The organism is Methanobacterium sp. (assembly GCF_016217785.1).
Lineage (GTDB): Archaea > Methanobacteriota > Methanobacteria > Methanobacteriales > Methanobacteriaceae > Methanobacterium.
The window spans coordinates 1-57,671 of the sequence record NZ_JACRGA010000012.1 but is presented as its reverse complement, the minus strand read 5'-3'; the positions used below and the strand labels follow the sequence as shown (position 1 = coordinate 57,671).

The window sequence follows — 57,671 nt, the reverse complement described above, 5'->3', positions numbered from 1 at the left end:
TGCATTTTTAGGTGCTATTCCAATGGTTAAAAGAAGATCCAAACAGGATATTTTAATATTAACCAGTTTAATTTCAATTTTAGTTGTCAGTAACCTGAATTATCTGGGTGTATCTATTTTAAGCAACCGGTTCCTGACATTTGCCCTTTTCCCCCTGGTAGTCATGGCTGGATTGGGAGTTAAGCACTTAAAAATCATAATTGCACAAAAAAACATCTCCCGGAAGTTCTACTGTATTTTCATCGCTTGTGTTTACATATCATCGGTTATGATTGGATATTCCATGCTGGCTGATGTTGACAGTGGATTCATCTGGTTAAGGGCCTCTGACAGTGAACTGGACATTGCAGAATGGTTCCAGGAGAATGGGGATAAAAAAAGTGTGGTGGTAGCGTATAACTTCAGAGATCCATTTATAGTGGCTATCAGCAGACAACCCGTGGCGGTGGGTGGTTATGGTCAGGGTATATTACAGTCCCTGGATATCCAGAAATATGCAGATGGAAGGGTGAATCAATCAGATTACATAAAGGATAATGTGGGATACGTGGTTCTGTTTTCAGGTATGAAAGCCCCTCCCTACACCACACTGGTATATAAAAATAGTAATTACGAAATTTATACTTTCAACCGAGATGCTTCCTTAACTTCCATTTAAATTAAGATAATCGGATATCTCAGGGTGGATAACGCACTGGTTATATTAAGATTCAATCAGATTTATTCCAGAATCAATTTCAAGTTCTCTCCAGGCTGATAAGTCCATCAGTTGCCCCTCTTTATCACTAACATCGGTGTTCATCATCAGGAATGATGAATTCTTAAAAACATTCAGAGGGAGCTTCAACACTAACATGTCCCCCTGAACTTCAACTGTGGCATTCATTTCAACTTCAATGCTGTTAACAGATTTTTTCTCATATTCTGCAGTGCCATTTTGAACCTCAACCTCCAAACGTTTAAATTGTCCATTCTCCAGAAATCGGAAATGGTACCTGTAAACCAGTTCACGGTTAATATCATGGGCAGCGGATATGATGATATAAAAATTATTATCATCACGTGCCACGCCCACGGAACTCATTTCATCCGATGTTTTAAGAGTTTTAGTGTTATAATCATATCTCACATCTTCAAATGAGGATTGTGGCATTCCTGTTTTAGAAAAATTGTTATCATTAATAAATTGCACGTTAACTGGTTGCGGTGTGGCGAAAAGTTCGTTAATTCGGATGAAAGATTTAAGATACCCTTTGGTGAGAGAAAGGGGGAGTCCATAGGAATTAATAGCTTCTTCTTTTGTCTTCTCTTCATCTGCAGTTAAAGGATTTTCTATACAGTTAACATCAAAGTTCTGCAGTTCTGGGGGAGGTGTTAAATTTAGAGATGGCTGGTAGTTAGGGGGTGATGGCCATTTAGTCCCACCCTTATGAACCAGATAAGTGTATATCTTCCCTTTAAAGTTCGTTGCAGCGGTAGAATACATTACAAATGCATTGGTAGCCCAGTGATCGCGATGTTCATCTAGTCCATCCGGAGTGATGATGATGGTGGGCTTGAAATCAGTTATTATTTGTTTTAAGTTTTCTGCTACATTCCCGCCGGTGTAAGTAGCATTCTGCTGGTAAGTGAAATTATAGTGGGAATGATCAAACTTGTTGAAGGGGGTGTTGCTGGTGTAGAGTTTATCCGGGTCCCAGTAATCCTCAAACAGGGCTTTGAGGCCGGTATCAGGATAACCCAAAAATATAATGTTACTTTCATTCACACCCAATTTGGAGAGTGCATTCAAAGCTTCTTCATGTCTCAGTTCTGAAATTTCAGTGGAACTGTTCTTATTATTTTTTTCAAGGTACTGGGAAAGTTCTTCTGGTGTGGCGGCACTGCTACCATCCGTCATAACCACCACGGTTACAGTGGCATTCATATCCCTGGCCTTTTTTATCAACCCACCGGCAGCCAGTGATTCATCATCAGGATGGGGAGCAATAACCAGAATTCTATCACTACTCTGGATTTCAGGCATCTGAGAGTATTCTGGAGTATCCAAATAGCTTAAAAATAAATATGATAGGGTGATAATTGTAATTAAGCCTAAAACGATTAAAAGGAGTTTGTTACGGTTTGACTGTGGGGATGGAGGGGAAGTGGTAGTCATATCAGTACCTTTAATGTATTTTTATTCTATTTTTAATCATTTTATTCTTTTTCCCTCACTTTATAGGATGAGGATTACTAAAATTGTTTTAAAATTAATCAATGACTTAATTAAAATTAATCAATGACCTAAATGTTATTTATGTTTAAATCGATAACTTCAAATTAAAATACCATGAGTTTAGTTTACTAATATTTATTTATCATCACAGACACCGGTGTGCCCTATGGAATATGAAAAAATAACTAAAAATAAGTCTGTTCTATTACTTTTGATTCCTGCCATCCTTGCGTTCTTCGTGGCCATTATTCCCACTTTAAAGTACCAATGGCCATTAAGCTGGGATATATATTACCATGTGCACCTGGCCAAACTCTACCTGGAGCAAGGACTCACCTTATGGGATCCGTTAACCTACGCACCCTTCGGAAGACCTATTTTTTACCCACCCTTATTCCATTATATTTTGGCGGCATTTACCGCCCTTTTTAAAGTTGATCCCTTCCAGATTGCCCGATATCTGCAACCAATTTTTGCATTTTTCCTGGTTTTATCATTCACCTACGTTGCCTGGAAATTTTACAACTTAAGGGTGGCTCTCTTAGCTGGATTCTTTTTGTTTTTCACCTCAGTATTCCACCGGGCCATGCTACCCTTACCAGAAACCCTGGCCTTAATTTTATTCCCCATCGCAGTATACTTTTATTACCGTGCACTGGAAGGAGATGGATATAAATTAGCTGTTTTGGGAGGTATTATCAGTGGGTTGATGATGCTAACCCATAATCTAACTGGATTAATAATGTTAGGAGTGGTCCTACTTTTCACATTAGCCCTTAAACTGCGAAAGGATAAAGTCGAGTACAGGTCTTTAGGGATATTCCTGGGATTCACCCTTATAGTAGCCGCTCTTTGGTGGTTTCCCCTGCTAATCCAGTATGGTTTCGTTTTCCACAACCCCCGGGCTGTTATTCAAGGACCTGTTCAGTACCTTATCATCCTGGTTAAGACCATGGGAGCACCTGCCCTGATATTCACCCTTTTATGGGTAATTTTCATGATTATGGGATTAAAAAAGGATGATCTGGAAAGGTGGTATAAAAAATTATCCCGTAAGGAGATTTTAATTATTTCCTGGACATTATTTCTGTTAATATTAAGTAATGCCTATTTATTGGGATTTTCCATACTCATAGATCGTATATTGAACTTCGCAGTCTTTCCAGTGGTGCTTATGGCTGCACTGGGACTGGATTACATACACTCCTTTAAGGGTAAAAAATCGGTTTATGACCGAATATACAAAGTTATAGTTATTATTTTAATCATATCTGCAGTCTGTTCAGGAGTATTCTATGCTTTATCTGTAAAACCACTGGTTAATGACTCTCAAAGAGACTTAGCCCAGTGTTTTGCTCATAATGGGGGTGGTAGTGGAGTGGTAATGTCACTCACTGAAGGCCTTGATCCGGTGATTGTCTCGGTGTCCAGGCAACCAGTTTCCACTGGAGGTTACCAGCCAGGTATGGTTAAAGTCCTTGATCGAAACCTTTACTACAGTGGAAATTTCACTAAAGAAGATGTTGAGAGGGATAAAATTAGATACTTTGTGGAACAGTCCCCAATAGTTCATCCCAGTTATTTCACCCTGGTTTACCAGAACAAAGATTATAAAGTCTGGCGGGTAGATATCTAGATCGAGTACGCAGTGATAACATTATCGGATTGGAATAATAGATACCCAAGATAACCGAAACTATCAGGGATAGTATATAGCCATTATCATGGATATCAGATACCAGCATTATCAGATTGGATATAGTATTTAGATCACAGCATTTCAGAACGTATTAACCATAAATATAATTGTAAATTCTTGATTAGTTAATCTAATCAAGTTTAAATTAAATCAAGCGTTTAATGATAATTTTAAGGAAGTGCTTTTAATGAAAAAGTTATTCGGAACATTTGGGGTTAGAAGAATTGCCAATGAAGTATTAACACCAGAATTCGCATCCAAACTGGCTGCAGCATATGGAACACTGGTCAAGGGATGGGTAGCTGTTGGGGGAGACCCTAGAACATCCACTCCCTTAATAAAACACGCAGTGATATCCGGACTCCTCTCATCAGGATGTCAAGTGGTTGATCTGGGAATACTGCCCACACCAGCAGTACAGTATGCAGTTCGGAACTACTACGATGGAGGGGTGATCATCACTGCCTCTCACAACCCTCCACAGTACAATGGGATCAAATTCGTGGATGAAGATGGAATTGGTATAGCTGAAGATATGGAACTTGAGATCGAGGCCATGTACTTTAACGAAAACCCAGACAGGGTGGCCTGGGATGAAATTGGGGATATAACCACCAATCCTGGCCTGGTTGATGAGTACATTGATGAAGTGATACAGCGGGTGGATCACGATGCCATTAAAAAAGCCAATCTCAAGGTAATAGCAGATTGTGGTAGTGGAGCTGCCTGTTCCACCACACCTTACATTCTCCGCAAACTGGGATGCGAAGTCACCACCCTTAACTGCCAACCTGATGGTCACTTCCCTGGGAGAAACCCGGAGCCAACTGAGGACAATCTCCAGGAACTCATTAAAACAGTGAAAGCCACTGGAGCTGATCTGGGAATCGCCCATGATGGGGATGCTGATCGTACCATCTGCATAGATGAAGAAGGAAGCTTTGTAATGGGGGATAAAACTTTCGCTCTGGTTGAAAAACAGTTACTGCAGGAAAACCAGGGAGGACTCATAGTTACCACTGTGGCCACATCCACTGCCATCTACGATATAGCAGAAGAATACGGTGGAACAGTAAAGGCAACTCGGGTGGGTGACCTTTTGGTAGCCCGGGAACTCAAAGAGAGCGATGGATTATTTGGTGGAGAAGAAAACGGAGGTCTTATTTTCCCTGACTTTGTTTTGGGTAGGGATGCTGCACTGTCCACTGCCAAAATCGTGGAAACAATGGCCCTCACAAAAAAACCGTTATCCAAGCTGGTGGCGGAACTACCGGCCTACCAGTCAGTGAAGATGAAAGTGGAATGTCCTGATGAACGTAAACAGGAGATAATGGATAAAATCGCTGTTGACACCCAGGAATATGAGATTGACACCACTGATGGGGTGAAAATCTTCCGTGAAGAAGGATGGCTCATCATCCGACCTTCAGGAACAGAACCAATCTTCAGATGCTTTGCAGAAGCTAAAAACATTAATGATGCTACTAAAATGGCAGAATGGGGCATATCCCTTGTTAATAAGCATTTAGGAAACTAATAGTAGCATTTAAAAACTAAGTTAGCTTTTAGAAACTAATAATATTATATAATTATTTTTTCTAAAACTTTCTCTTATTCTCCTTTTTATTTTTCCCTTCTTTTTTGTCCAGGATCATCAAAATAAAAACCGTAAAATTCCGCACAATAAGCGCATAATGGGAATTTCCCATAACGGTAGCGGCTCCCGTCCTCTTTATTCATATCAAATTTTTTACCGCAAGTGTAGCAAGTTTTAATTTTTTCATCTTCTTGATTTTCACGGTGTATTTCGCTTTCTTCACTATTTGGATCAGAATTTTTAAGTGGTTTACCTTTTATTACTTCATTATTCTGGATGTTAAACACCACCATGGATTATGAGTCTATTAAATTCGTATTTAATCATTTAAATGGATATGATTAGGTATTGTTCTATGGTTAAAGTATTGTACTATGGTTAATTGAATGGTAGATTCATTTATTGGTTTTAGATTTATTCCTTGATTAATCTAATATTTATATGGTTGACTTACAATGTATGCTGGTTTGACTTTCAATATCAGGTAAGTATCATACCAAAAATATCATACGAAAATCGAAAAATAAATTATGAATTGGTGCACAGATAATAAGATCATGAATAAAAAAAGAAAAATTGCCTGGGGGATTACGGGAAGCGGTGAAAAACTGGTGGAAACCGTGGAAATCATGCAACAGATGAGGGATGAATACCATAAACAATTCGACATAAGGGTGTTCATTTCCAAGGCAGGAGATCAGGTTTTAAAATATTATAATCTCTCCAATACTCTGGAAACGAAGTTTGACAAGACCTGGACTGAGATCAACTCCAATGCCCCCTTCCTGGCTGGACAGATTCAGCTGGGAAGGTATGCGTTCCTTTTGGTGGCTCCGGCAACATCTAACACAGTGGCTAAGATATCACTGCGCATAGCAGACACCCTGCTCACCAACGCTGCCATAATGGGTCAAAAAACTAACACACCACTTTACATCATGCCCACAGACTTTAGGGAGGGTATTGTAACCACTAAACTCCCTAATGGTAAAGATCTGGAGTTGACCATAACTCGTGAGGATGCAGAGCATGTGGAAAAACTGTCAAAAATGGACAGTACCAATGTATTTGAACATCCTGAGGATATACCAGCCATATTCCGTGAGCACGCTGAAATGCTTAAGTGATCTCTAGTATTAGGCAGTTTTTGAAGATTCACATGTATTTTAATGTCTAAATAAGCTCTTAAGTAGACTATTAACTGGGTTTTAAGGTCCTAAATGAGTTTTTTGAAACCTTAAAGTAGTTCTCTTCGCAGTTGTAAGGTGACGCTGAACTTTTTAATGGAAAGGCCCTCATCCACGTCATCACTAAAGGGCGAGATCCCTCTGAAATAGTATTCCACCGGTCCGGTATTATCAATATCCACAGGCACAGTTTCCATATCATCCAGTGTATCAAAAAAATCATGTATTTCCATTAATTTATCTTCCGGACCACTGAATTTAACAACCAGGGCCCCCTCTCTTCTGTTTTGGAGTGATATGTATTTATCATCCACATCTATAGTTTTATCTTTCTTTTTACTCCCACTAACCCTATGAAATACGATATTTGCCATAATTTAACCCCCTAATCTGTTTTATACACTATAATAATTGGTTTTTCTGGGATATAAATTTTGAGATATCACATGGATTTTATAATCATTTTTTGGAAGAGAGATAGAGAGATACTTCCTCATGATTAGGCTATTTAGGATGAAAATCTAGATAAGAACTATTTTTAAAGAAATTAGTTTTTTAGAAAAATGAAAAAAATAAATAAAATAAAATTAAGGCATTAAATAATGAAAATAGTTAATTATGGGTTTTATGTTATAATTTATATCCTATATCCCTGAGGAATTTATGCCTATCATCCACATCCTCCTCTGTCTCAATAGATTGCGGTTTGAAACCATCAACAACTCCAATTATTCCCCTCCCCTGTTTGGTTTCAACAATCAGGGCCTGAACTGGATTGGCAGTGGCGCAGAAAAGATTAACCACCTCAGGCACATCTTTGATTCGTTGGGTGAGATTTAGGGGGAATGCATTACCCAGGAAGATCAGGAAACTGTGACCACAACCCATCTCCAGCATTTTCTCCCCGGCAAGTTTCTCTAGATCTGCATTGTTACCAGCAGTTCTCACCAGACAATCTCCTGAAGCCTCTCCAAATGCAAGACCAAACTCTGCCTGGGGCACGGTATTCACTATGGCCTCGTAAAGGTCCTCCACAGTCTTGATGAAATGACTCTGTCCTAAAATAAGATTACAGTCATCTGGTGCTTCCAGTTTAACAATTTTAATGTTAAGTTCCATTACACATCCCCCATTTATCATTTTTACCATCAATATTATCGTCCATTAACTCAATATTCATCTGAAATTATATCTGCATCTGAAATTATATCTGTCTATTTAATAATTGGAATTCATGGCATGTTAATTTAACTTTTCAAGGGATTATTTTCCCTTTTTTGAAGTTTTTTCAACTGGTTATCTTGGTCATTGGTAATTTATTTATAGTAGCAAAATTAAATTGTCATTAACAATCATTATAAAATTGGTGTAAAATTATAGATATAAGGTGGAGCATAGGATCAAAAGAGATAGAAATCCAACTATCTTAGACACATTAAAATAAAATCCTGTTAGTTTTTATAAACCATTGGCAAACTAGCCAAGGGCTTGATTAAAAAGGCTTAATCACATCTAATGTGAGGTTTTAGTTATGAAAGAGAAGATGAAGGAAATTGGGCTGAGAATAACAGAACTTCGAGAGCTCTCAGATATCAGTATTCAGGACATGGCGGATTACCTGCAAATTCCCCTGGAAACCTACCAGGAATATGAAGAAGGGAAAAAAGACATCCCTGCCAGCATTCTCTTTGAAATTGCCCATAAAATGGAAGTGGACATGGGTTTACTATTAACTGGAGAAGAAACCAGGATGCACATTTTCAGCGTAACCAGAAATGGAAAAGGAGTGGAAGTAGGTCGTAGAAAACAGTACCAGTATGAGAACCTGGCGGAAAAATTCATACACAAAAAGGCAGAACCATTCATCGTCACTGTTGAGCCTAAAGATGAGGAATACAAGCCATCAACCAATACTCATCCAGGACAGGAGTTCAATTACATTCTGGATGGAACCCTGAAAATTTACATACACGATAATGAGATCATACTCCATGAAGGAGATTCCATATTCTTTGATTCATCATATGAACATGCAATGGAAGCCCTGGAAAATAAACCAGCCAAATTCCTGGCAATTGTAATGTAAAAAGGGATATTGGAATTTTAAAAACCATTATGATACTGAAAATGGATAATAATCAACATATATTCAGAGAATCTAAAAAATTGATAAATAAATGTTTTATTAAATAACTGGTGATAAAAAATGTCATCTTTACTTGAAAAATTCGTTTCACAGGTGGATTTTGAGTCTTATCAAGATTTTAAGGATAATTTCCGTATAAACATACCTGAAAACTTCAACTTTGCCTATGATGTGGTGGATGAATATGCTCGTTTGTATCCTGAAAAAATTGCCCTGGTGTGGTGCAATGATGATACTCACCGGATATTCACCTTTAAAGATATGAAAGAATACTCAGACCGGGCAGCTAACTTCTTCACGCAGCAGGGTATAAAAAAAGGAGACAGGGTAATGCTCACCCTGAAAAGCCGTTTTGAGTTCTGGTTCTGTATCCTGGCCCTGCACAAATTAGGGGCTATAACCATCCCTGCCACCCACATGCTCAAAACCAAGGATATTGTGTACCGTATAGAAAACGCCGGTATCAAAATGGTGGTGTGTATAGCTGAAGATAGAGTGCCGGAGTACTTTGATGAGGCCCACGCGGAAATGGGAGACACCGGCCTGGTGAAGGCACTGGTGGGGGATGAAGATAGGGAGGGATGGTTTAACTTCCGGAAAGAGATCGAAAAGGCATCCCCTGAATTCAAGCACCCTACCGGTGATGAATGGGCTGAAAATGAGAATATAGCCCTGATTTACTTCTCATCAGGAACCACGGGTATGCCCAAGATGATCATGCACGATCACACCTACCCCCTGGGCCATATAATAACCGCCAAATACTGGCAAAACGTGATGGATGATGGATTGCATTACACTGTGGCGGACACAGGATGGGCCAAGGCCATGTGGGGTCAAATATATGGCCAGTGGATTGCAGGTACGGCAGTGTTTGTATATGATTATGAAAGATTCGACGCAGGAAAAATGCTGGATAAGGCATCCCATCATGGAGTAACCACCTTCTGCGCACCGCCCACCATTTACAGATTCTTAATAAAGGAAGACCTCTCCCAGTATGACTTTTCAACTCTGCAATACGCTGTAACTGCTGGAGAGCCCCTGAACCCTGAAGTTTACAATAAATTCCATGAATTCACTGGCCTGCGGTTAAGGGAAGGATTTGGCCAGACAGAATGTGTGGTCTGCATAGCCAACTTCCCCTGGATAAAACCCCGCCCAGGGTCCATGGGGAAACCTGCCCCTGAATACGACATCCAAATCATGAATAACGAGGGTAATCAGTGTGATGTGGGTGAAGAAGGAGAAATAGTAATAAAAACCGCTGATGGAAAACCCCCGGGCTTATTCCGCGGATACTACAAGGAAGAGAATAAAACAGAAGCTGCCTGGTACGATGGATTTTACCACACCGGTGATACCGCCTGGAAGGATGAAGATGGCTACCTCTGGTTCGTGGGACGTAACGACGACATGATAAAAAGTTCAGGATACCGTATAGGACCTTTCGAAGTGGAAAGCGCAGTGATATCCCACCCTTCAGTCCTGGAATGCGCCATAACAGGAGTTCCTCATCCCGTAAGGGGACAGGTTATAAAAGCCACCATAGTACTGACTGGTGATTATGAACCATCTCCTGAACTGGCCAAGGAAATACAAAACCATGTTAAACAGGTCACTGCACCCTACAAATATCCCCGAGTTGTGGAATTTGTGGATGAACTACCCAAGACCATCAGTGGAAAAATCCGCAGGGTAGAAATCAGGGAAAAAGATGAAAAACAGTAGTATTGATGTTAATATGGATAATGGAGTATTTTGATTAATAATAATCATTTCAGATTCTTCATTAATCCTTTTATTTCAAATACATGATTTTTGAGTTATTTATTCATTAAAATGACGTTTCAAATATATTAACAGGATGATATGAATCATGACAAATCGCAAGAAAGAACCCTATCCAGTTTTCAATGAACTGGAATGTAAGGCATGTGAACGATGCATACGCGCCTGCCGTCCTGGTGTCCTTAAAATGAGTGAAGCCATCAATGAACGCGGTTACCATTACGCAGTTTATCAGGGAGAAGGATGCACCGGTTGCGGGGACTGCTACTACACCTGCCCCGAACCATTGGCTGTGGAAGTTCACATACCCCGAAAATCCCGTAAAAAAGACCAGCATAAACCCAAAAATGATAAAGAGGGTAAGGAGGAAGACAAATGACTATCCAGCTAATCAAAGGCAACACCGCCGTTATCATCGGTGCAATGTATGCTGGCTGTGATTGTTTCTTCGGATACCCCATCACACCCGCATCCGAGATTTTACACGAAGCCTCACTGTACTTCCCCAGAGTAGGCCGCAAATTTGTGCAGGCAGAATCAGAGGAAGCAGCCATAAACATGGTTTACGGTGCAGCTGCCGCAGGACACAGGGTGATAACTGCCTCATCAGGCCCAGGTATCAGCCTCAAACAGGAGGGAATATCCTTCCTGGCAGGAGCAGAGCTCCCCTGTGTAATCGTGGATATCATGCGCGCCGGACCCGGTCTGGGAAACATTGGACCAGAACAGGCAGACTACAACCAGCTTGTCAAAGGAGGAGGCCATGGAAACTACAGGAACATCGTACTGGCCCCTAATTCGGTGCAGGAAATGTGTGACTTCACCATGAAGGCCTTCCAACTGGCAGAAAAATACCGTAACCCAGCAGTGGTACTGGCAGACGGAGTACTGGGACAGATGGTGGAAAGACTCCACTTCCCCTCAGAAGCCATAACACCAACCTACGATGAATCATGGGCTGTAAGGGGCAACCACCAGACAAGGGGAAACCTGGTAACCAGCATCTTCCTGGACTTCGACCAGCTGGAAGACTTCAACTACCGTTTACAGGAAAAGTACCAGACCATCCGTGAAAACGAGGTGGACTACGAGGAATACCTGGTGGATGATGCCGAGATCATCCTGGTGGCCTATGGTATAAGCAGCCGTGTGGCACGCTCAGCAGTGGACCTGGTCCGAATGGAAGGTATAAAAGCAGGACTATTCCGCCCTAAAACATTATTCCCCTTCCCAGAGGAACGATTAAGGGAAATAGTCACCAGCAGGGATTGCCAGTTTTTATCAGTGGAAATGAGTAACGGCCAGATGCAGGAAGACATAACACTGGCAATTGGCTGCCAGCGTCCGGTGGAACTGGTGAACCGTATGGGTGGAAACCTCATTGACCAGAAAAGCATAGTAGACAAAATCCATGAAATAGCAGGTGGTAACTAATGATGGACAAAACCATGGATGAAGTGGAAAGAAAAGAGATGGTAAATGAAAAAATCATCAAAAAACCAGACTCCATGCTGGATGCATATCCCCGTAAAGGAGGAAGCGCACCCACCGCCACTCACTACTGCCCTGGGTGTGGTCATGGAATACTGCACAAACTCATAGGAGAAGCCATTGATGAACTGGGAATACAGGACCGCACCGTTATGACTAGTCCAGTGGGATGCGCAGTTTTCGCCTATTACTACTTTGACTGCGGACATGTACAGGTAGCACACGGCCGTGCACCCGCAGTGGGAACCGGACTATCCCGTGCAGAAGAAGACGCAGTGGTAATATTATACCAGGGAGATGGAGACCTGGCATCTATAGGATTAAATGAAACCATTCAGGCCGCTAACCGGGGAGAAAAACTGGCAGTATTCTTTGTGAACAACACAGTCTACGGGATGACTGGGGGGCAGATGGCACCCACCACCCTGGTGGGGGAAGTCACTGTCACCTGCCCAACGGGCCGTGACCCCCGTTACATGGGTTACCCCATGCACATGTCAGAATTACTGGATAACCTGGATGCACCGGTATTCATTGAGCGTGTCTCTGTTTCAAACCCTAAAAATATTCGTAGAGCTAAAATAGCAGTGAAAAAAGCCCTTGAGGTTCAAAGGGATGGTAAAGGGTATGCATTTGTGGAAGTGCTCTCACCATGTCCCACCAACCTCAGAATGGATGCCCAGGCAACAGAAGATTTCGTTAACAATGAGATGGCTAAAGAATTCCCACTTAAAAACTTCCGTGACCGTCGAAGCGAAGCAGAACCCCTGTGCAGAGCACGGAGTGATTTTTCACTAGATTCACTGGAAGAAATCTTCGAAGTTAAGGATGACACTTCATGGGCGGCCAGGGATGATCCATCCTTCCCGAGAAAGGTGGTTCGAATTGCAGGTTTCGGAGGCCAGGGAGTTCTGAGTATGGGACTCACACTAGCCCAGGCTGCCTGTAATGACCAGCGCCATGTATCCTGGTATCCTTCCTACGGACCAGAACAGCGAGGCGGAACATCAGACTGTACCGTGGTTATATCTGGTGAAACTATAGGATCTCCGGTATTACAAACTTCTGATGGGTTGGTGGCTATGAACCGACCTTCACTGGAAAAATTCGCATCTAAAGTGAGGGAAGGTGGACTTATCATCTATGAAAGCAGTATTGGTGATTTTGAATCCCCTGAAGGACTTAGAACCCTGCCCATACCTGCCCGTAAGATAGCTAAGGAACATGGTGTGAAAAGAGCAGCTAACACAGCCATGCTGGGAGTTATAATGGAATTGGGATTAACCGATCTTCCAAAACATGTTTTTACCGAAGCAGTAGAGCACACCTTCCGCCGAAAACCCAAACTGGTACCAGCCAACCTGGAAATACTGGAAGCCGGTGCCAAATGGGCCCGGGAAAACATTAAATAATGAGGATATCATGGAGAACAAATAGGGGATAGATGATCTAGTTAAAATCAGACTATTCCTATTTTACTTCCATCCTAATTCTTTCTGTTAACTTCCGTTCTCTTTTACTTCCGTACGCTTTTTGTTAATAGATTCTATTATTTACATTTATTTTTTATTTTACCTTCAATAATCGTTTTTTAAAGAATTTTACAGTTTATTTTTTACATTTATTTAGTGGGGGAATGATTTTTATTCCGATGGTTTTTACCTATTCAGGTCCGAGGGTGTGTCAAATTTTAAGTAAATTGTGGATCATATTGTTAACTGTATCATAATCATAATACAAATTTGAATTGAGATTGTAAAGTCGGGGATAAATTTTAGGGGTGAAATAAATGCCTGTTTTTCTAAAAGAAGAAGATATTTCCTTGGTTCTCTGTGGTGAAGCAGGGCAGGGAATCCAGACAGTAGAGGCAATACTGGCCCAGGCTGTAAAACAAAGCGGATACAACATTTTCTCAACCAAAGAATACATGTCAAGGGTTAGAGGAGGTCAAAACTCCACTGAAATAAGAGTATCATCCCACAGGGTGGCCTCATATGTGGATAGAATTGACATACTACTTGCTCTGAGTTCAGGGGCAATAGATCACCTCCGGGACAGAATATCCAGGGATACTCTGATCATCGGAGATCCAGAACACATCAAATCTGCAAAAGAGGAAAAAACTGCTGGTTTTAGTTTAGATTCTAATTTTATAGAGGTTCCCCTCATGGAAACTGCCCAGGAAATGGGCGGACCAATATTTGCCAATGTTATCGCAGCCGGGGCTCTGTCCTGCCTCTTGAACATTCCCAAAGAAATATTCGATGGTCTGATCAGTGACATGTTCACCCGGAAAGGTCAAGAAATACTTCAAAAGGACTTAAAAGCAGGTGAAGCTGGTTACAATATGGGTAAAGGGTTAATGGAATCTGAAAAAGCCCCGATCCATCTTTCGTTACATGGCAAATCATCAGTGCGTGACGAGCTCCTGATAAATGGTACCGATGCCATGGGATTTGGCTGCCTTGCAGGGGGGTGCAGATTCATGTCATCGTATCCAATGACTCCGTCCACTCCACTCCAAACCTTCCTGGCCAGCAATGCACACGACTTTGAACTGGTATACGAACAGGCAGAGGATGAAATAGCAGCCATCAACATGGCACTAGGGGCATCCTACGCCGGTGCCAGGAGCATTGTAGCCACATCAGGGAGTGGATTCGCACTGATGGAAGAAGGAGTGGGCTTGTCAGGGATGATAGAAACACCAGTAGTCATATGTATTGGCCAGAGACCAGGGCCGGCGGTTGGACTACCCACCCGCACCAGCCAGGAAGACCTGAACCTGGCACTTTACTCAGGACCTGGAGAATTTTCACGTGTCATATTTGCCCCAGGAAAACTGGAAGACGCATTCACCCTAACTCAACGAGCTTTCAACATAGCTGAAAAATACCAGATACCTGTTTTCATTCTCTTTGATCAGTATTTCGCAGATTGCTACTATAACATACCCTTCCTCCCCCTGGAAGAGGTGGAAAATGAGAATTATCTGGTTAAAACCACTCCTGAATATAAACGGTACCTGATCACCCATGACGGGGTCACCCCCCGGGGAATACCCGGATATGGGGATGGGCTGGTTGTTGTGGATTCCGATGAACATGATGAAGAGGGCCATATCACCGAAGACCTTAAAATAAGGACACGGATGGTGGATAAAAGATTGCAGAAGATGGAACAGATCAGGGAAGATGCAGTGGCCCCGGAACTGGTTGGAGAGGATGATTATCATAGTCTGATCATTGGATGGGGCTCCACTTACTGGCCCATTAGGGAAGCTCTGGAAAATATCAGCAGGAAGCATCCTGAAGAAAAATTGGGTTTCCTCCATTTCAAACAGGTGTATCCATTCCATAAATCAGTTGCAGAGTACCTGGAAAAAGCCGAAGATGTTATCATTCTGGAGAATAATGCCCAGGGGCAGATGGCCAATCTCATAAAACTGGAAACAGGATTTGAAATACAGGAAAAGTTTCTAAAATACGATGGAATGCCATTTTCAGTAGAAGAAGTCCAAGAAAGAGTTATGAAATTTATGGGAATGGGAGATGATGGTATTATGGAAGATGATAGCGCTCAGGATGAGGGGGAGGTGTTAAAATGAAACCCAGAGACTTTGACATGCCTGGTGCTGATGTGGCCTGGTGTGCAGGATGTGGGAATCTATCCATACTGCGAAGCCTCAAAACCGCACTGGCTGAACTGGAAATACAACCAGAAAATCTGGTTTTTGTATCTGGCATTGGCCAGGCCGGTAAGCTCCCTCACTACATCAAAGGCAATGTATTCAATGGATTACATGGAAGGTCATTATCTCCAGCAACGGGTATAAAAGCAGCTAATCCCGAGTTAACAGTCATTGATGTCAGTGGTGATGGTTGTATGTATGGGGAGGGGGGAAACCACTTCATGCACACCATAAGACGTAACCCTGACATCACCAACCTGGTGCATAACAACATGGTCTACGGCCTCACCAAGGGACAAGCATCACCCACCAGCCAGAGGGACTTCAACACACCACTACAAGTGGATGGGGTTTTCCTGGAACCCTTCAACCCACTGGCCGTAGCCATAGCACTGAACGCATCATTCGTAGCCCGAGTATTCAGCGGGGACAGGAAACAAACCATTGAAATCTTCAAATCAGCAATAGAACACAAAGGATATGCCCTGGTGGACATATTCCAGCCCTGTGTGACATTCAACAAGGTGAACACCCGGAACTGGTTCCGGGAACACACCTATTACTTGGAGGATGATCATGATCCACTGGACCGGAATGAAGCCTTCCGCAGGGCCACCGAAACCGGAGAGTATCCCCTGGGCATATTCTACAAAAACTCAAAGAAAAGTACCTTCGAAGAAAACCTAAGCATTTACCAGGAGGAAAAAACACCCCTTTTCCAGAGGAAATTCCATAGGGGGAAACTCCAGGCGCTGATGGAAAGTAAAAGATGATTAAACTCATAATTCATCAAAATAACTAATGTTTAGCACTTAAAAATTGAGGTGGAAAATTGAGGAAAATCAGAATACTATCATGGAACGTTAATGGAATCCGTGCTGTGCACAAAAAAGGATTTAAAGAATGGCTCACGAAAGACAAACCAGATATATTATGCATCCAGGAAACTAAGGCTGTTCGCAAACAGTTCCCTGCAGATATCCGGAATATTGATGATTATCAGCTGTATCTTTCCGAGGCAGAACGCAAAGGATACAGTGGTGTGGCTACCTACACCAGTATAAAACCTGAAAATGTGGAAAACGGCTTTGGAATTCCCAAATTCGACAGTGAAGGCCGCACCCTCATAACGGACTATGGAGATTTTGTCCTGTTTAACATCTACTTCCCCAACGGTAAAATGTCCCCAGAACGGCTCCAGTACAAACTGGATTTCTATGACTCATTCCTGGACTATGCCGATGCCCTTAAAGAAGAAGGACGCAACATCGTGGTCTGTGGTGATGTGAACACAGCACACAAAGAAATCGACATAGCACGCCCCAAGGAAAACGAGAAGATATCTGGTTTCCTCCCCATTGAACGGGAATGGATGGACCGGTTCCTCAGTCATGGTTATGTGGACACATTTCGGGAGTTCAACCAGGAACCCGAAAACTACACATGGTGGAGTTACCGAACCCGTGCCAGGGAACGGAACGTTGGCTGGAGACTGGACTACTTCTTCGTGAATCAGGAATTCATGGATAACATCGAATCTGCCTTCATACTTCCGGAGGTAATGGGCTCTGATCACTGCCCGGTGGGAATCGACATAAAACTGGAGGATTAATAAGCCCGAGGATTTATTTATTCGCAATTTTAGCTTTGCAATGATTTTAGTTTCACATTAATAAAGAGCAGTTTTTTAAAGAAAAGAGAGTGTTATGAGTTAATTGTTTTATTATGGTTTAAAGCCTGATTGAAATTGTGAATTTTGATTGAATTATTAAAAAAATATCTGGAAGGATAAAAAATGGACAAATTCGATGAAAAAATGGACAAATTATCTTCAGAAGGTCTGTCTGATTCGGAAATTGGTGAAAAACTTTTAGATGAAATGGGAGATCTCTGCATCTGTCCAGACTGCCCAATGTACAACCAATGTGCTCAGGAAAAATACGAAGGATTGTACTGTGTACTGGGCAAATCCGCATGTAACCTGGAAGAAGATGACTGCATATGCCCGGAATGTGAAGTAGCAGAAGATATGGAACTTAAAAACGATCTATTTTGCATCAAAGGATCAGAAAAAGAATTACGGGGACTTTAAACAGTTATATCTTCCTTATCTTTGCTATTTTCAGTCACACCATTTTTTTAAATTTTTTTATTGCAAATTCCTTTTTTTTAGTATAAATTTATAGTTTATAGATTTTTATCTTAGAATCACCAACCAATATAACAAGGATTATATAAATTTGAGGGATAATGTCTTGAAAATGAAATTTGTCTGAAAAATGAAATAGAAACAGGGTTGGAATAAATAAAAAAAATTATATGGGTAAGGCTTAATTTGTTAAATTTCTCAAATTTCACTTTATCTAAGAAAATTAGAGGGATGTTATGAGTTATCGTGGAAGAGCTAAACAATTTTTAGAATCACAGAATATTTCCATTGGAGACATGATCTCCATAAAAAAAAATGGCACTGAATACCGGGGTATGCTCTTAGACCGGGCTGAAGATGCTGACCAGCTGCACATCGTTCTGAAGATGGACAGTGGATATAATGTTGGCCTAGCCCTGGCCGAGGCTGAAGTTAAACTCCTTGAAAAGGGAGATAAGCCTGAAATCAATCTTCCGCCCCTGGATATTCACCGAGATCCTGGAAAAATGGATGTATCCATAATATCCACAGGAGGAACAGTGGCATCCATCATTGATTATAAAACCGGAGCAGTGCACCCGGCATTCACTGCTGATGATCTTTTAAGGGCCACCCCTGAGCTATTGGATGAGGCTAACATCAGTGGAAATGCCATAATGAATATTTTAAGCGAAAACATGAAACCCGAGTTCTGGGTTCAATCTGCATGTGCAGTGGCTGATGAAATAAATGAGGGGGCGGATGGTGTGATAGTGGCCCATGGAACAGACACCATGCACTACACTGCAGCTGCTCTAAGTTTTATAATGGAGTCACCAGTTCCCATCGTCATCACAGGTGCCCAGAGAAGTTCGGACCGACCATCCTCCGATGCATTCCTAAACCTGATGAGTTCAGTGGCGATGGCCAAGTCAGACATAGCCGAGGTCACAGTCTGCATGCACGCCACAGAAAATGATAACAAGGCACACATCCACCGTGGAACAAGGGTTCGTAAAATGCACACCAGCCGCCGGGACACCTTCAACAGTATTAACAGCCCACCACTGGCCAAAGTGAAAGATGGAAAGGTTAAAATTATTGATAAAAAATTCGCCTACCGCAAGAGGGGAGAGTATCAGCTGGAAGTTAATGACTCGTTGGAGGAAAAAGTGGGCTTCATAAAGAGTTATCCTGGAATAGCTGCAGAACTCCTGGATTATCATATTGATAAGGGCTACAGGGGTCTTTTAATAGAAGGAACAGGCCTGGGTCACTGTCCAGATCATCTGATCCCCTCACTTCAGAGGGCAGCTGATGAAGAAATCCCAGTATTAATGACCTCACAATGTCTCTACGGCCGCACCAATCTCAACGTGTACAGTACCGGTCGTAAACTATTATCTGCCGGTGTCATACCTGCAGAGGATATGCTACCCGAGGTAGCCTACGTTAAACTGGTATGGGCACTGGGACAGACCAGTAAACTGGAAGAAGTTAAAAAAATCATAGAAACTAACCTTAAAGGAGAAATGGATGAAAAATCCTCTTCAAAATACTTCCTGCGAGATTACGGGGAATAGAATGGATTCATGGTGATTGAGATGGATGAAAATATTGATTACGAGAAACTGGGCCTTATGATGGGTCTGGAAATACACCAGCAGCTTAACACAACTAAAAAACTGTTCTGTCCCTGTGAATGTGAACTAACCGATAAAAAACCAGATTATCGTGTTTTAAGGTATTTGAGGCCCACTCAGAGTGAACTGGGTAAAATCGATCGGGCGGCCTTTGAAGAATCCCGCCGTGAACTCACATTTCTTTATGATGCTTATTCTCATCACACCTGTCTGGTGGAGTCCGATGATGAGCCACCACATCCATTAAATCAGGAGGCACTGGAGATTGGACTTATAATTGCAACTCTTCTGGACATGCAAGTGGTGGATGAGTTCCATACCATGCGTAAACAGGTGATTGATGGAAGTAACACTGGGGGATTCCAGAGAACAGGTTTGCTGGCCATTCAGGGACACATGGACACACCCTATGGTAGGGTTGTCATTGAAAACCTCTGTCTGGAGGAAGATGCTGCCCGGAGAATGGGTCAGAGAAAAGGAAAAGTGGAATTCCGCCTGGACAGACTGGGAATACCTCTACTGGAAATAACCACTGACCCCTCCATGAACCATCCAGAACAGGTAAGGGAAGTGGCCTACCAGATTGGCCAGGTTCTGCGCAGTACCAAGGTCAAACGGGGTCTGGGAACCATACGCCAGGATCTCAACATTTCCATCAGGGAAGGTGCCCGGGTTGAAGTTAAGGGAGTGCAGGATCTGGACTCCATGGAGCAACTGGTGAAAAATGAGGTCATGCGCCAGCTTAAACTACTGGAAATCAAGGATGAACTTAGAAAAAGAGGGGCCCTGGTTGAGAACCAGATATATGATCTGGGAGAAATATTACAGGATACTGAATCAAAAATCATTGCCAAAGCAATTAAAAAAGGTGGGAAAGTTCTATCAATTAAATTAAATGGTTATAAAGGATTAATCGGTAAGGAAGTACAACCCGGCAGGAGATTCGGAACTGAACTGGCAGGATACGCTAATAAAATGGGTGTAGCTGGCATATTCCACACTGATGAACTCCCTGCCTATGGAATAACCTCCCAAGAGGTTGAACTGATTAACGGGTTCCTGAAGATTGGGGAAAATGATGCTTTTATTCTGGTGGCAGATGAAGGAGATATAGCCAGAAATGCTCTGGAAGAAGTGCAGAGAAGGGCTAAGATCGCTACAGAAGGTGTTCCCGAAGAGACCCGGAAGGCATTGGATGATGCCAATACGGAGTATCTTCGGCCGCTGCCCACTGCCAGTAGAATGTATGTGGAAACGGATATTCCCACTCAGATGGTGTCCTCTGAACTTTTAGAACATGTCAGGGCTAATTTACCAGAACTTCCTGAAGAAAAGAAGGCCCGTATAATAAATGAGTATGGTTTAAGTGAAGATCTCTCACACCAGCTGGTGCGACAGGATAGAGTGAAACAGTTCGAGGAAATTGTTGCAGGATGTGGGGTTGAACCCACAACTGTGGCCTCTTTATTGGCTTATACTCTTAAAGAACTCAGAAGAGAAGGTTTGGATGTGGATAACATCCCAGACAGTCATCTGGTGGGAACCTTCCAGCTACTGAAACAGGGCAAAATATCCAAGGATGCTGTTTCGGATGTGCTGGTGGGAGTTTTGAAGGAAAAATGGACTCCTGAAGAGGCTGCTGGAAATTTAAATTTATTAATGCTTTCAGAAGAAAATGTCAGGACCATAATTGTGGAGATAGTAACTGCCAATGAAAAATTGATCACCGAAAGAAAAATGGGCGCTATGGGGTCTTTAATGGGAATGGCCATGAAAGAACTCAAGGGAAAAGCAGATGGTAAACTGGTGAACAAACTTTTGAAAGAAGAAATACAAAAATATCTACAGTAAGTGGAGAGGTTTTTATGGAAGAATACGATCTGATTATCATTGGGGGAGGACCTGCCGGATTAACTGCCGGAATATACGCGGGAAGGCAGGGAATGAATGCAGTAATACTGGAAAGGATGACTGGAGCAGGTTCCGGTTATATGGTTCCCCTTATGGAGAACTACCCTGGTTTCGAAGTTATATCTGGAAAGGAACTACTGGAGAAGATGAGAAAACAGGTAGAAAAACACATCCCTATTAAAAATATGGAAGAAGTTCGGGAAATTAGTAAAAATGATCCTTCTGGTATTCTCTTAACCACCTCTAAAGGAGAGTATAAAGCAAGGTCGGTAATGATATCCACAGGAAGTCATCACAGAAGACTGAACGTACCGGGTGAGTTTGAATTCCTTGGTCGTGGAGTTTCTTATTGTGCCACCTGTGATGGACCTCTATTCAAGGGTAAGAATGTAATAGTAGTAGGGGGAGGAAATGCCGCAGTTCAGGAAGCAATTTACTTAAAAGACCTGGATTGCAATGTAACCCTCATACACCGCAGAGACCAGTTACGGGCTGAAAAATATCTTCAGAATAAATTAAAAGAACATGAAATTCCCGTAATTTGGGATTCAGCAGTGGAAGAGATAAAAGGTGAACTGGCAGTTAACAGTGTATCTCTCCTCAACCGCAAAAGCCAGGAGAAGAAGGATTTCCCAGCAGATGGTGTATTCATTGCAGTGGGAGAAGAGCCCCTTAATAAAGTAGCCCTAACTGCAGGTGTGGAACTTGACAACGGAGGTTACATAGTAACTGATAAGTACCAGCGAACCAACATCCCGGGAATCTACGCTGCTGGGGATATAACTGGTGGAATTAAACAATGGGTTGTGGCCTGTGCTGAAGGAGCGGTGGCAGCATTAATTGCCTTTGTAGAGGTGGCGGAGGAATCTGAAATAAAATAAAACTTATCTGTATAAATTCCAAAATTAAACTTATTTTATATTTTACAGGATATCATGAAAAAAAGGATAAAATTTGGGCCAGCAGGTAATCCCATAGGTTTTAATGGTCAAACAGTCAATGTTTGTGATTATATTAGTGACATAGGTTTAGATGGCTATGAATATCAGGCCACTTATGGGGTGAAAATTCAAAAACAATCCGGTCTTAAACTGGGTGAAAATGCCAGGGTTAACGATATAAGGATTTCAATGCATGGACCTTACTACATTAACTTATCGGCACAAAAAGATGATGTATTAGAGAGATCCATTGAACGCCTGATCCAATCAGCCAGGGCAGCAGAATGGATAGGGGCCTACCGTATTGTTTTTCATCCCGGTTTTTACACAAAATACACACCAGAACAGGCGTTGAATAGATGTAAAGGAGCAATTTCCGAGCTTCTGGAAAAGTTAGATGCTCTGGGAATAAAAAAATTCACCTTCGCACCGGAAACCACTGGAAAAAGATCACAACTGGGTAATCTGGATGCCATTATTGATATATGCCAATCCTTTGATCATTTTTCCCCCACCATAGACTTCGCCCACCTTCACGCTAGGGGTAGGGGTTGTATAAAAGGAGTAGATGATTATCATCGTATACTGACCAAATTAGAAGAAGGATTGGATGGAATAGGGAAAGGTAAGGAAGCATTGCATTGTCACTTTACTCGGATCGAGTACACTGATGCTGGTGAAAGGAAACATCACGTCCTGATGGAAACTGAATACGGTCCTCCGTTGGAGCCATTACTGGAAGTACTGGTTGATTGTGGGTGGGATGCTACTATTATCTGTGAAACTCCTTTACTGGAGCAGGATGCCCTGGTGATGAAGCGGATTTATAAAAAGATCTTAGATGGTTAAATAGTTATAGTCTATTTTTATTTTTATTTTTTTAGGTTTTTTAACCCGGATTTCCCTATAATCTCTCTAAATATTGATTAAAAAGGGGTTTCTGACAGTTATTACAGAATTATTCTAAGTATTTTAGGGCGCTGAATGATTAACAATTATATATTATATAAGCAATAATACTATCAGAGATTAATATTGGTGGTTGAATGGAAGAGCAGTTCTTGGTTAAAAGTTTAATGAAAGATGATTCTGCTGAAGAAGATCACTTCCTGCTGTTAGTCAACGATTTAATTGAAGAATACATTTTAACAAAGATTATCAATGAATTTACGGATGAAGATGTGGACTATTTAAAAGTAAAAGATCGTCAATTGAGATGGTTAGCTGCTAAAGCAAGATTCAGGGCGGTTAAGATAAAATAGTGTCCTGGAATAAATTTTTTTTATCTATTATTTTAATTTTTTTAATCTCTTTAATTTCTTATTCCTTTTGGATAATTATGCAGCTATTCAATCACAAAACGACAGTACTTATCTCCTAGGGCGTAACATTTGGTTTCTTTAACCCTGGCTTTTTCATTATTGTACAGGCTGAATAATGATTCGAGAATGCCACTGTCAAAGGCACAGGCAGGCCTACCCAGATAAGGCAGTCCACTGCATTCAAAACAGTCCTGGACGCTTATGGTTAGGGGTTCAAGAGTTTTAACTTCCACAGTTCCCAAACTATGTGTTTCCCAAAAATTGGCAATATTTCCCAGGAAGTTATCCCTCTCTGGATCTTTAACTTTTTCATAAAGTGCTTTTCCTACCTTTAAACCTGCTTCGTGGAGTATAGGATCTATATCCACTCCCTGGGTCAGTAGAGAAATCCTTATGGTATGGAATATCAGCCTGAAGAATTCAAAGGGATCATTTTCACTTGAAATATACCTCTGGATGTAGGCCGAAATATCTTCCTGAAGTTGCTGGCGTTGCAGTTTACCAATGTATTCTGATTGTATGAAAAATATCTTTTTCCTAGCATCATAAGGGTCCACACGGGAGCTAATTATTCCTTCCCTTGACATGGATTTGAGATGACTGGATACAGTTGATTTGGCACGGCCCGAGAACTTAACTATCTCATCAAAACTGAGATCACCCTCACGTAGCATGGATAAAATCTTCACTCTTACTGGGCTTTTAACAGCTTTTACCCCCTTCGGGGTGGCAAAGAGTTCGATCTGAATATTTTCAGATCCATAAACATGATTATTCTCATTTATGTCTTTATTGATAATATTTCTGTCCGGTTTTATGTTGGTTTTTTCCATTTTCATCCTAGATTACTTTTTTCTTATATTTACAGTTCTTATATTACAGTTGAATATTAATAATATTCATAATATATTGTTTTATTGGCCTCTTTCACAGCGGAAGCATGTGTCAGTGTCCCGATCAGTTTTGAAGGTTATGCCACACTTTTTACAGGTAACATCATGCAGGGATGTTTTTTTATCAACAACTTCCAGGGCACATGAGCACTTCCAGCCCATTTTACCTTTTAATGCCTGTTCAAAGGCTTTATCTTCATCAACTTCTTTTTTAGGCATAATATCTCCTTTTATAAATACTGATATATTTATAATAATCTTGTGTTCTCAGTGGGTCGGGGTACTTTAACCACCAAAAATCGGAGTGTCGTATCACTCTCATTATACCAGCAATGAGGTATACGGGCGGGACTGTCTATAAGTGAATCTTTGGTAACTTCTTTTTTCTCATCACCAATTTCCACTATACCCACACCTTCCAGAACATAAAAAAACACATCCACTGGAGTTATATGTTTTTTAAGTGACTCTCCTGGTTGGAGTGTTATATGCACTGTCATTGCATTTTCAGTATCGTATAACTTTCGGACATCTACTTTATGGGGAGTGTCAACCACCGGACTTTTTTCCAATTCTACTATATCCATTTCAACACCCTCTTCTATTGGTTCTGTTAATTTTTAACCATTGTTTGTAATTTTATTGAACTTAAAGTTTATATTTACTGAATAATAATTATTGGATTTAATTGAGTAACTTCTAAAAAAATGGTAAAAAATGGGGTTCTTTTACCCCATTATGGCTTTGATGTCCTCTTCTGGATTTCCAATTGGTTTTAAGTCGTAATTTTCTACCAGAACTTTTAGGATGTCATCGTTGGCCCATGCGGGGAGAATAGGTCCAATGTACATTCCTTTTATATTCAGGGCCAGTAAACTCCAGAGAATTGCAGCTGCTTTTTGTTCCATCCAGCTCAGAACAATGGTTAATGGCAGTTCATTGAGTTCCACACCGAATAATTCAGTTAGGGCCACTGCAATGTCCACTGCCACGATAGCATCGTTGCACTGGCCTAGATCTATCAGTCGGGGTACTCCTTCAATGTCTCCCAGGTCCATGTCATTGAATCTGTATTTACCACATGCAAGGGTCAGTACCACTGCTTCTTTTGGGAGTTTTTCCACAAATTCGGTGTAGTACTTGGCCTGGGGTTTGGGGGAGTCACATCCACCCACCAGGATGAACTGTTTTATTTTCCCGGCTTCCACCAGTTCTTTAATTTTAGGGGCGAGGGATAGTACGGTTGAAGCTCCGAATCCAGTGGTGAGTACGGTGTTTCGTGATTCATCTTCCAGTTCAGGTAGTTCCAAGGCTTTTTCAATTACTGGTGTGAAGTCATTATCATCTATGTGTTGCACTCCGGGTAGTTGAGCCACACCACTGGTGAACATTCTTTCTTTGTATTCATCTTTAGGTAAGAGTACACAGTTTGAAGTTCCCAGGATGGCAACAGGGTATTTGGAGAATGTCTGTTTCTGGTCAAACCAGGGGCCTCCCAGCTGTCCAACCAAGTGTTTGTATTTTTTAAGTCCAGGATATCCATGTGCCGGTAACATTTCAGAGTGGGTGTACACGTTAATCCCTTTTCTTTCGGTCTGTTTTAGGAGTTCTTCCAGGTTTTTGAGGCTGTGGCCAGTGACTACGATACCAGGGCCTTTAACTGATCCAACCGGTACTTCGGTGGGCACGGGTTCGCCGTAGGTTTCAATATGGGCTTTTTTAAGTAGCTGCATGGTTTTGATGTTCATTTGACCGGCTTCCAGAGCCAGCTTCACAAGGTCCTCTGGGTCGAAGTTGACATTGGTCAGGGTGGTGAAGAAACCCTTTTCCAGGAAGGCGTCAATCTCATCATCAGCATATCCCAGCTCACGTGCATGGTAAAGATAGGCTGATATTCCTTTTATGGCGAATAGCAGGTTGTCCTGCAGTCGGGCTACTGTGGGTTGTTTTCCACATACTCCTACAACGGTACAACCAGTTTCACGAGCGGTTTGCGAACACTGGTAACAGAACATATCTAATGCATCTTTTTTCTCCATTATATCTCCTCCTTGATTAATTTCAACCGTTTTGGATTTTTTAAATAAGTCAATGAATCCCATGCTATTTTCTCTGTTTTAAGAATATTTTCTAAGTCCTTTGTTGTGTCTTAAAATCCTTTATTTTTGTTTCATCAACATCGAATAGTTCTACATAGATCGAATGTTCTATACTTATAGAACAAACTATTTAAAATTTTTGGCAACTCCTGGCAATAATAAATTGATTAAAAATCAATAATTTAGAATATAATAGACTCATCCAGCATATGCTCTGTTAAAAAGGTCTGAAATAATTTATAATTCAAAATAATGGAGATATTTGATTCATTAGTGGGAACTATTTTGTATGTATTTTTAATTGACATTTGTCTACTCATGAACACTAATATTCCTTGAAAAATAATATTGGTCTACATATTTCTAATTTTAGCGGATATTCCTTAATTTTTTAAGAAATGAAAAAACTCTTAAATAACTAACATCTATATATAAATCTTACAAATAATCTATATATAAATTTAACATTAAAAAATCAGTTTTATTTCTTAAATCCATTATTTAACAAAATAAAGAATTTATCATGCTAATTATTCGAAAAAAAGGCGTAAAAATGTGATATATTGAAACTCAACAACATAAACCCTGACCCAATTGTATCTGAAAAAAAGACCTCCACCGGTCTGGAAGAAATCCGGAAAGAAACCAAGATGGTGGTACTCCAGTCCATTGGTTACCCCTTTCTGTGCAACTTGGTGGAAAATCCTAAAATCGAAATATTCGACAATGAACTTTTCGAACTCTATGCCCGGGAGCAATGGGTAGGTTACACTGTAAAAGAAGGATCATTCCTTTTTGATCAGAAATTACTGCCTGATTTTGCTTTTAAAGTAATCAAAGCCCATCCAGATGACTCCAGGATAACCCAAAACACTTCCATACTCCTGATGGAGGTGGAAGAGGTTCGTGAGATCAAAAAGGTGGAAAGTAACCTTAAAATGAGTGATGTTATTGGTCAGGAACGGGCCAAGACCAAGTGCAAGATCATAACCAAGTACCTGCAGGAACCAGAAACCTTCCAGGAATGGGCGCCAAAGAACGTCCTGTTCCATGGTACGCCTGGAACTGGTAAGACCATGCTGGCCAAATCATTATCCCACGAACTTCAAGTTCCCCTTTTCCTGGTTAAAGCAACCAGTCTCATAGGAGAACATGTGGGTGATGGAGCACGCCAGATACACGACCTCTTCGATGCAGCATCAGCCTGTGGGCCTGCAGTTATTTTCATTGATGAAATAGATGCCATTGGTCTGGACCGTAAATACCAGTCCCTGAGAGGGGATGTTTCTGAGGTGGTCAACGCCCTGTTAACTGAGTTAGATGGTATCAACCCCAATCTGGGTGTGGTCACCATTGGGGCCACTAACAATCCTCAATTACTGGATTACGCCCTCCGAAGCAGGTTCGAAGAGGAAATCGAATTCACCCTTCCTGATGAGGATGAAAGAAGACAGATCCTGGAAATGTACATAAAATCAATGCCTTTACCAGTTGACACCGACGCGAAGAAACTGGCCCGCCTATCCAAAGGCATGTCAGGTCGAGATATCAAGGACCGGCTGCTTAAGGTGGCCCTGCACAAGGCAATCTCTGAGGACCAGGATAGTGTGACCTGGGAGAACTTCCAGTACGCACTGAAACACCATGAAAAAGAGAAAAACGAACCTAAAAACATGTTCGCCTGATTCTCTTTTTTTATCATATTTTTTCTATTTTTTTATTTAAGCCATCTAAAAGAATTATAAGAACTCAAAAAGGATACATTACTCATCATACATTTACTCATCATTTTTATTTAAAAAAAACTTCTAAATGAACTGATCTTATGGAGATGCAGTTTAGTAATTGCTCATTTTGGATTATTTAAATGCACATACAACAACTTTAACTGCACATAACTTTAATCCTCATAATTTACTTTTTTGGAAGGGGGAAATAGTTTTATTATGGTAAACATCATACTGTAAATCTGATAAGCTCCTTTAATCCATCATATGTTGGGATGGGGAGTGACGAAGAGTATAGAGATGGTATGTGTGGTTCCCGATAGAAAATTAAAAACCATTTTAAAAGACGCAGCGCGTTATGCAGTTTCAGATTGGTATAACCTGTTAATATTAGGTTTGATATTGCTTTTAACAGATCATCTTATTGATTTAGACGCCCCTTCTTTAATCGGAGGTCTATCAGATATCATATTAATTATTATCATTCTCTTTTTATCCTTTATGGAAGTGGGATACGGTTTCCGCATAGTGGAAGAAACAGTAGAAGGATCAACCAGCCCACCCGGATTTCACCATCCATTAAACCTCTTTGTTCATGGGCTAAAGGAGAGTCTGATTCTTATTGTTTATTTTATTCTCCCTCTGATATTGATGATAATAGCTCTTTCTGAGTTGGATACCCTCAATATTGATTTGGGCCCTATTATCAATGAATATGCTTTACTCCTTGTCATAATATTTTTCTTTTGCTTTAACATTATCCTGCAGGGGGCAATTTTAACCATGGCCAATCATGGGGGGAGTATCCGCTGGGGATTTAACATGCCCCGTGTTTTTGGAAAGATAAGGCGGGTGGGTCTGAAAAATATGTTTATGGTTTCACTCATCACCATTGTAGTACTTTACATTATCAGACAACTGATCTTTGACGCACTCCACGGAATACCCTATCTAGGCTCCACAGTAGGGGAGATTATTGGAACGGTTTTAATAGCACCATTTTTAATGATATTCACCACACGAGTACTGGGCTTAATTGACGTGCCTGATACTAAATAATTCAAGATATCATCACCAGGTTAAAAATCCATGTTTGAGTATTTTTCAAATCTTACCATATATTATTTCCAACAGGACGACAAGTCTTCCATAGATTTCCAACAGGATATGTTTTCCATAGGATGTTACAATGCAATGAAAAATTCCGGTAAGGAAATTTATTTTTGAATAAAATTGATTTAATGGGTATTGGTCAATAGAACCGAATATATTAAAAAAAAGATGAACATATTCCCTGTATCAGATTTGCTCCATAATATATTTAGAGTCAATCAATACTTCTCATCTGGGTTGTCTGGAAATGAAATTAAACAAATGAAATTTCATGGTAATTCAAATTTCATGATAATCTTGAATAGTAATTATATGGGAGCTTGAAATTATCGCATAAAAAAGAATCATTTAACTAAATATTTAATTTAAATTAGGAATTATTAATGAGTAATTGATTAGATTCAAGGTGATTAAAGAGTTCGAAAGGATATCATTTGTTATTTTTAAAAATATACTTTGCACTGTTTAAAACAGCTTTATCATGGTGTTCTGAGGCTTCTTTTAGATTTTGGATTATGTTGAGAAACACACGATCCACCACCACCTTGGTGAGATCATCCACTACTCGTTCCTTACCATTCATATCTCCCAACTTTCGAAATGCCTTCTCAGTTTCCCGTATTCGGATAGCTTCGGCCTGGGCTCTTATCTGTGCAATGAACGGTTCCACTTCCAAGTGTCTGAGAGATTTTTCAAGAAGTTCCAGCTCATCTGCAATAATTTTTTCAGCTTCTTCTGCCTCCGACTCCCTCATTTTTTTATTTTTATCTGCTATGCCTCTTAAATCATCAATGTTATAGAGTCTGACCCCTAACTGGCTAACATCCTCTTCTATATCTCGTGGATTAGCTATGTCTATCATTACCATTTTCTTCAAATTTTCAGCAGGAACTGCATCTATTACTTTTTCTGCAGTGAGAATGGTATGGGGTGCTCCAGTGGCACTGATAACCACATCTGCATCGTACATTGCCCTGGCAAGAAGGTCAAAATGGATGGCGCTTCCTCCCAACTCCCGGGCCAAGCACATTGCCCGGTCGTAGGTACGGTTGGCAACCACAATGGCTTTGAGATGTTTCTCCACTAGTGCCTTGGCCACCAGGGTTCCCATCTTACCGGCCCCAATAATCAGCACCTTCTTACATTTAAGATCTCCCAGGACTGATTCAGCCAGGTTAACTGCTGCAGAACCTATGGAAACCGAACCCTGATTGATTCGTGTTTTTTTACGCACAGCCTGCCCTACATGTATTGCTTTAGTGAATACAGTGCCTAAAACCTGACCGCTACAACCAGTTTTAACACTTGATTTATAAGCATCCTTTAACTGACCTAATATTTGATCTTCGCCTATGATCATGGATTCAAGTCCGCATGAAAGTTTTAAAACATGTTCAAGAGCTTTTTCATCCTTTTCAACCACTAAACCGTTCCAGTGGTAATTCAGAGGGGATTCATCCATGACCAGATAAATTTCAGCACGGTTGCATGTTTTTATCTGGATAAACTCCTGCACCTGGTGTTCTTGCTGTATTTTTGCGAATATTTCATCCATCCTGCTGGTGGATTCCTCAATTTTGCTGATATCCGCGGTTTTATGGTCGATCCGGATGTTAAGAATCACTTTGACCCTCCTGAAACTGGGAGATGTGTTGGTCTCCTTATTTTCAGTTGTTAGTTGATAATTTTGATTTATATTATTAATATTCTATTTTGTAATAATAATGGTCAACATAGTCTTCAATTGTAGTTTTGAGTTATTTTATGTATCAATATTGGGTTTCCAGAAGCAGGGTAACGTAAGTCCTGGCTTCCTCCAGTTTACCGTTATCTAAAAGTTCATTAATCTTCTTATCATTTAATATTTGGTATAAATAATCACGACGTTTTTTCTGACCCTGCACTTTTTCTTTCAGTAACTGGCGGGTGAAATGCTGCAGTTCCATCTTTAAAATGTCTTCTTCCTGGATCACGGTCTGGATACGTTTTCGCAGTTGGCGAGCCATAAGTGGACTTTTTCCCTGGGTGAATATGGAAAACTGTACGTCTTTGATGAAAAAAGAGGATGGAACAATGAGATTGCCCTCTTCCGGATGGTCAGCACGATTTATGAGTTTATCTTTAGCCAAATGCGCCACCTCCTGGTTTAACTGGGGATCACCACTGGCCACTACCACCAGGTCTGCCCAATCAATCCATTTGGGAAGTTCTGCACGTGGTTTGGAGGTAGTTCCTAGCTTTTCAAGTTCTGGGGGAACATGCCCTCCGCTCATCACCACATTGGCACCGGCATCCAGGAAACGGAGTGCTCTTCTCTGACCAACCTCCCCTGCTCCCACAACCAGAACATTTTTATTCTGCATCTCCAAGTAGAGGGGAGTCCAGCCCATCTGATAACACTCCTGGTTTATAACTCCAGGTTTTTCATTCTGAGAACCTTAATGGCGGTTTTCAAATCGTTACCGCACTCAGAAAGAACCTGGGACGCTTCCTCTTTAGTAACATCAAATGCATCAGAAAGAGCTTTAACACTTTCATTATTGTTTGTAGGTTCGTGACCTACCAGTTCCTTTGATAACTGGTGTTTTAAATCCATGTATTCTTCACTACTCATATCAATCCTGCGCAAAACCATGTCCCGCAGTGGACATGGCTTGGATGGTTTGCAACACCATACAAGGGATCCGAAACAGGTTCCGTCACCCTCACCAAGACGTGTTTTCTTTCCAAACTTCTCTTTAATCTCAATGTACTCCTGTGGAGTAATTTCAGCTTCTTCAAGAGCGAATACAATAGGGCAAGGTTTAACAGGAGGGCAACAGAATGTTAAGGCTCTTTTATCTCCCCCTCTACATACATGTGATGGTGAATCTTCCCAGGCCATCTTAATCCTCCTTTAACATTTTTTCTTTCTCTGAAGGGGTTAAATCTTCCACAATATCTCCTGGCAGGCCAGTTTTAAGGATTTTCCCGCCTCTCATGAGAGCTGCACGGTCGCAGACATCCAGTACGAAGTCCATATCGTGACTGATAATTAGGAAAGTTTGTTTAAGTTCATCCCTTGCTTTCCTGATGGAATCAGTAACCTGCACCCGGGTTATGGGGTCCATGGTTCCGGTAGGTTCATCTAAGATAACGATATTCGGTTCCTTGATTAGAACCTGGGCCAGTGCCACACGATGTCTTTCTCCTCCACTCAACTCATCAGGATATTTGGTTATTATCTTCTCAGCGTAATTTTCATCGAAGCCCACAGCATTTAAGACGTAAAGGGCTTTCATTTTAGCAAACTCTGCTGGTAATTCCAGGCTAATTGCTTCGGTGAGGTTTCCTAAAACATTCCTGTGAGGATATAAACTGTACTCCTGGTGTAATATTCCCAGGTATGGTTTAACCCGGCCTCTGCCGAATATGCCCTTTTCAGTCATGTCTATCCAGTTATCCCCTAATTTAACTATGATTTGGCCGCTACTGGGATCAGTGAGGCCGTATAGAATACGGGAAAGGGTGGTTTTACCGGCTCCTGAGAGTCCAACCACTCCGAATATTTCTCCTTCATCAACAACCAGGTCTATACCATCCACAGCCTTAACCACTCCCCGATCAATGGAGTAGTAGTGTTTTTTCACTCCTTCCATTTTTATGATGGGTCCACCTGCCTTGAATTCGGTTTTCTTTTCAGGAAGAGGGACCTGATCCATGAAACTCTGCACCACAGTTTCCGGGTCTCCTTCTTCCACAATTTCTCCCTTCTCCAACCAGATAACATAGTCTGATAGTTGTCGCATCACCTCTGGCCAGTGGGAAGTGATGACCATGGTGGTTCCCTTTTCCTTCACCCCTTTAATCAAGGCCTGGTGGATTAATTCAGCGGTTTGAGGGTCAAGTGTACCGGTGGGTTCATCTGCTAAAAATAGCATTGGTTCCTTAGCAATCTGGCGGGCCAGAACCACTCTTTGTTTTTCTCCACCAGAAAGATCACGAGCGATATGGGTGATCCGGTGGGTCATCTGGGCCATATCCAGAAGATCAATTGCCATGTATGTGCTTTCTTCCTCGTCATGTCCTGTGATTGATTTTATAACATTATCGATAACCGTGTCATCCTCGTAGAGGGCAAATGTCCTCTGGAGCATGATGGAGATACGGCGTTTGATTGCTGCGAAAAGTTTACGATCCGAGTGCCAGAAATCGACTTTCTGGACTTCATAGCTACATCCACATTTACAGGATTTCTCTGCCATTGAAGGCGGTTCTACCCTTAAGCATCCGGGGCAAACAGCTACATTATAAAGGATTCGACCTTCATTGGGGCGGTAGTCCTTCATTCCCCTTAACATGTTTATGAGGACTGACTTTCCAGAGCCGCTTCTTCCCAGGATACCAAGAACAGCACCTTCCTCTATGGTTATGTTCAGGTTTTTCAGGATTTCCACACCATCAAAGGTCTTGGTGACGTTTTCCAATTCTATAAAAGACATTTAACCACCTTTTTATATAATAATTAAATTAAATGAGTAATCTATCTATGAGCCGTATGTTCTTTTATTTTTTTGATCCATTGTTTTTAATTTATATGATTTCATATTAAAAATTTTATTATATAAAAAATATTCACTTCTATATTTGGGATAGATCAAAGGATAGTGTTCCTCCAATGGCAGCTCTTGCAATTGATATTCCATCAGCACCAGCAGCCAACATCTTCCTGGCAGATCCAATATCTCTGATTGAATTGTTGCCAATAATGAACATGGAAGTTTCCTGGCGGATTAATTTAACCATATCATAATCTGCCGAGTTAAAACCTGGTTTCATGGCATCTAGATGTAGATAATCTGCACCGGCATGATCAATGGCACTGACTGTTTTAATTTCATCAACATCAGGAACATTGGCCCGTATCTTCACGGATACTTTACTCTTAGCCTTTTTCACCACTTCCCTGGTGAATTTTTCCAGATGAGATGGGTTTTCCATGAGTGCCTGGCCACAACCCAGTTGAGTTATTTCTGGTTGTCGGCAGTGGGCGTTGATCTCCACCACATCCACATTTTTAAGTCGGGAAACCTCAATAATGGGATCGGTAGTAAGGGCACGAAGATTAACAGAAACCATACCATCCCATAAATCCTGACATTTAAGGAGAAAAGATTGTTCTTCCAGATAGGGGAGTAAATCCCCTGGTTTTAAGTCAAACTCAGGCCTTCCACGGGCCAGAATTTCCTGCCCTGCATTAAGGGTGGATTGATCAGCGTTGTAACCTCCCAAGGTCACCATGTCAAACCCAAGAGTTGAAATGTCCCGGCAAAAAGTACCATCAGTGATACCTGCCATGGGAGCTAGGACTTCAATAAATTCCACTCCAATATGCTGTATAAATTATGCAAATTAAATGAACTAATCTCGACTAATCAAGAGTTATATGTCATATTACTCATGCAGTCTTTAAATTATAAGGTATAATGAATGTAAATTCATTAAAACCCTTTTTAAAAGTTTAATCAGTTTTATTCCTTCATGCAGGTTTTATTCCTTCATGACATGAACCAGGTTGTAGGTGCAGCCATCTCGGATTTCTTCCAAGGCCAGATCAGCGAGGTTAGCTGCCTTTTCAGCGGTAGGTGCCTTCCCCACACCTGCTTTCAGGGCGATGTTGATTTCTTCTTCGATTTCTTCTATGATTGTAAGCAGTCCTTCGGGGTTCATACCATTACAGGGAGACATGAAGTTATCCCCGCCAATGAAAAAGAGTAAAGATCCCTTTTCGATTAATTTCTTCATCAGGAAATGCTGAACTCGGTTAACAATAAAAGAAGTATCATACGCTGGAATGATATCAGTGAGTGAGTCAGTGATTCCATTAATGTCGATATGGGCAATCTGCACAAAGCTGTCATCTGGTTTCACCAGTCCTTCAATGGCCAGGATTTCACTCCGGTCCTCGGATTGGGCTCCACCATATTTCTGAAGTGCACTGGTGGCGCTCCTCTGTGCTTCGTAGGGAGTTTCAGCAGTTCCCACACCCATACTCACGGTTATGGGGTAACGGTTGTTAATGGACTTCTGGATACGCAGATGATGCTCCATATCCACTCCGTTGGTGACCGCCAGCATGTTATCAAAGCGGGTGAAGAAAACCAATCCCCCTTTGACTGCGAATTGCCTTTGAAGGTCGGCGTATAATTCTGCCTGCAAGATCTGCAGGTCTGCTTCGGCCCGTGGTTTGGGGGTAACAGTCCAGGGTCCGTAGTTGTCAATTTGAATTAAAGTCATTTGTATCATACATTTTCACCCAAAATACATCTGGCTAAATTTATCTTATCTGTAACATTGGTCATGATGGTGTGAGTTATCATGACATCTGATATTAGCTTTTCTATTTCTTCCTGATGATCTCTGTCCACCAGGTCAATTATGAATTTATCCATAAAATCTTTATATATGTCCGCCACTCCCAGAGATGAAACTTCATGACCCATGGCCTGCATAAACTTAGCAGCCGGACCACTAACTGGCTTATTACCCACTATTGGAGATACACCAACAACATAAGTCTTTTGCAATGCTTTTCTAACGCCCTTGGCTGATATTATGGGTCCGATAGATGTTATGGGGTTAGAAGGTCCAATAACTACCATATCTGAATTTTCGATTTTTTCTATTAAACCAGGGGTGGGATCAACCTTCTGGTAACTTATATCATGTACTTCTGGTTTTCCCTGATTTTCAACCAGGAACTGGTGAAATTCCATTTCACCAAGGTGGGTAGTTATGGTGATTTTAGATTTCTGGTTGCTCATCGGAATTATCCGGGACTTAATTCCCAGTTCCAGTCTCTGGATATTCACTGCATCTGAAAGGGGATGTTCCTTCATTAACAGGGTTTTCTGGATTTTCATGGCCCGGTCACGATCTCCGATCTTGAGGGTTTCCGGACACCCGATCTCCTTTAACCGATCATGGGTTATAAAACTATCATCCTTAACTCCATACCAAGTGTTCTCATTGATGATCCCCGCCAGGGTGTAAAGCACGGTGTCCACATCAGGGGCAACGTAAACTCCTGAGAAATATTCATTCTCCACAGTGTTCACGATTACAGTAATATCTTCGGGATTTACCAGCTCCACCATGCCCTGCAGGAGCTTAGGAGTGCCAGTTCCACCAGAAAGGACGCTTATCATTTTTATCAACGTATCAACTAAATTTTCAGTCAAAATTATCAGTCAATTATCAGTAAATGTTTCATGAAATTTTTGTTCATGAAATTTTTCTCCGTGGGATTGTAATCATGAGTTAATTGATTATATTTCAACCTTAGTTTCCCATTATTTCGGTATAATTCATTAAGCTTAAATTCCTATCTGATGCACATTCAGCTCCTTTAAAAGGCGATTTCGCTCGTTTTTCAGTTCTTTAAGCACTTCTGGGTCACAAGAACCCTTTTTTTCAAGGTAAGCAATGGTAGTGGTTATAGCTTCCAGTTGCGTTTCCATTTGATTAACCGGCATATAGATCAACTCATAATCAAACCATTTCATTCCAAAACATTTTCAATAAAACAATTTCTTATTAAAAATCTCATTATCCTTAAATTTTTTCTTCCAGGATTTAAAACAGATTGATATACGCGATCGAGATATGGGCATTTGGTTTTAGATGAATTTCATTTACGGAAATTTTAGATGAATTCATCTAACGGAAAACATCGTATTTTTTTGGTCTTATTAATGGTTGGATTGTGGCAGATTCACTTCTGAGTTTCTGGAAGTAGCTAACACCACGGATGATAACCACGGGTATCCCCTCATCAGCCTGACCCATCACCAGAGAAGCTGCTGAGGATAGTTCATCAGCCACAGCTATACTGGTAGTTTTAAGCTCCCTATTATATAAATCAAGTTCACCGCAACGATCCCAGAGGGGTTCCATCCCAGAAATACCTATAGCTGTGCCAATGGCTCCTTCACGGAATGCTCTACCCTGTGTGTCAGATATTATTATTGCAATACTCTTTCCATTATTGGTTTCTAATTTTTCCCTTATCTCCTGGGCACTTTTATCCGGATTTACAGGTATGGGTGTTGCCAGTCCATTTTCCACATTGGATTCATCAATACCGGCATTGGCACACACAAAACCATGCTTGGTTTCAGAGATAATGAAGTCCGGTCCGACCTTAATGATCTCCTCTGACTCCTGAATTATTGCTTCAACCAGTTCAGAGTCTTTCCCGGTTAGTTCAGCAATTTCCCTGGCACGTTGGCTTGGTTTAATACTTTCCAGATGAATTAGGTAGCCTTCAGCTTTAGCCACTGCTGTTTCAGCAATAACCAGAATATCCTCATCATCCAGTTCAATGCCCTGTAGTTCCGCAGCCTGCAGGATGAGTTGGGATAGATCATCTCCTTTTTTAATGAGGGGAATACTGGTGAGCCCTATAATTTTGATTTCCATGGTTAGCACCGATTTGGGTTTAAATGTCGTATGGGAATAGTCCAATCATATCTGGACTGGTCTTAATGTTATTGTTTGATATTTATAAGAATCTTTACGTGGGATTAATCATCGTACTAGGATTTATAATGATGGTTAATTAGGAAATGAAATGGTCTACTATAGACACCGCGGGTGGTAAATTAAAGATATAAAACCAATTTTTTTTAAATCGATTTTAATTCCCAATCTTTTTGACCGAATGCAGCCGCGGAAGTTACGGGATTGGTGAACTGGGAGAACTTCCCCTTATCCATTATGAACTGAGCAGCTTCAGATACGTTACCTGCAGTAAATTCCACTTTGTTGGGTTGTATATGTTCATAGGTAGCTATGTAACTGGCTTCACCATCGGGAACCTTTTCCACCTGGATCTTTTCATGGGTGACAATGCCAATGTATGCTTCTCCTTCCAGGGTAACCGCCCCTGCAATTCGGGGAGTGTTAAAGTCATCCTTTTCGTAATCCATGGTCATGAGTGAAAGGGCTAATGAATCCCGAATGCTCATACCTGATGCGATTTTCTCGGCAATTACATCGGTGTGGGAACCATTGGAAACCACTGCCACATCATCCACCAGACGTATGCAATTGTAGGCTATGTATGGACTTACAAAAACATCCTTTTCATGCCCTTCCTTGGGAACCACAGCTACCCTTTCGGGAAATGTTCTGGTGATCCTGTTGGGGAAAGAACGACTGGACACTCTATACGCCACAAAATTACCTGTTTCACTACTTCCAACTGCCAATATTCTTCCTAGATACATTTATTTCACCTTTCCAAAACTCCAATCTTTTTTTATTCAGTGATCATGCAATCTAAAGAGTTGTACAACCCTTAAAATATCTGGAAACCTCATAAAGAGTTGTAACTGAGATTGTACATGTAAATATGATATATATTCAATATACAGTAATTTGTGTATGCCGTAATTTGTGTATGGTCAACTTTGGGGAATACTGACTGCCTTATCTGGACTCATTCCCGCCGGTGTAGTGATGATAATGGATCCTTCCTTGGGCTTGATAACGATTTCTCCTTCATCTATTACTCTGGTATGAATTGCAATGGCACTGTTACGGATATAACTGGACATATCCTCCCCATTAACAGTGACAGTTTTAAGACCAGTCACTGGGAAAAGATAATATTCTGAACTGCCACTGCTTTGACTTACCTGGGGTTTACCAGCACTGGAATCAGTGGCAACCTGGAAACTACTGGTAACCATGAGAAATATGAGAATAGTAAAAATAACATCAATAAGGGGAACCAGGTTAACCCGTGCCTGTCTGCTGCGCAGCTTCCTGCGGTAACTATTGGTATCTATAGCCATCTCCAAATCCCCTTATAAATTCTTTAGTGTTATTAGTTTGATGAATTCACTAATTTAATTGATTAATTTAGTTAAATGAAATCTGATTTATATAATTAATTAGTTTAAATATTAATCTGAAATTAATATAATACTCATTGTTTTAGTTTACTCTCCACTATTCTGGCTTCGGTATTGCATTTTTCCTTAATTATATTGCCGATACTTTTCTCCAGCATGTGGGGGTTCAGTGAAATCCAGATATTGGCCTCTTTATCTTGGTGAAGCTCTTTAACTTCTAAAATACCATTAGATTCTTTTAAGGCTGTAATTGCATTTTCAACATCGGAATCCACCTTAATTCGCATCTCTGCAGTTCGCCAGTTGGTCATTTTTTTGGCGATCTCTATTTTATCCAGTTCACTCTCTATTCTACTGTTAATATGAGTATAGAGGGGGAGGATGATTATAGCCACGGCTAAACCGGCAATGGTGGTGATAAGTGCCACGTAAATACCCTCAGCCATGCCAGTGGGGCTGGCATTCACTCCCATTGCTTTGAAAGTGTACCACATTCCCAGAACAGTTCCAATTAATCCTAAAAGAGGAGCTATTTCGATTATAGTTCGTATGGTGTCCATTCCTTTGGTCATACGTCCCATTTCAACAATGAATACCCTTTCCATGGCATCTTCAACTTCTCTATTATTACGGAAACCGATCTTAAGAGCTTCGGCAACTATTTTAGAAATAGGATTTTGATAACGTCCTATGGAACGTAATGCCTCTAGAGAGCCGCCTCTTTCCATGGATTTGTTCACTTCACTCATGATCTGGGGTAATCCCACTTGGGATATCTTGCGCAGGTAGTATATTTTCTCTGCAGAATAGAATATACCATAAATTCCGATTATGGTAATGATGTAGGTAATGACTCCTCCACTTTTGAACATCTCCAGTATGGTGTTGAAGGAGCCTGCGAAAAATTCGTAAATCATCTTATCCTCTTATTCTTTCAACTGTTGCCCAGGAACTGCGTACAAAGTCAGGCAGATCCTCTACAGGGGATATTGTTTTCAAAAACTCAATGGTTTTAGGATCACTGGGATAACCAGATCCCACATTTTCATACGTTTTTCGGATATCCTGTATGGCCCGGTCACGTTCCACCTTGGCTATTATGGAAGCTGCAGAGACAATGGGATAACGGTCATCTGCCTTATGTTCAGCCACCACCCGGACTTCAGAATGCATGGTTTCCAGTTCACTGGTCAATCTTTCTGGTTTAACATCCATGGAATCAATGAAACATGTAGAAGGGTTAGATTCACTAATGATGCGATTAATAGCGATTTTTTCAATCTCATTCAGATTAACATCACGGGATCGTAGTGTGTCTATGTCATGGGCAGTTATATGTACAGTATGGCATTCAGCGATTCGTTTTATCTTCCGTGATAAAACAATTCTTTTTTTGGGGGAAATCTTCTTGGAATCCTTTAAACCGAGTCTTTCAAGATATTTAACTCGATCCTCTTCCACGGCAACGCCAGAAACAACCAGAGGTCCTAAAACGGATCCCCGGCCTGCTTCATCTATTCCTATTATTTTCATGGAGGCTTTGGTTTATTTTTTTTTTAAAATGGGATGTGAATTGCCCGGTTTTATTGAAATCTTTTCAAAGGGCAAACACAACTTTTAGATATCACAATATCTGGCTATTTATTTCATGGCTTTAAGACGTACTTCTGGTTCCAGTGCACGTGGTTCAGCAGCCACAATTGCGGTTCCTTTGGCAACTACAGTCATTGGATCATCTGAGATCTCCACAGGCACACCTACTTCTTCATAGATACGTTCTTTAAGTCCTTTAAGTTGTGAAGTTCCACCTACTACCACGGTTTTGTTGTAAACACCGGAAATGAGTTCAGGTGACATTCTTTCTAAGACTTTTGCCAGGGCTTCCACCAATTTAACAATAATTGGTTCAGCAGCATCTGCCACCAGAGTGGAATCTATCTCCACTTTTTCTGGTTTGTTGGTTGCCATGGATTTACCAATGACCACGGTTTTACCGTTTTCCCCATCATTTTCGGAGTGAACCATTCCCACTTCTATTTTGGCTTTTTCTGCTTCGTGGATACCGATTTCTACATTGTAGATTTCTTTCACTTTTTCAACGATGTTGGAGTCGATATCATCTCCACCACTACGTATGGTTTCAATATCAGTTATTCCACCCAGGGAAATAACCACCACATCACTTGATCCAGCTCCTATATCAATCACCATGGTACCAGAAGCTTCTGCAATTGGAAGACCAGCACCTATCGCTGCTGCCAGCCCTTCACTTATCACTAGAACGTAATTAGCTCCTGCTTTCTTCCCAATATCTTCCACGGCTTTTTTCTCCACTTCCGAGGCGTCTCCAGGGATACCCACAACTATACGGTCGATGCTTGAAGTGTCTTCACCGGAACCCAGATCCATGGAGTAAAGTAACAGTGATTCTGCCTGGGCAATGCTTTCAATAACTCCCTGTCTTAATGGGCGAACTGCTATAATATCCTCAGGGGTTCTTCCTAACATGGCTTTGGCTTCTTCACCAACAGCCAATACATAGCCAGGATCTTCCTTTTTAACAGCTACTACTGAGGGTATTTTGAATAAATCGAATTTATCTCCTGATGGTCTGGCCACCACTGTGTTAAGAGTCCCTAAGTCTATGCCCAAAGTATTGGACAAAGCTTGTTTCTTATCATCTTCTACTTCGTCTTTTTTACCGAAACCGAACATTTTAATCCTCCTATGAAATAATTAATACTCTTCTACTTCTTTAAAATTTTATTAAATTCAATTAAAAATATCTTATTGGATCTGGCAAGTTCCTTAATTTTGGGAACATTCTCCTCTTCTGCAGATATTAAAACAGTTGATAATGCAACATCAGCCATTTTAAATAAGGGGTCTATGGTGTTGCGAATGAAACGGGGTAGCATGTTGGTTATGTAAACATCGGTTTCTATGAATCCGGTGGTTTGATCCTCTATCAGGAAAGAAAGTTTTACCATGCTTTTTTCACAATCCCCCACAAATTTTTTAATGGCATTTTCAGGACCAACTGTTAAAAGAAGATTGCCCTCATCTTTAACATAATATGGTGCTATTTTAAGATAGGCACCGCCATTCTCTTTACAGATCATGCTCAGCTCTCTTATTTTGCTTGTTTCTCCATGAAGCATGATAAAATCAAATTTTTTGGTTACGAATGATTCTCTGGTGGTCACGTGTTCCCTGCAGAGTACTTTAACCCGGTCTTTATCCATTATAGCAGAGTAAGCTACGTTGTTAACCATGTCTTCGTTACCAGCAATGACACACCATATATAATCTGAATCCTGCACTGTAGAAACTTCAGCTGCTTTTCTCAGGATCTTTATTTTATTCTCAATCATCAGTTACCACTTTTATTAAAATTGAATTAAGACTTTTTTTGGTAAGTATTTAGTATACAATAAATAAGTTCAGCATATCAATTTGATTTCTATATATATAAGTAAATGGATAAAATTCTCATTTGGATAAAATTCTCATTATACAATTTTCTGAATTGTTAACTAATCTGGTAGTTACTGTAATTGTTAGCTTGAATCTAATAATTATATTTTGAATATTAATGAATAGATGAAACTACTTTTAATTTCTCAAGAATATATAAGTAAATGGTTGAATTATCATTAACTTCTAATATGTATAAGTAAATGATTAAAGCTACTATCATATACTAACGGTATATATATTTTTATAATATGCTGGTGTTGTCTTTTTGGCCATAAGGCCGATATACAACTCTAATCAACCTAAATTTTTGATAACAGGGATATCACATGTTCGTCAAAGGAACTCTAAAAAAAGCAGGCATACTATTAACCCTTGCGGTTTTACCCTTTCTTTTTGGCTATGTTATTGTAAGTTTCATAATGTTCTCACTGATAGCCTTCTTGATGCAGTTTTTCAGGGACCCTAACCGGAAAATACCTTATAATGGGGGTTTAATTGTTGCTCCGGCAGATGGTAGGATACTAAAGGGAAAAATCGATCGTGTGAAAACAGTTCACTATGAAGATCCATTGATGGAACATATACTAAGCCCGGGAGGGAAGGGTATTCTGATAAGTACTTTCATGTCCCCCTTCGATGTTCATGTTAACCGGGCTCCCATCTCTGGGACGATAGTGAAGACCCAACATTACCCGGGTAAATTTAAAATCGCCATGCGAAATGTACTTACTGAAAATGAAAAGAATTTAATAGTTATAGATTCAGAGTATGGAAAAGTGGGTGTCATACAGATAGCCGGTTTCGTGGCCAGGCGCATAGTTCAATATGTGGAAGTAGGGGACCAAGTGAAAACAGGCGACCGTCTGGGAATGATAAGATTTGGTTCCAGAGTTGATCTAATTATCCCCTATGAAAACACTGAATTGATGGTCACTGAAGGTAAAAAACCAACTGCAGGAGAAACTATAATCGCCCAAATGCGTAAAAAAAGTTAAAAACATACTTATAATTAATATCGGAGTATAAATATGGATATAAGGCATTATATGGCTGCTGCTGACCTAGTTTCCCTGGCTAATGCTTCTTCAGGTTTCCTGGCAGTGGTAATGGTGTCCACTGGAGACCTGATCTTGGCAGCCAAGTTCATGCTCCTGGCAGTGATCTTTGACTCTGTGGATGGGTGGGTAGCCCGTCAAACTAACCGAGTTGATGAACATGGTTTTGGCAAAAACATGGACTCACTTTCGGATGTGATCTCATTTGGTGTTGCCCCGGGAATGCTTTTGTTTGCTGCGTGCCAATCGTATTCTATACCATACCTTAATATACTAGTAGCACTCCTAATAGTTATATGTGGAATATTAAGACTCTCCAGGTTCAATGTACTTGCAGATTCAAGTGATGTTCCAGGTGGAGATAAATTCGTGGGACTACCCATACCTACCACTGCGTTGATCCTAGGATCATTCTACCTCTCAGGCATGTTCCGAATGGACCTTGCACTAATCATCATGGCAGTGGTTGCGGTGTTCATGATAAGTACCATTGAGTATCCTAAATTTAGGGGTATGATATTGATGGTTGGCGGCAGTATATTGATCATTGGAACAATTTTGCCCCAGAACATTTCCTCGTTAATCGCTTATCTTCCCGCAAAGCTTTTATTCATCTTCACTATAATATATGTAATAATCGTGCCTCTTATGGAATTATACGGCAGACTTCATAGAAGTGGTCCACATGTTAGATAAGATCTTAGGAAAGAAGGATAAAGACAAAAAAGATGTTCCTGATCTGCGAAAGGAAGGGAAAAAAGCTGACTCGGACATCGGCGGTCGTCTCAAAGGTATGGTGTCCAAGGCCACTGAAAAATCCAAGGAAAAAATAACCAATAATAACAGCAAGGGTGATGATGGTAAACTTTCATCTGGGGATAAAAAACCCCGTCCCATGCCAAAGCCCCGTCCCATACCCAAGGATAAACCCACCTTAAAGCCACCATTAAAGAAACAACCCCAAAAGAAAGGACGTTTCGGCGGTATTGGTAGTGCAGCAGGATTTGGAAAAGGGGTTCCTGATGACGATCAAAGAACCCTGGTTGGCGCAGCTGTTTTTGGAATTATACTCATTGTGCTAGTTGGTGCTGGTTACTACTTTTTGGTTTTCGCACCCTATCAGGATGCCATGACCGCAGCCAAGCAAACCAAGATCACAGAGGTAAACACCTATTTTAAAGGGGCTCTTGCATTAGACCCCAGAAAAACATCGATTCTCGCGGAAATTGACGGGGGAACCACACCAGAAATGGTTCTGGCAGTGGATGTATTAGGTCCAGCCACTGAAAGCTGGAGAGAGTATCAAAATCAACAGATCGAAGCTAAAAAGGATCCCTATGGAAGGGTAATGATCACATATGCAGCAGGTGGTCAGAAAAACCTGATGATGAAGGTTGCTGATGCCCAGAAGATAGTTAATGAGGCTGATGCCACAGTTCTGGCCAACATGGAAATTAAAACTCCGGATACTGTAGCGGTGCCCATAATAATCACCCGGCTTCAAGCTGCCGGAGGTTTGATTAACGTGGGGGACAGTGTGGATGTTTATCTGACCACAACTAACGCTTCTGCAACAACTACTGCAGCCAATAACACAACCACTAATCAGACTGCAACAACGCAATCAACTGCATCATCGCCTACAATTAGTGGGGCAACTGTTCTTGCCATTTTAAGGGCTAAAGATAGTGGAACAGTGGGTGCACAGTTGGAACAATCTCAGGAGGTCGCGGTTAACACCCTGACCATGACCACCAGTAGAAGTCAAACTGCAAGTACCGATGTTGAAGAACTCCTCAAGGCAGCAGCATCAAACACATGGAACGAAGCACAAGTCACCAGTTTACTCAATGCTTATGGTTGGAGATTATCAGACTTTGAACGGGCTTCCAATCTTGGTGAACTGGATGTAAGGTACATGGTGGTATTGGAAGTGCCACGTGAAAATGCCCTGTTCCTGATGCAGAACAGTCAGAGCTTACAACTCACAGTTCCAACTCAGAATGCTCCAGAATGGATGATAACTGAGTTGAAACGGATATACGGGACAGGATGAAAAATCCGCTGAAAACATGAGATAATTGGAACTAGGATCAATGGGGGAAGGCTTAAGATGAACATTAACAAAGTACTCATGGCTGTGATTTTTTTAATCCTGTTCACAGCTCTTTCATCTTCATGGGCAGCGGATGATACATCAGATCAACAGACATGGGTTTCAGAACAAGATTCAGAAGTAAAGTTTACTTATCTGGAGTCTACTATAACCGTCACCATCAAAAACAACAATGATCACGTGGAATATTTCAAGATAAGTCAAAAGTATACTGGAACTCTAGATACTACTACTGGTTCCCCCATTTACTGGAATGTAGTATGGACAGACCCCTGCGCATTAAAAATGATTAAATACATGTCTGATGTTGATGAAGATGACCTTGGTTGGAAAATTCAACCTGGAGAAACTAAAACTGTTTCATTTAAAGTGAGTGCCACTAACTTTGGTGCAATTAATCCAAATTCATATATAAGACAACCTGGAGTCAACAACACCTTTTGGCCACTGCTAAATGAACCAGGTTTACAGGCATCGTGGTTTATTCCCAATGAAATTGAGTATTTGAATCCAAGTTTAGACCTTGTATCATGGAAGGGTCATTTTTGTTTCTGGATAAAAAATACGGACACAACACGTCCAAAAGTATCAGGGGTAGTAAGGGCACCAATCGTCCCAATTGACTCCAAACTCACCTACAGTAATCCTCAAGTAACCTACACTGATAAAGAGGTACCATGGGCTAATACGGCTGCCTGGGATGTCTTATTATACCCTGGCCAAAGTAAACATTACTCCTACACTTATCAGTGGCCGGAAACATCTTCCAGTTCAACATCTAAAGGAAGTTCTTCAGCAGCAGCATCTTCCATACCCACTACTGCCGCAGCTACCACAAATGCTTCTGTACCTACATCAGAAACCGGTGTTCCATTCGGTTTATTGGTGGTTGGAGCAATCATAATAGCCGGCGGTGTAACATACGCTAAGTTCTTCCGATGATCATCTGTTTCCGTAACCCCATATATAACCCATAACACTATCAGTAACCTATAAATCTCTGATCTTACCAAGCAAGATTACATGCACAGAACCTTACCATCACAACTCATTAAAGATTCGTTATTAATCAGTGAATTCACATGAAAATATCTACTTTTTTTATTATAGCTGGGATGGTCATCATTTCCATCTACGCGCTGGTGGAAGTTAATTACTATTCTGCCACCCAGACCATTAGCCAGGAACCTGGAGACACTCCTTACGTTATAATTCCCAAAATAGGGGTTGATGAAACCATAAACAACAAATCAGTGGATTATGGGATCTATCATGAACCTCAATCTGCCAAACCCGGCAGTGGCACTGTGGTTCTATTCGGACATCGCACACTACACGGATCTCCCTTCCTCAAACTGGATCAGCTGCAACCAGGTGATAACGTAACCCTTGAATGGCCTGGAATAGGTTACGTTGAATACACCATTGAAAACAGCACCATTGTACCAGCAGATTACCGGTTATCCGTTGAACAGGGTAACGTGCTATTTCTCATAACCTGTTACCCTCTGGGATCAACCAAGGAAAGGTTGATGATCAAGGCTAAACAGGGGAACATATATCCCATCAAAACTTCCAGAGTACCCAATCAACAGCAACACTATGCAATTATTATAATCCTGGCTTTTATGATTGGGGGTACTATTTTAAGCTATTTATACCCGGTTAAAGAGGACAGGGTCATAATTTTCCTGGTGACAATAGCTTTGACCTTCTTCCTGGTGCTTGGTTATTTTTTCCCCACCCCTCCCGATACACTGGAGTCAAACATATCCCGAGTCAGTGATTTCTTAGGGTTGGGTTTTTAAAATCAAATTTCAGCTGATTTAACATCTTAAATAGCTTAGTAAATATCATATTAATTCGTTAATAATCATTAACTATCCATTCATCTGGTGCAATTAGGGTATTATTTTCAGGGATTCAAAGGGGTAGTGATTAAGGGCTAATTAATTAGCCATGGTCCGCCTAATACAATGTGCAGTAAATTGAATTTAAATCAGGTGTTAAGATGAGTGACGAAAAATATTTTCAGAATATCACTACACGTGAACGGGCCATATTTGAGGGGGCCATTACCATGGGGGCGCTGTTTCATCAGTTTGTAGGAACACCCGTAAGTATGGGTAGTGCTCCTTCTCTGGAAAAAGCCATGGAACAATCCCTAACATTACAACCATGCATCAGTAGTGTTAAGGTACGAATTGACCGTGAAACGCTTGAAAATGCCGAGAATGAATATGATTATCTTTCCCTCACCGGAGATATGTTAGATGTGAGAGTTTCATCCCAGTACCAGGAAGTGAAGGTGGTGGTGCGCATGCACTACATTGAAGAGCTTCAGTATCCCCTGATGTATGTGGAGGAAGTTGATTAAAAAACTGTGAGAGCTTCATACATATTAGTAGAGACATTAAACTTAAGCAGGTCCTTTGTATGGGATTTTGGTGGCCCCAGTGAAGGATGTAATCATCAACAATTATTTAAAATATCACAGCCAATATTTTATAAAAAAATGGTAGATTTCATGATAACCGTTAATGAGAATCTTTGTAAAGGTTGCAACATCTGCACCGAGTTCTGTCCCCGTAAGGTTTACCGGGAATCCGGACTCCTTAATAAGAAGGGTGTGCAGGTTCCAGTACCTGAAAATGAGGACAAATGCACTCAATGCCAATTATGTGCTATGATGTGTCCTGATCAGGCAATAAGAGTAGATGAAAAAGTGGATGAGAAGGATGAAAACTGAGGATTATTTTATACAGGGTAACGAAGCCTGTGCCAGGGGTGGAATTAAAGCTGGTTGTCGTTTTTTCGCCGGCTATCCCATAACTCCCTCCACCGAGATTGCTGAAGACATGGCAGTATTCCTACCCCGTGAGGGGGGAACATTCGTCCAGATGGAGGATGAAATATCCGCTCTGGGTGCAGTTATCGGGGCAGTGTGGTCTGGTATGAAGGCCATGACTGCCACATCAGGACCAGGATTCTCCCTGATGCAGGAACACATTGGATACGCGGTAATGACCGAGACTCCCCTGGTGATAGTGAACATGCAGCGGGGATCTCCATCCACAGGACAGCCCACCATGGCCAGTCAGAGTGATATGATGCAGGCTCGCTGGGGATCTCACGGAGACTACGAAGTCATAGCCTTATCACCCTCATCAGTACAGGAATGTTTTGATTTTACAGTGGAAGCATTCAACCTGGCAGAAAAGTACCGGGTCCCGGTGATGGTTATGAGTGATGAGATCGTGGGCCATATGAGGGAGAAGATAAATATCCCGGAAAAAGTTAACATTCACTCCAGGCAGATGCCCACCCAGGAACCAGGAAACTTCTTACCATACCATGCAGAGCCTGATGGAACCAGTCCCATGCCTGCATTTGGTGATGGATACAAAATGCACATAACTGGACTCACCCATGATGAAAGAGGATACCCTGATGCTTCAAATCCAGAGACACACGCTAAACTGGTTAAACGTTTATGTGATAAGATATTGCATCACACCGAGGACATAGCACGAATACAAACTGAAAACGTGGATGATGCAGAGGTAATTGTGATCTCATATGGTGCACCCTCAAGATCTGCTCTTAAAGCAGTCAGAACAGCCAGAGAACAGGGTTTAAAAGCGGGATTTATTAAAATGGATGTTGTCTGGCCATTCCCTGATAAAATGATTCAGAAAGCTGTTGAGGGAGCTCAACGAGCAATTGTGGTGGAGATGAACCTGGGACAGATATTCTACGAGGTTCAAAGGATCCTCCCCGGGGTAGATGTGGAGTTGGCACCAAAGATCGGTGGTGAAATGCACCTGCCAGAAGAGATCCTGGGCAGGATAAGGTCAAATTGATATTAATCCAATTGCTGATGATTAAATCCAATTGATGTTATTATTTGACAGATTAATAAATCATCTTAATCAAAAGATTAATCTACTGGGAATTAACCAACTGAATTGGGTGAAATTCACTCAGATTAAAAATTAAATATTATACGTATGATTTCATCCCATGGAGATGGAAAAGATGGACAAAAACAGGGAAAACCGTTTTATGAAGTACTTAAGGAAGGATAGACTTCCCCACATATTCTGCGCAGGATGCGGAAATGGAATTATCATGAACACATTCTTCAACGGCATGGAAATGGCAGAGGTGGACTTTGAAGATGTGATAATGGTATCAGGGATTGGATGTTCCTCCCGAATACCAGGCTATGTTAAATGTGACTCCTTACACACCACCCATGGCCGTCCCATATCATTTGCCACAGGCATCAAACTGGCCAACCCGGAAAACCAGGTGGTGGTATTCACTGGAGATGGAGACGCAGCAGCCATAGGGGGAAACCATCTAATCCACGGAGCACGTCGTAACATCAACCTCACCGTCATATGTATCAACAACAGCATCTACGGAATGACCGGAGGACAGATCAGCCCCACCAGTCCCAAGGGAAGTTACGGATCAACAGCACCATACGGGGCAATAGAAAGGCCATTTAACCTTTCTCGAATGGTTAAAGCTGCAGGAGCTACCTATGTGGCTCGTTGGACCACGGCCCAGCCAGTTCAACTCTCCAACGCCATTAAAAAAGGCCTTCAAAATAATGGATTCTCCTTTATTGAGGTAATTTCCCAGTGTCCCACCTACTTTGGCCGTAAGAACAAGATGCGCACTCCGGTGGAAATGATGAAATGGATGAAAGAGGAGAGTATTGTTAAAAAAAGAGCAGACAAGCTTTCTGAAGAGGAACTGGAAGGGAAAATTATAGTGGGAGAATTCCAGAACAAAGAAGAAGCCGAATTCTCAGATAAGATCTGCCAGCTACTGGAAGCTAAATGCACAACTGGAAAACCATCTGCTAGTAGATCAGCATACCAGGGGGATTAAATTTGCGTAAAGAAATAAGAATAGCTGGATTCGGTGGTCAGGGAGTTATACTGGCTGGAATAGTCATAGGTAAGGCTGCAGCCCTATACGATGGATTACATGCAGTTCAAACCCAGTCATATGGTCCTGAAGCACGTGGAGGTGCATCCAGAACCGAACTAGTCATCAGTGATGAGGAAATTGACTATCCTAAAGTGCATCATCCGGACATATTTGTGGCCATGTCCCATGAAGCCTTAATAGCTTACCTTGATGGATTGAAACAGGGAGGGATCCTCATAATTGATCCAGACATGGTAATGGAGGATAAGATTCGCTCATTTGTGGAAGAACATGATATTAAAGTTTACCATGCACCAGCCACCCGCACTGCTGATGAAAAGGTAGGGTTGCGGATAGTGGCCAATATCGTAATGATCGGTGCTATCACTGGCTTCACCAAGGTCATATCGGAGGAATCAGCTCGAAAAGCCATAGCTGCAAGCGTTCCTCCGGGAACTGAGGAAAAAAACCTGTCTGCTTTTGAAGCCGGAATGGAACTTTCCACTCAGGAGGTGTAGAATTTGAAGATCCATGAATACCAGGCCAAAGAGATTTTTCGTGCAGGTGGGATACCCACACCACAGAGTATAATGGTGGAAACTCCTGAAGAAGCTCAAAAAGCAGCTGAAACTATTGATAAATCAGTGGCCATAAAATCTCAAGTTCTTATAGGGGGAAGAGGTAAAGCAGGGGGTATTAAATTCGCTGAAAATCCCCTATTCGCTTATCAACTTACCAAAGAACTTTTAGGAACAGATATCCGGGGAGAAACTGTCCAAAAAGTATTGGTTGAGGAAATGCTTGATATTCAGAATGAATTTTATTTGAGTGTGGCAGTGGACCGATCCGCCCGCCAACCCCTAATAATGGCCAGTCAGGCTGGTGGGGTGGATATTGAGGAAGTAGCCCGTAAAGCCCCTGAAAAAATATTTAAATATCATCTGGACCCCCTGGACGAATTCATGCCCTATCAGGCACGGGAAATAGCACGTAAAATGGGACTAACCAACGATCTGATATCTCCAGTTGGAGGGATCATCTGGAAACTTTACCAGATATTCCAAAGGTACGATGCCAATATAGCAGAGATAAACCCCCTGGTCCTCACCAGAAAGGGAATTATTGCTGCCGATGCTAAACTGGACATTGATGATGATTCCCTGTACCGTCATCGGGACCTGGCACAGCTTAAAACTGAACCCAGTGATGAATTTGCTTACGTGAAACTGGATGGGGATATTGCGGTTATTGGCAACGGTGCCGGTCTAACCCTTACTGGTATGGACATGATCAAACTCTATGGTGGAAAACCAGCCACCTTCCTGGACATCGGTGGAGGAGCATCACAGGAAAACATTGCCAGGGCACTGAACCTGGTCATCTCCAATCCCCAGGTAAAAGTAGTGTTTTTAAATGTTTTAGGTGGGATCACCCGGGCTGATGATGTGGCTAATGGTGTTATCACCGTGTTAGGAAAATCAGAACGAGAAGTACCATTGGTCATCCGACTCACCGGGACCAATGAAGAAGAGGGTCAGCGCATCCTTACTGCGGCAGGAGTTAGTTATGAAACTTCCATGGAAGCCGCTGCCAGGAAAGCGGTTGAAATATGCAATGATTTAGATTAATTTTATCTATTTCAATTAATTACTATTTTTTATTCATTATTTCTTTTCAACATTCACTTTCAAAATTCAAAAAAAGGATTGTATTTCTTTATTCCCATTCAATTTTCTCATATTATTTTTATTAAACTCATCTTAAACCTGTGTTTTTATCTTAAACTGGGTCTTATGGACACTAGGTGAGCTACCACCATGGCAGATAAGAATATGAATATAATCATGGCTGATCCATTGATGGTCCTGTTGAATAGGAAAAGTCCGATAATGGTTTGGGCCATGAATGCGGTTAATGCACCAATTAAGAGTGCTTCTCTTCCCAGATATCTTCTACTTCCCACTCTTCTCTTACTACGGTATTTGCGGAGCACGTAAAAACCACTGCACATAACAAAGGCACACCAACATAGTAAGGCGAACAGACCACCATATCCAAAGTCAAAGGCCACTCCAAAGATTCCAGGGAGCATATAGTCAATAACATCTTTTTTAACCACTAAAACTCCGAAAAACAGGGGGAACGGTAGAGTGAAGGTGTTTATCATGTTCATGGGCAGTGAAAGATAGCCGTCAGAACCACCCAGACAGTTTGCTGCCCAGTAACAGGATCCTTGAACGTGTCCCCAGAGTTGTGTGTTTTTAACGACCATTTTAAGGCTGGGAATAGCATATTCCTCTATTCTGGTTAACCTAAGTAGGGGGCTAAGTACTGAAGCATTTAACACTCTTGAAAGTATTTCCAGGATGGCAAAACCACCAAAGGCTGCTGCTGCAACGGTCATAATCCTTTTCCGCGTGATTTTAACACTTCTTCGGAAGCTTTTGGACATTATGAAATAACCCAGGAACCATCCCAGGAACCATAATATCAGGAATGAACGGTGCATCAAACCTCCAGCAACGGCTATCACGCCGAAAAGGACCAGTGAAAGGGCAGTGATTGAAGTTGATTTAATTTCAACTTCGCTTAACAGACTGGCTGATGCAGAAAGGGTTACCCATGCAAAAACCGCCAGCGGGCCGAAGGGATGGGTGAACTCCTGATGGGAAACATAGGGTAAGAATAGAAGGGCAGAATCAATACTGAAAATCCCAGCCAGGAACATGGTCAAAATAAGGGATAAGAAAAGTACCATGCTCAGAGTAAAGGGAATGATATTTATAAGCAGTAAAACGCCCATATGTATTATCACGGCCACTTCTAATATGAACTGTAAATGGTTTTGGGCGATTAACATGATTATCACTATTTTTTGTATCTATATAGATGATTATAAATTTAATACAGGATTCAGTGAATGGATGTAGGTATTTGTCATTGATCTTTAGATGAATGTGGGGTATTCTAATGAATACTCATAGGATCATATATTCAGATTGCCTGGAGATAGGTTACTGTTAATCTGATTGAGGTGATCTTGGTTTTTAAGCTAAGTTACTGATCACCTGTTTTCACTTTGTTTATGAATTTTCAATTACCTGATTTTTCCTCACTGTGGGAATTGCTTAATCCTAAATTGTGTGAATTTCTTAATGGCCTTAATTTAATACACTATCTTAATTAATATGTTAATTCAAACTTCGACTTATTTTGGATTGCCTTTCACATTCTTTAACATTAAGCAATGACCATCTTTTTTAATGACCATCATAAAGGTAATCTCACATCTTTAATGGCATTATCTGGATCTATTATTTATAATGATCTTATCCGAATAAGCTCATTATGTAATCAACGAAACTCTGCAGATAATTCTTTATCTGATCCAGTATTCCCTGGGATTGGGTGGCCTGTTGTGTTGCTGCTTGAAGTTGATTCTTGAAATCAGTAAGACTACCCTGGACTTTCTGAGAGTTAGCAAGGGCATTGGCTATGTCCTGAGCCTGCTGGTCGCTTAAATTAATGTTCAGACTATTGGCCACATTGATAACTATGACTTTTATCTGAGCAGGGTCCTGTAAATTCTGTTTTTCAACTTCCTGCTTGGCTTTGTCAAAGAGTTCAGCTATTTTATCCGGACTCTGACCAGTCTGATTGGCAATCTGGGTTTCAGTGTAAAGTTCTTCAGTGGCAGCTTTTTTCGCTTCTTCAGGTATGGGGGCACCCACTGCAACTTCGTAGGATTCTAAAACCCCGGTGAGTGCTGATTCTCCGGTAGCGCTAACTGGTGAGGTAACCACCACATAACCGTTTTCAATCCCTGTGGATTTTAAGGCATTGGCATACATTTTAGAGGTTACTGTGTTTATTTTACTGGTGTCCACAATGATTTTGATACCCTGACTGTAACTCAAGTCCACCAGTGCACAGGAAAATATTTGATTAGAATTGTAGGTCCGGCCTGTGATATTCTTGGCGATCTGGTTCACCTGTGAGGCAGTTACAACCTTGGTATTGGAGTTATTCAAATTTTTATCGGTGTGGGATTGGAAGTAACTATTCACTGTACTTTTGTAGGTGGGGTTATTGTAAGTTGTCTCTCCATAGGTGATTGCAAAACCAGATGTACTTGCACTGTATATGGGACCTAAAAATGCTATTAATATTATTAAAGCCAACAACAACCTTTTCATCCTACCACTCCCTTGAATTTTAATTTAATCAATTTAATTTTATTTTGTTAATCTTAAACTTGACAATTTTTTCATTCATTCCCATATATGTTTAACACCTAATTAAATCTATGGGAAAATTATGATTTAAAACTGTCATTGGGTTCCTGTGACACCTTCCTTTGGATAATGAAGGGAATAAAAAAAGAGTATGATAGAATATTTATTACATATTAAGATATTGTACTCATAATTCCATTATATTGATATATATAATAAGTTTTTACAACAATTTCAATTTTTTTACAACAATTTTACAACAAATTCATTAATAAGAGAATTAACCAGTATTCAGGCCAGAAGCACCACTCTGCTTTCGGTGGACTGGTCAACGATCTTCCGCCCACATAAACTGGCAATTTCCTGGGCAAAACTCTCAAGCTCCTTGGATCGGGGCATGTTTTCGAATTTCAAACGGTCACGTGAGCTTCCCACATACATATATGCTTTGATCTCCACAAAATCAGGATCACTTCTTTCGATGATACGGGCATATTCCTCTGGATTGGTCATATTATAATCAGCAACACTGGTCATCCGGATCACGGTGCGACAGTTGAAACTGGATAAAAGATCCAGTGAATGGTTTAATTTCTCCCAACCGTCCTTGATCTGGGGATCGCAGAGTTTCTTATATATTTCACTGTTGGGGGCATCCAGGGACAGGTACAGTTGAGTTGGTTCTGGATCCAGGTTTCCCAGTTTATCCGGACTGAGACCATTACTGACCAGGAATGTGGTGAACTGCCTCTTTTTGTATTCTTCCAGGAGCTGATTGATGGATGGGTATAATAATGGTTCACCTGCCAGTGATATGGCGGCATTGGTGGGGTCCTGGGCTTCTGATATTTTTTCTGGGTTGGCACCGGGATTGCCAAAGTAGCCTACCAGCAGCTTACGCTGGGCCTTTATACATTCATCTATAATTTCTCCAGGATCATCGAAGTCTTCCTTCCAGGTGGTGTTGGTGATGGCAACATCCCTCCAGCAGAAAAGACATTTATGATGGCAGAAGGGAATGCTGGGTGACATCTGCAGACAACGATGGCTTTTTATACCGTAGAACTTTTCTTTATAGCAAACACCCTCATCCATGATACTTTTTTTAGTCCAGTGACACACTTTGGCTGCTGCATGTCTTTGTGAACCTACAAAACGATATCCTTTCTTTTCCAATGATTGAATGGCCTGATCTGATAGTGGCATTTTCCTGTTTCACCTAATTAATTCTTTAATTTCTAGATAATGATCATGTGATTATGGATGGTACATCTAGTAATCATTTTACATCGGGATTAGCTCTAATTATAAATATTAATGTCTACATTAACCATTCGATTTCTACAGTAGATTATCCATGATCTCTACAGTAGATTATCCATAGTATCTACAGTAGATATATTCATGGTCCTGAGTAGAACATCACAATGTCATTTATTTGGAAATACTCATGGTAGTTCCTATAACATATTGGTTTTGAAGGGTATGCAAATTGTTATATTAATATGTTTAAAAGATGTGGGTTGTAGGTTACTTGCTAATCACTTAAATATAGTATAATTCATGAGAGGTATTATTCGATTTTAGATGATAGGGAAGGGTAGTTAAGTCTCACAGGGGTGCCGGAACATACCTTCCGGCAATTTGTTATTAAAAATTCCATTTTAAATGGGTTAAAATTATTAATAGAAAAGAATTCGACCTCAATTGTTAAAAAAGGCCTTAAAATCTCTTAAATTCTGTTAAGATTCATATAAACCTTATTTAGCAAAAACTCGTGATTTGGGGGTCTTTAATCATTTAAAGTTTGATTAATTCCATTTTATCCCTTATAAGGACGTATATCCCTCATATATAATGGAATTGCATAAGCTTATTTTGGGGAAATGGGCTTTAAATAAAGGTGATTTACTAAAAATACTAAAGGAAGCAGCCGGTCCCAGATCATTAAGTTAAATAACCTCATAGTGGGTCTTAAATCCTAAAAAAAGCCCCCTACGGTCCTTTTTTCAAGAATTTTTTCGAAACCTTTATAAGCTATGTTGTTTCCATCATAGAGTAGTCCAAGAGAGTCCCATAAACTCGATTTTATGGGGCACGGAGGCGGTATAATTAAGCGAGTGAAGCGAAACTCTACCTATGCAATATTATGTATGTTGTGTATGGTTGTTGCGGCAGTTCCGATTTCGGGTGCTGTGGGTGACCAGAATGTTGATACAAATGGTGAGAATTTTGCCAGTGGTTTGACTGTTGGGGTTACGGGTGCTGAGGTTCAAGAGGCTCAGTCTGTGATTGCAAATAATAAGCCTTTTGGTGAGAATTCAACTAAAATTTTAGGAAAT

57 protein-coding genes and 1 pseudogene (1 of these 58 running past the window's edge) are annotated in these 57,671 nt (G+C 41.0%); 32 read left to right on the top strand and 26 right to left on the bottom strand.

Annotation, left to right across the window (positions count from 1 at the left end; all coding sequences use genetic code 11):
• On the top strand, nucleotides 1-658 hold the final stretch of the coding sequence (locus HY987_RS06205; protein WP_292756700.1) for a 6-pyruvoyl-tetrahydropterin synthase-related protein. Its footprint begins 800 nt before the window's first position; the window shows 658 of its 1,458 coding nt (coding positions 801-1,458); its start codon lies off the left edge, out of view; it ends in the stop codon at nucleotides 656-658.
• A 45-nt stretch (nucleotides 659-703) separates the two neighbouring features.
• Here the strand turns inward: HY987_RS06205 and HY987_RS06200 are convergent, their stop codons facing one another.
• Nucleotides 704-2,158, bottom strand: a complete 1,455-nt coding sequence (locus HY987_RS06200; protein WP_292756698.1) for a PIG-L family deacetylase — start codon at nucleotides 2,156-2,158, stop codon at nucleotides 704-706.
• Between the two features lie 226 nt (nucleotides 2,159-2,384).
• Between HY987_RS06200 and HY987_RS06195 the strand changes: the two genes are divergently transcribed.
• On the top strand, nucleotides 2,385-3,854 hold the full coding sequence (locus HY987_RS06195) for a glycosyltransferase family 39 protein (protein ID WP_292756696.1): 1,470 nt from the start codon (nucleotides 2,385-2,387) through the stop codon (nucleotides 3,852-3,854).
• A gap of 250 nt (nucleotides 3,855-4,104) precedes the next feature.
• A complete protein-coding gene (gene glmM, locus HY987_RS06190) occupies nucleotides 4,105-5,454 on the top strand; it encodes a phosphoglucosamine mutase (protein WP_292756694.1) in 1,350 nt (449 codons plus the stop codon).
• An 86-nt stretch (nucleotides 5,455-5,540) separates the two neighbouring features.
• Here glmM and HY987_RS06185 read toward each other — a convergent pair whose 3' ends face one another.
• The gene (locus HY987_RS06185) at nucleotides 5,541-5,807 is read right to left on the bottom strand and encodes a hypothetical protein (protein WP_292756692.1); all 267 of its coding nucleotides are present in this window, start codon (nucleotides 5,805-5,807) and stop codon (nucleotides 5,541-5,543) included.
• Between the two features lie 264 nt (nucleotides 5,808-6,071).
• On the opposite strand from HY987_RS06185, the gene afpA reads away from it, so the two are divergent.
• A complete protein-coding gene (afpA, locus tag HY987_RS06180) occupies nucleotides 6,072-6,641 on the top strand; it encodes an archaeoflavoprotein AfpA (protein WP_292756690.1) in 570 nt (189 codons plus the stop codon).
• 110 nt (nucleotides 6,642-6,751) lie between these two features.
• On the opposite strand, the gene HY987_RS06175 is transcribed toward afpA, so the two are convergent.
• Entirely contained in the window at nucleotides 6,752-7,075 is a 324-nt protein-coding gene (locus HY987_RS06175) for a hypothetical protein (protein WP_292756687.1), read from the bottom strand.
• Nucleotides 7,076-7,331: 256 nt separating this feature from the next.
• Entirely contained in the window at nucleotides 7,332-7,820 is a 489-nt protein-coding gene (locus tag HY987_RS06170; protein ID WP_292756685.1) for an adenosine-specific kinase, read from the bottom strand.
• 412 nt (nucleotides 7,821-8,232) lie between these two features.
• On the opposite strand from HY987_RS06170, the gene HY987_RS06165 reads away from it, so the two are divergent.
• From HY987_RS06165 to HY987_RS06100, 14 genes are all read left to right on the top strand, one after another.
• Nucleotides 8,233-8,787 (top strand): XRE family transcriptional regulator, encoded by a 555-nt coding sequence (locus HY987_RS06165; RefSeq protein WP_292756683.1) that lies wholly within the window; start codon nucleotides 8,233-8,235, stop codon nucleotides 8,785-8,787.
• Nucleotides 8,788-8,907: 120 nt separating this feature from the next.
• On the top strand, nucleotides 8,908-10,578 hold the full coding sequence (locus HY987_RS06160; RefSeq protein WP_292756681.1) for an AMP-binding protein: 1,671 nt from the start codon (nucleotides 8,908-8,910) through the stop codon (nucleotides 10,576-10,578).
• Between the two features lie 148 nt (nucleotides 10,579-10,726).
• A complete protein-coding gene (locus tag HY987_RS06155; RefSeq protein WP_292756679.1) occupies nucleotides 10,727-11,017 on the top strand; it encodes a 4Fe-4S dicluster domain-containing protein in 291 nt (96 codons plus the stop codon).
• On the top strand, nucleotides 11,014-12,072 hold the full coding sequence (locus tag HY987_RS06150) for a 3-methyl-2-oxobutanoate dehydrogenase subunit VorB (protein ID WP_292756677.1): 1,059 nt from the start codon (nucleotides 11,014-11,016) through the stop codon (nucleotides 12,070-12,072). Before HY987_RS06155 ends, HY987_RS06150 begins: the two co-directional genes overlap by 4 nt.
• 2 nt (nucleotides 12,073-12,074) lie before the next feature.
• Nucleotides 12,075-13,541, top strand: a complete 1,467-nt coding sequence (locus tag HY987_RS06145; protein ID WP_292756739.1) for a 2-oxoacid:acceptor oxidoreductase family protein — start codon at nucleotides 12,075-12,077, stop codon at nucleotides 13,539-13,541.
• A gap of 377 nt (nucleotides 13,542-13,918) precedes the next feature.
• The gene (locus tag HY987_RS06140) at nucleotides 13,919-15,736 is read left to right on the top strand and encodes a 2-oxoacid:acceptor oxidoreductase subunit alpha (RefSeq protein WP_292756675.1); all 1,818 of its coding nucleotides are present in this window, start codon (nucleotides 13,919-13,921) and stop codon (nucleotides 15,734-15,736) included.
• Nucleotides 15,733-16,593: a thiamine pyrophosphate-dependent enzyme gene (locus HY987_RS06135; protein WP_292756673.1), complete on the top strand. Its 861-nt coding sequence runs from the start codon at nucleotides 15,733-15,735 to the stop codon at nucleotides 16,591-16,593. Before HY987_RS06140 ends, HY987_RS06135 begins: the two co-directional genes overlap by 4 nt.
• Before the next feature lie 59 nt (nucleotides 16,594-16,652).
• On the top strand, nucleotides 16,653-17,432 hold the full coding sequence (locus HY987_RS06130) for an exodeoxyribonuclease III (RefSeq protein ID WP_292756671.1): 780 nt from the start codon (nucleotides 16,653-16,655) through the stop codon (nucleotides 17,430-17,432).
• 183 nt (nucleotides 17,433-17,615) lie between these two features.
• Nucleotides 17,616-17,912, top strand: coding sequence for a DUF2769 domain-containing protein (locus tag HY987_RS06125; protein ID WP_292756669.1), 297 nt, complete (start codon nucleotides 17,616-17,618; stop codon nucleotides 17,910-17,912).
• 293 nt (nucleotides 17,913-18,205) lie between these two features.
• The gene (gene gatD / locus HY987_RS06120; RefSeq protein WP_292756667.1) at nucleotides 18,206-19,531 is read left to right on the top strand and encodes a Glu-tRNA(Gln) amidotransferase subunit GatD; all 1,326 of its coding nucleotides are present in this window, start codon (nucleotides 18,206-18,208) and stop codon (nucleotides 19,529-19,531) included.
• 33 nt (nucleotides 19,532-19,564) lie between these two features.
• Nucleotides 19,565-21,442 carry a Glu-tRNA(Gln) amidotransferase subunit GatE gene (gene gatE, locus HY987_RS06115; protein WP_292756737.1) on the top strand — a complete coding sequence of 626 codons (1,878 nt, stop codon included), beginning with the start codon at nucleotides 19,565-19,567 and terminating at the stop codon, nucleotides 21,440-21,442.
• A gap of 14 nt (nucleotides 21,443-21,456) precedes the next feature.
• A complete protein-coding gene (trxB, locus tag HY987_RS06110; protein WP_292756665.1) occupies nucleotides 21,457-22,383 on the top strand; it encodes a thioredoxin-disulfide reductase in 927 nt (308 codons plus the stop codon).
• 54 nt (nucleotides 22,384-22,437) lie between these two features.
• Nucleotides 22,438-23,292, top strand: coding sequence for a TIM barrel protein (locus tag HY987_RS06105; protein WP_292756663.1), 855 nt, complete (start codon nucleotides 22,438-22,440; stop codon nucleotides 23,290-23,292).
• Between the two features lie 197 nt (nucleotides 23,293-23,489).
• Nucleotides 23,490-23,705, top strand: a complete 216-nt coding sequence (locus HY987_RS06100) for a hypothetical protein (RefSeq protein WP_292756661.1) — start codon at nucleotides 23,490-23,492, stop codon at nucleotides 23,703-23,705.
• A gap of 83 nt (nucleotides 23,706-23,788) precedes the next feature.
• Here HY987_RS06100 and HY987_RS06095 read toward each other — a convergent pair whose 3' ends face one another.
• The 4 genes from HY987_RS06095 to hcp all read right to left on the bottom strand — a co-directional run bounded on the left by HY987_RS06095 (nucleotide 23,789) and on the right by hcp (nucleotide 26,697).
• Complete coding sequence (locus HY987_RS06095) at nucleotides 23,789-24,604, bottom strand: V4R domain-containing protein (RefSeq protein WP_292756659.1); 816 nt, start codon at nucleotides 24,602-24,604, stop codon at nucleotides 23,789-23,791.
• Nucleotides 24,605-24,679: 75 nt separating this feature from the next.
• Nucleotides 24,680-24,877 (bottom strand): hypothetical protein, encoded by a 198-nt coding sequence (locus HY987_RS06090; protein ID WP_292756657.1) that lies wholly within the window; start codon nucleotides 24,875-24,877, stop codon nucleotides 24,680-24,682.
• Nucleotides 24,878-24,906: 29 nt separating this feature from the next.
• Nucleotides 24,907-25,245, bottom strand: coding sequence for a cupin domain-containing protein (locus HY987_RS06085; RefSeq protein ID WP_292756655.1), 339 nt, complete (start codon nucleotides 25,243-25,245; stop codon nucleotides 24,907-24,909).
• Nucleotides 25,246-25,386: 141 nt separating this feature from the next.
• A complete protein-coding gene (gene hcp / locus HY987_RS06080; RefSeq protein ID WP_292756653.1) occupies nucleotides 25,387-26,697 on the bottom strand; it encodes a hydroxylamine reductase in 1,311 nt (436 codons plus the stop codon).
• Nucleotides 26,698-27,320: 623 nt separating this feature from the next.
• Here hcp and HY987_RS06075 point away from each other — a divergent pair.
• Both HY987_RS06075 and HY987_RS06070 read left to right on the top strand, forming a co-directional pair.
• Nucleotides 27,321-28,442: an AAA family ATPase gene (locus HY987_RS06075; RefSeq protein ID WP_292756651.1), complete on the top strand. Its 1,122-nt coding sequence runs from the start codon at nucleotides 27,321-27,323 to the stop codon at nucleotides 28,440-28,442.
• A gap of 324 nt (nucleotides 28,443-28,766) precedes the next feature.
• Entirely contained in the window at nucleotides 28,767-29,543 is a 777-nt protein-coding gene (locus tag HY987_RS06070; protein ID WP_292756648.1) for a DUF4013 domain-containing protein, read from the top strand.
• A 484-nt stretch (nucleotides 29,544-30,027) separates the two neighbouring features.
• Here HY987_RS06070 and hemA read toward each other — a convergent pair whose 3' ends face one another.
• The 15 genes from hemA to HY987_RS05995 all read right to left on the bottom strand — a co-directional run bounded on the left by hemA (nucleotide 30,028) and on the right by HY987_RS05995 (nucleotide 42,870).
• Nucleotides 30,028-31,221, bottom strand: a complete 1,194-nt coding sequence (gene hemA / locus HY987_RS06065) for a glutamyl-tRNA reductase (protein WP_292756646.1) — start codon at nucleotides 31,219-31,221, stop codon at nucleotides 30,028-30,030.
• Nucleotides 31,222-31,366: 145 nt separating this feature from the next.
• Entirely contained in the window at nucleotides 31,367-31,987 is a 621-nt protein-coding gene (locus tag HY987_RS06060) for a bifunctional precorrin-2 dehydrogenase/sirohydrochlorin ferrochelatase (RefSeq protein ID WP_292756644.1), read from the bottom strand.
• Between the two features lie 17 nt (nucleotides 31,988-32,004).
• Complete coding sequence (locus HY987_RS06055) at nucleotides 32,005-32,481, bottom strand: methanogenesis marker 9 domain-containing protein (RefSeq protein WP_292756642.1); 477 nt, start codon at nucleotides 32,479-32,481, stop codon at nucleotides 32,005-32,007.
• A gap of 1 nt (nucleotide 32,482) precedes the next feature.
• Nucleotides 32,483-34,078, bottom strand: coding sequence for a methyl coenzyme M reductase system, component A2 (gene atwA / locus HY987_RS06050; protein ID WP_292756640.1), 1,596 nt, complete (start codon nucleotides 34,076-34,078; stop codon nucleotides 32,483-32,485).
• 139 nt (nucleotides 34,079-34,217) lie between these two features.
• Nucleotides 34,218-34,961 (bottom strand): MJ0144 family RNA dihydrouridine synthase-like protein, encoded by a 744-nt coding sequence (locus HY987_RS06045; protein WP_292756638.1) that lies wholly within the window; start codon nucleotides 34,959-34,961, stop codon nucleotides 34,218-34,220.
• Between the two features lie 165 nt (nucleotides 34,962-35,126).
• Nucleotides 35,127-35,882 carry a GTP cyclohydrolase III gene (locus tag HY987_RS06040; RefSeq protein WP_292756636.1) on the bottom strand — a complete coding sequence of 252 codons (756 nt, stop codon included), beginning with the start codon at nucleotides 35,880-35,882 and terminating at the stop codon, nucleotides 35,127-35,129.
• Entirely contained in the window at nucleotides 35,879-36,784 is a 906-nt protein-coding gene (gene cofD / locus HY987_RS06035; protein ID WP_292756736.1) for a 2-phospho-L-lactate transferase, read from the bottom strand. The genes HY987_RS06040 and cofD overlap by 4 nt, the downstream gene beginning before the upstream one ends.
• 168 nt (nucleotides 36,785-36,952) lie before the next feature.
• Nucleotides 36,953-37,096, bottom strand: a complete 144-nt coding sequence (locus HY987_RS06030; RefSeq protein WP_292756634.1) for a hypothetical protein — start codon at nucleotides 37,094-37,096, stop codon at nucleotides 36,953-36,955.
• A 199-nt stretch (nucleotides 37,097-37,295) separates the two neighbouring features.
• Nucleotides 37,296-38,057: a coenzyme F420-0:L-glutamate ligase gene (locus HY987_RS06025; RefSeq protein WP_292756632.1), complete on the bottom strand. Its 762-nt coding sequence runs from the start codon at nucleotides 38,055-38,057 to the stop codon at nucleotides 37,296-37,298.
• Between the two features lie 206 nt (nucleotides 38,058-38,263).
• A complete protein-coding gene (locus tag HY987_RS06020) occupies nucleotides 38,264-38,866 on the bottom strand; it encodes an IMP cyclohydrolase (protein WP_292756630.1) in 603 nt (200 codons plus the stop codon).
• A gap of 177 nt (nucleotides 38,867-39,043) precedes the next feature.
• On the bottom strand, nucleotides 39,044-39,436 hold the full coding sequence (locus HY987_RS06015) for a biopolymer transporter ExbD (protein ID WP_292756628.1): 393 nt from the start codon (nucleotides 39,434-39,436) through the stop codon (nucleotides 39,044-39,046).
• Nucleotides 39,437-39,570: 134 nt separating this feature from the next.
• A complete protein-coding gene (locus tag HY987_RS06010; protein WP_292756626.1) occupies nucleotides 39,571-40,413 on the bottom strand; it encodes a MotA/TolQ/ExbB proton channel family protein in 843 nt (280 codons plus the stop codon).
• Between the two features lies 1 nt (nucleotide 40,414).
• On the bottom strand, nucleotides 40,415-41,029 hold the full coding sequence (gene rnhB / locus HY987_RS06005; protein ID WP_292756624.1) for a ribonuclease HII: 615 nt from the start codon (nucleotides 41,027-41,029) through the stop codon (nucleotides 40,415-40,417).
• Nucleotides 41,030-41,137: 108 nt separating this feature from the next.
• The gene (locus HY987_RS06000) at nucleotides 41,138-42,211 is read right to left on the bottom strand and encodes a rod shape-determining protein (protein WP_292756623.1); all 1,074 of its coding nucleotides are present in this window, start codon (nucleotides 42,209-42,211) and stop codon (nucleotides 41,138-41,140) included.
• Between the two features lie 32 nt (nucleotides 42,212-42,243).
• Complete coding sequence (locus tag HY987_RS05995) at nucleotides 42,244-42,870, bottom strand: hypothetical protein (RefSeq protein ID WP_292756621.1); 627 nt, start codon at nucleotides 42,868-42,870, stop codon at nucleotides 42,244-42,246.
• Nucleotides 42,871-43,302: 432 nt separating this feature from the next.
• Here HY987_RS05995 and HY987_RS05990 point away from each other — a divergent pair, with 432 nt between their 5' ends.
• The 11 genes from HY987_RS05990 (at nucleotide 43,303) to sucC (ending at nucleotide 52,722) form a co-directional block, all read left to right on the top strand.
• Nucleotides 43,303-43,971 carry an archaetidylserine decarboxylase gene (locus HY987_RS05990; RefSeq protein WP_292756619.1) on the top strand — a complete coding sequence of 223 codons (669 nt, stop codon included), beginning with the start codon at nucleotides 43,303-43,305 and terminating at the stop codon, nucleotides 43,969-43,971.
• 33 nt (nucleotides 43,972-44,004) lie between these two features.
• Nucleotides 44,005-44,727 (top strand): archaetidylserine synthase, encoded by a 723-nt coding sequence (locus HY987_RS05985; RefSeq protein ID WP_292756617.1) that lies wholly within the window; start codon nucleotides 44,005-44,007, stop codon nucleotides 44,725-44,727.
• A complete protein-coding gene (locus HY987_RS05980) occupies nucleotides 44,717-46,087 on the top strand; it encodes an RcpC/CpaB family pilus assembly protein (RefSeq protein WP_292756615.1) in 1,371 nt (456 codons plus the stop codon). Before HY987_RS05985 ends, HY987_RS05980 begins: the two co-directional genes overlap by 11 nt.
• Before the next feature lie 57 nt (nucleotides 46,088-46,144).
• Nucleotides 46,145-47,089 carry a hypothetical protein gene (locus HY987_RS05975; protein ID WP_292756614.1) on the top strand — a complete coding sequence of 315 codons (945 nt, stop codon included), beginning with the start codon at nucleotides 46,145-46,147 and terminating at the stop codon, nucleotides 47,087-47,089.
• 140 nt (nucleotides 47,090-47,229) lie between these two features.
• Nucleotides 47,230-47,955: a class E sortase gene (locus HY987_RS05970; RefSeq protein ID WP_292756612.1), complete on the top strand. Its 726-nt coding sequence runs from the start codon at nucleotides 47,230-47,232 to the stop codon at nucleotides 47,953-47,955.
• 203 nt (nucleotides 47,956-48,158) lie between these two features.
• Nucleotides 48,159-48,524: a dihydroneopterin aldolase family protein gene (locus HY987_RS05965; RefSeq protein WP_292756611.1), complete on the top strand. Its 366-nt coding sequence runs from the start codon at nucleotides 48,159-48,161 to the stop codon at nucleotides 48,522-48,524.
• A 150-nt stretch (nucleotides 48,525-48,674) separates the two neighbouring features.
• A complete protein-coding gene (locus HY987_RS05960; protein WP_292756609.1) occupies nucleotides 48,675-48,896 on the top strand; it encodes a ferredoxin family protein in 222 nt (73 codons plus the stop codon).
• Nucleotides 48,886-50,010 carry a 2-oxoacid:acceptor oxidoreductase subunit alpha gene (locus tag HY987_RS05955; RefSeq protein WP_292756607.1) on the top strand — a complete coding sequence of 375 codons (1,125 nt, stop codon included), beginning with the start codon at nucleotides 48,886-48,888 and terminating at the stop codon, nucleotides 50,008-50,010. Before HY987_RS05960 ends, HY987_RS05955 begins: the two co-directional genes overlap by 11 nt.
• A 175-nt stretch (nucleotides 50,011-50,185) precedes the next feature.
• Nucleotides 50,186-51,052, top strand: coding sequence for a 2-oxoacid:ferredoxin oxidoreductase subunit beta (locus HY987_RS05950; protein WP_292756605.1), 867 nt, complete (start codon nucleotides 50,186-50,188; stop codon nucleotides 51,050-51,052).
• A gap of 2 nt (nucleotides 51,053-51,054) precedes the next feature.
• Nucleotides 51,055-51,612, top strand: coding sequence for a 2-oxoacid:ferredoxin oxidoreductase subunit gamma (locus HY987_RS05945; protein ID WP_292756603.1), 558 nt, complete (start codon nucleotides 51,055-51,057; stop codon nucleotides 51,610-51,612).
• A 3-nt stretch (nucleotides 51,613-51,615) separates the two neighbouring features.
• On the top strand, nucleotides 51,616-52,722 hold the full coding sequence (gene sucC / locus HY987_RS05940; protein ID WP_292756601.1) for an ADP-forming succinate--CoA ligase subunit beta: 1,107 nt from the start codon (nucleotides 51,616-51,618) through the stop codon (nucleotides 52,720-52,722).
• A 146-nt stretch (nucleotides 52,723-52,868) separates the two neighbouring features.
• On the opposite strand, the gene HY987_RS05935 is transcribed toward sucC, so the two are convergent.
• From HY987_RS05935 to twy1, 3 genes are all read right to left on the bottom strand, one after another.
• The gene (locus tag HY987_RS05935) at nucleotides 52,869-53,954 is read right to left on the bottom strand and encodes a hypothetical protein (RefSeq protein WP_292756599.1); all 1,086 of its coding nucleotides are present in this window, start codon (nucleotides 53,952-53,954) and stop codon (nucleotides 52,869-52,871) included.
• 469 nt (nucleotides 53,955-54,423) lie between these two features.
• The gene (locus HY987_RS05930; RefSeq protein ID WP_292756597.1) at nucleotides 54,424-55,290 is read right to left on the bottom strand and encodes a DUF1002 domain-containing protein; all 867 of its coding nucleotides are present in this window, start codon (nucleotides 55,288-55,290) and stop codon (nucleotides 54,424-54,426) included.
• Nucleotides 55,291-55,620: 330 nt separating this feature from the next.
• Complete coding sequence (gene twy1 / locus HY987_RS05925; RefSeq protein ID WP_292756595.1) at nucleotides 55,621-56,535, bottom strand: 4-demethylwyosine synthase TYW1; 915 nt, start codon at nucleotides 56,533-56,535, stop codon at nucleotides 55,621-55,623.
• Nucleotides 56,536-57,449: 914 nt separating this feature from the next.
• Here twy1 and HY987_RS05920 point away from each other — a divergent pair.
• Nucleotides 57,450-57,671, top strand: a pseudogene (locus HY987_RS05920) (hypothetical protein); the annotation flags it as partial.

Bases quoted from the DNA above. Each gene is read 5' to 3' on its own strand.
- HY987_RS06200 (WP_292756698.1), bottom strand. From the start codon at position 2,158: ATGACTACCACTTCCCCTCCATCCCCACAGTCAAACCGTAACAAACTC.
- HY987_RS06195 (WP_292756696.1), top strand. From the start codon at position 2,385: ATGGAATATGAAAAAATAACTAAAAATAAGTCTGTTCTATTACTTTTG.
- glmM (WP_292756694.1), top strand. From the start codon at position 4,105: ATGAAAAAGTTATTCGGAACATTTGGGGTTAGAAGAATTGCCAATGAA.
- HY987_RS06185 (WP_292756692.1), bottom strand. From the start codon at position 5,807: ATGGTGGTGTTTAACATCCAGAATAATGAAGTAATAAAAGGTAAACCA.
- afpA (WP_292756690.1), top strand. From the start codon at position 6,072: ATGAATAAAAAAAGAAAAATTGCCTGGGGGATTACGGGAAGCGGTGAA.
- HY987_RS06175 (WP_292756687.1), bottom strand. From the start codon at position 7,075: ATGGCAAATATCGTATTTCATAGGGTTAGTGGGAGTAAAAAGAAAGAT.
- HY987_RS06170 (WP_292756685.1), bottom strand. From the start codon at position 7,820: ATGGAACTTAACATTAAAATTGTTAAACTGGAAGCACCAGATGACTGT.
- HY987_RS06165 (WP_292756683.1), top strand. From the start codon at position 8,233: ATGAAAGAGAAGATGAAGGAAATTGGGCTGAGAATAACAGAACTTCGA.
- HY987_RS06160 (WP_292756681.1), top strand. From the start codon at position 8,908: ATGTCATCTTTACTTGAAAAATTCGTTTCACAGGTGGATTTTGAGTCT.
- HY987_RS06155 (WP_292756679.1), top strand. From the start codon at position 10,727: ATGACAAATCGCAAGAAAGAACCCTATCCAGTTTTCAATGAACTGGAA.
- HY987_RS06150 (WP_292756677.1), top strand. From the start codon at position 11,014: ATGACTATCCAGCTAATCAAAGGCAACACCGCCGTTATCATCGGTGCA.
- HY987_RS06145 (WP_292756739.1), top strand. From the start codon at position 12,075: ATGGACAAAACCATGGATGAAGTGGAAAGAAAAGAGATGGTAAATGAA.
- HY987_RS06140 (WP_292756675.1), top strand. From the start codon at position 13,919: ATGCCTGTTTTTCTAAAAGAAGAAGATATTTCCTTGGTTCTCTGTGGT.
- HY987_RS06135 (WP_292756673.1), top strand. From the start codon at position 15,733: ATGAAACCCAGAGACTTTGACATGCCTGGTGCTGATGTGGCCTGGTGT.
- HY987_RS06125 (WP_292756669.1), top strand. From the start codon at position 17,616: ATGGACAAATTCGATGAAAAAATGGACAAATTATCTTCAGAAGGTCTG.
- gatD (WP_292756667.1), top strand. From the start codon at position 18,206: ATGAGTTATCGTGGAAGAGCTAAACAATTTTTAGAATCACAGAATATT.
- trxB (WP_292756665.1), top strand. From the start codon at position 21,457: ATGGAAGAATACGATCTGATTATCATTGGGGGAGGACCTGCCGGATTA.
- HY987_RS06105 (WP_292756663.1), top strand. From the start codon at position 22,438: ATGAAAAAAAGGATAAAATTTGGGCCAGCAGGTAATCCCATAGGTTTT.
- HY987_RS06100 (WP_292756661.1), top strand. From the start codon at position 23,490: ATGGAAGAGCAGTTCTTGGTTAAAAGTTTAATGAAAGATGATTCTGCT.
- HY987_RS06095 (WP_292756659.1), bottom strand. From the start codon at position 24,604: ATGAAAATGGAAAAAACCAACATAAAACCGGACAGAAATATTATCAAT.
- HY987_RS06090 (WP_292756657.1), bottom strand. From the start codon at position 24,877: ATGCCTAAAAAAGAAGTTGATGAAGATAAAGCCTTTGAACAGGCATTA.
- HY987_RS06085 (WP_292756655.1), bottom strand. From the start codon at position 25,245: ATGGATATAGTAGAATTGGAAAAAAGTCCGGTGGTTGACACTCCCCAT.
- hcp (WP_292756653.1), bottom strand. From the start codon at position 26,697: ATGGAGAAAAAAGATGCATTAGATATGTTCTGTTACCAGTGTTCGCAA.
- HY987_RS06060 (WP_292756644.1), bottom strand. From the start codon at position 31,987: ATGGGCTGGACTCCCCTCTACTTGGAGATGCAGAATAAAAATGTTCTG.
- HY987_RS06055 (WP_292756642.1), bottom strand. From the start codon at position 32,481: ATGGCCTGGGAAGATTCACCATCACATGTATGTAGAGGGGGAGATAAA.
- atwA (WP_292756640.1), bottom strand. From the start codon at position 34,078: ATGTCTTTTATAGAATTGGAAAACGTCACCAAGACCTTTGATGGTGTG.
- HY987_RS06040 (WP_292756636.1), bottom strand. From the start codon at position 35,882: ATGATACAAATGACTTTAATTCAAATTGACAACTACGGACCCTGGACT.
- cofD (WP_292756736.1), bottom strand. From the start codon at position 36,784: ATGATAAGCGTCCTTTCTGGTGGAACTGGCACTCCTAAGCTCCTGCAG.
- HY987_RS06030 (WP_292756634.1), bottom strand. From the start codon at position 37,096: ATGGAAACGCAACTGGAAGCTATAACCACTACCATTGCTTACCTTGAA.
- HY987_RS06025 (WP_292756632.1), bottom strand. From the start codon at position 38,057: ATGGAAATCAAAATTATAGGGCTCACCAGTATTCCCCTCATTAAAAAA.
- HY987_RS06020 (WP_292756630.1), bottom strand. From the start codon at position 38,866: ATGTATCTAGGAAGAATATTGGCAGTTGGAAGTAGTGAAACAGGTAAT.
- HY987_RS06015 (WP_292756628.1), bottom strand. From the start codon at position 39,436: ATGGCTATAGATACCAATAGTTACCGCAGGAAGCTGCGCAGCAGACAG.
- HY987_RS06010 (WP_292756626.1), bottom strand. From the start codon at position 40,413: ATGATTTACGAATTTTTCGCAGGCTCCTTCAACACCATACTGGAGATG.
- rnhB (WP_292756624.1), bottom strand. From the start codon at position 41,029: ATGAAAATAATAGGAATAGATGAAGCAGGCCGGGGATCCGTTTTAGGA.
- HY987_RS06000 (WP_292756623.1), bottom strand. From the start codon at position 42,211: ATGTTCGGTTTCGGTAAAAAAGACGAAGTAGAAGATGATAAGAAACAA.
- HY987_RS05995 (WP_292756621.1), bottom strand. From the start codon at position 42,870: ATGATTGAGAATAAAATAAAGATCCTGAGAAAAGCAGCTGAAGTTTCT.
- HY987_RS05990 (WP_292756619.1), top strand. From the start codon at position 43,303: ATGTTCGTCAAAGGAACTCTAAAAAAAGCAGGCATACTATTAACCCTT.
- HY987_RS05985 (WP_292756617.1), top strand. From the start codon at position 44,005: ATGGATATAAGGCATTATATGGCTGCTGCTGACCTAGTTTCCCTGGCT.
- HY987_RS05980 (WP_292756615.1), top strand. From the start codon at position 44,717: ATGTTAGATAAGATCTTAGGAAAGAAGGATAAAGACAAAAAAGATGTT.
- HY987_RS05975 (WP_292756614.1), top strand. From the start codon at position 46,145: ATGAACATTAACAAAGTACTCATGGCTGTGATTTTTTTAATCCTGTTC.
- HY987_RS05970 (WP_292756612.1), top strand. From the start codon at position 47,230: ATGAAAATATCTACTTTTTTTATTATAGCTGGGATGGTCATCATTTCC.
- HY987_RS05965 (WP_292756611.1), top strand. From the start codon at position 48,159: ATGAGTGACGAAAAATATTTTCAGAATATCACTACACGTGAACGGGCC.
- HY987_RS05960 (WP_292756609.1), top strand. From the start codon at position 48,675: ATGATAACCGTTAATGAGAATCTTTGTAAAGGTTGCAACATCTGCACC.
- HY987_RS05955 (WP_292756607.1), top strand. From the start codon at position 48,886: ATGAAAACTGAGGATTATTTTATACAGGGTAACGAAGCCTGTGCCAGG.
- HY987_RS05950 (WP_292756605.1), top strand. From the start codon at position 50,186: ATGGACAAAAACAGGGAAAACCGTTTTATGAAGTACTTAAGGAAGGAT.
- HY987_RS05935 (WP_292756599.1), bottom strand. From the start codon at position 53,954: ATGTTAATCGCCCAAAACCATTTACAGTTCATATTAGAAGTGGCCGTG.
- HY987_RS05930 (WP_292756597.1), bottom strand. From the start codon at position 55,290: ATGAAAAGGTTGTTGTTGGCTTTAATAATATTAATAGCATTTTTAGGT.
- twy1 (WP_292756595.1), bottom strand. From the start codon at position 56,535: ATGCCACTATCAGATCAGGCCATTCAATCATTGGAAAAGAAAGGATAT.